At 72.2% G+C, this 54,053-nt stretch carries 51 protein-coding genes and 1 riboswitch; of the genes, 24 read left to right on the top strand and 27 right to left on the bottom strand.

Going from position 1 to position 54,053, the window contains the following annotated elements:
• From CV755_RS13495 to CV755_RS13480, 4 genes are all read right to left on the bottom strand, one after another.
• Positions 1-829: cytochrome P450 family protein (locus tag CV755_RS13495; protein ID WP_109280471.1), on the bottom strand; the 829-nt coding region annotated here is incomplete at its 3' end.
• 55 nt (positions 830-884) lie between these two features.
• Positions 885-2,096 carry a cytochrome P450 family protein gene (locus CV755_RS13490; RefSeq protein WP_109280470.1) on the bottom strand — a complete coding sequence of 404 codons (1,212 nt, stop codon included), beginning with the start codon at positions 2,094-2,096 and terminating at the stop codon, positions 885-887.
• Positions 2,093-5,185: an amino acid adenylation domain-containing protein gene (locus tag CV755_RS13485; RefSeq protein ID WP_241561189.1), complete on the bottom strand. Its 3,093-nt coding sequence runs from the start codon at positions 5,183-5,185 to the stop codon at positions 2,093-2,095. The genes CV755_RS13490 and CV755_RS13485 overlap by 4 nt, the downstream gene beginning before the upstream one ends.
• A 116-nt stretch (positions 5,186-5,301) precedes the next feature.
• Positions 5,302-5,769 carry a pyridoxamine 5'-phosphate oxidase family protein gene (locus CV755_RS13480; RefSeq protein WP_241561188.1) on the bottom strand — a complete coding sequence of 156 codons (468 nt, stop codon included), beginning with the start codon at positions 5,767-5,769 and terminating at the stop codon, positions 5,302-5,304.
• Positions 5,770-6,273: 504 nt separating this feature from the next.
• Between CV755_RS13480 and CV755_RS13475 the strand changes: the two genes are divergently transcribed.
• The 4 genes from CV755_RS13475 to CV755_RS13460 all read left to right on the top strand — a co-directional run bounded on the left by CV755_RS13475 (position 6,274) and on the right by CV755_RS13460 (position 10,224).
• A complete protein-coding gene (locus tag CV755_RS13475; RefSeq protein ID WP_109280467.1) occupies positions 6,274-6,654 on the top strand; it encodes a peptidoglycan-binding domain-containing protein in 381 nt (126 codons plus the stop codon).
• Positions 6,655-6,897: 243 nt separating this feature from the next.
• Positions 6,898-7,665, top strand: coding sequence for a hypothetical protein (locus CV755_RS13470; RefSeq protein WP_109280466.1), 768 nt, complete (start codon positions 6,898-6,900; stop codon positions 7,663-7,665).
• 128 nt (positions 7,666-7,793) lie between these two features.
• Positions 7,794-8,900 carry an NAD(P)H-dependent flavin oxidoreductase gene (locus CV755_RS13465; RefSeq protein WP_109280465.1) on the top strand — a complete coding sequence of 369 codons (1,107 nt, stop codon included), beginning with the start codon at positions 7,794-7,796 and terminating at the stop codon, positions 8,898-8,900.
• Positions 8,901-9,045: 145 nt separating this feature from the next.
• Complete coding sequence (locus CV755_RS13460; protein WP_109280464.1) at positions 9,046-10,224, top strand: NAD(P)-binding protein; 1,179 nt, start codon at positions 9,046-9,048, stop codon at positions 10,222-10,224.
• A gap of 46 nt (positions 10,225-10,270) precedes the next feature.
• Here the strand turns inward: CV755_RS13460 and CV755_RS13455 are convergent, their stop codons facing one another.
• On the bottom strand, positions 10,271-12,679 hold the full coding sequence (locus CV755_RS13455; protein WP_109280463.1) for a penicillin acylase family protein: 2,409 nt from the start codon (positions 12,677-12,679) through the stop codon (positions 10,271-10,273).
• A 109-nt stretch (positions 12,680-12,788) separates the two neighbouring features.
• The gene (paaK, locus tag CV755_RS13450) at positions 12,789-14,117 is read right to left on the bottom strand and encodes a phenylacetate--CoA ligase PaaK (protein WP_109280462.1); all 1,329 of its coding nucleotides are present in this window, start codon (positions 14,115-14,117) and stop codon (positions 12,789-12,791) included.
• A 296-nt stretch (positions 14,118-14,413) separates the two neighbouring features.
• Here paaK and tpx point away from each other — a divergent pair, with 296 nt between their 5' ends.
• Positions 14,414-14,914, top strand: a complete 501-nt coding sequence (gene tpx, locus CV755_RS13445) for a thiol peroxidase (protein ID WP_109280461.1) — start codon at positions 14,414-14,416, stop codon at positions 14,912-14,914.
• A 122-nt stretch (positions 14,915-15,036) separates the two neighbouring features.
• Here tpx and CV755_RS13440 read toward each other — a convergent pair whose 3' ends face one another.
• Positions 15,037-15,657 carry a DUF7691 family protein gene (locus CV755_RS13440; protein WP_109280460.1) on the bottom strand — a complete coding sequence of 207 codons (621 nt, stop codon included), beginning with the start codon at positions 15,655-15,657 and terminating at the stop codon, positions 15,037-15,039.
• A gap of 241 nt (positions 15,658-15,898) precedes the next feature.
• On the opposite strand from CV755_RS13440, the gene CV755_RS13435 reads away from it, so the two are divergent.
• Positions 15,899-16,309, top strand: coding sequence for a peptidase inhibitor family I36 protein (locus CV755_RS13435; protein ID WP_109280459.1), 411 nt, complete (start codon positions 15,899-15,901; stop codon positions 16,307-16,309).
• 75 nt (positions 16,310-16,384) lie between these two features.
• Here the strand turns inward: CV755_RS13435 and CV755_RS13430 are convergent, their stop codons facing one another.
• Positions 16,385-16,984: a TetR/AcrR family transcriptional regulator gene (locus CV755_RS13430; protein WP_109280458.1), complete on the bottom strand. Its 600-nt coding sequence runs from the start codon at positions 16,982-16,984 to the stop codon at positions 16,385-16,387.
• A gap of 130 nt (positions 16,985-17,114) precedes the next feature.
• Here CV755_RS13430 and CV755_RS13425 point away from each other — a divergent pair, with 130 nt between their 5' ends.
• Complete coding sequence (locus tag CV755_RS13425; protein ID WP_109280457.1) at positions 17,115-17,762, top strand: peroxiredoxin-like family protein; 648 nt, start codon at positions 17,115-17,117, stop codon at positions 17,760-17,762.
• Positions 17,763-17,873: 111 nt separating this feature from the next.
• On the opposite strand, the gene CV755_RS13420 is transcribed toward CV755_RS13425, so the two are convergent.
• Complete coding sequence (locus CV755_RS13420; RefSeq protein ID WP_109280456.1) at positions 17,874-19,478, bottom strand: acyl-CoA synthetase; 1,605 nt, start codon at positions 19,476-19,478, stop codon at positions 17,874-17,876.
• A 78-nt stretch (positions 19,479-19,556) separates the two neighbouring features.
• On the opposite strand from CV755_RS13420, the gene CV755_RS13415 reads away from it, so the two are divergent.
• From CV755_RS13415 to CV755_RS13395, 5 genes are all read left to right on the top strand, one after another.
• Positions 19,557-20,363 carry a crotonase/enoyl-CoA hydratase family protein gene (locus tag CV755_RS13415; protein ID WP_109280475.1) on the top strand — a complete coding sequence of 269 codons (807 nt, stop codon included), beginning with the start codon at positions 19,557-19,559 and terminating at the stop codon, positions 20,361-20,363.
• A gap of 16 nt (positions 20,364-20,379) precedes the next feature.
• Complete coding sequence (locus CV755_RS13410) at positions 20,380-21,321, top strand: Zn-ribbon domain-containing OB-fold protein (RefSeq protein ID WP_109280455.1); 942 nt, start codon at positions 20,380-20,382, stop codon at positions 21,319-21,321.
• A 2-nt stretch (positions 21,322-21,323) separates the two neighbouring features.
• On the top strand, positions 21,324-22,259 hold the full coding sequence (locus CV755_RS13405; protein WP_109280454.1) for a lipid-transfer protein: 936 nt from the start codon (positions 21,324-21,326) through the stop codon (positions 22,257-22,259).
• On the top strand, positions 22,256-23,419 hold the full coding sequence (locus CV755_RS13400) for a thiolase domain-containing protein (protein ID WP_109280453.1): 1,164 nt from the start codon (positions 22,256-22,258) through the stop codon (positions 23,417-23,419). Before CV755_RS13405 ends, CV755_RS13400 begins: the two co-directional genes overlap by 4 nt.
• Positions 23,420-23,505: 86 nt before the next feature.
• On the top strand, positions 23,506-23,742 hold the full coding sequence (locus CV755_RS13395) for a DUF397 domain-containing protein (protein WP_109280452.1): 237 nt from the start codon (positions 23,506-23,508) through the stop codon (positions 23,740-23,742).
• A gap of 15 nt (positions 23,743-23,757) precedes the next feature.
• On the opposite strand, the gene CV755_RS13390 is transcribed toward CV755_RS13395, so the two are convergent.
• Positions 23,758-24,480, bottom strand: coding sequence for a leucine-rich repeat domain-containing protein (locus CV755_RS13390; RefSeq protein WP_241561187.1), 723 nt, complete (start codon positions 24,478-24,480; stop codon positions 23,758-23,760).
• A 95-nt stretch (positions 24,481-24,575) separates the two neighbouring features.
• On the opposite strand from CV755_RS13390, the gene CV755_RS13385 reads away from it, so the two are divergent.
• Positions 24,576-25,076, top strand: a complete 501-nt coding sequence (locus CV755_RS13385; protein WP_109280451.1) for a hypothetical protein — start codon at positions 24,576-24,578, stop codon at positions 25,074-25,076.
• Between the two features lie 94 nt (positions 25,077-25,170).
• Here the strand turns inward: CV755_RS13385 and CV755_RS13380 are convergent, their stop codons facing one another.
• Positions 25,171-27,183 carry an N-acetylmuramoyl-L-alanine amidase gene (locus CV755_RS13380; RefSeq protein WP_109280450.1) on the bottom strand — a complete coding sequence of 671 codons (2,013 nt, stop codon included), beginning with the start codon at positions 27,181-27,183 and terminating at the stop codon, positions 25,171-25,173.
• 210 nt (positions 27,184-27,393) lie between these two features.
• Entirely contained in the window at positions 27,394-28,515 is a 1,122-nt protein-coding gene (locus tag CV755_RS13375) for an aminoglycoside phosphotransferase family protein (RefSeq protein WP_109280449.1), read from the bottom strand.
• 266 nt (positions 28,516-28,781) lie between these two features.
• On the opposite strand from CV755_RS13375, the gene CV755_RS13370 reads away from it, so the two are divergent.
• Positions 28,782-30,269, top strand: coding sequence for a DNA-binding protein NsdB (locus CV755_RS13370; protein ID WP_109280448.1), 1,488 nt, complete (start codon positions 28,782-28,784; stop codon positions 30,267-30,269).
• Positions 30,270-30,332: 63 nt separating this feature from the next.
• On the opposite strand, the gene CV755_RS13365 is transcribed toward CV755_RS13370, so the two are convergent.
• Positions 30,333-31,634, bottom strand: a complete 1,302-nt coding sequence (locus CV755_RS13365) for a PP2C family protein-serine/threonine phosphatase (RefSeq protein WP_109280447.1) — start codon at positions 31,632-31,634, stop codon at positions 30,333-30,335.
• A gap of 353 nt (positions 31,635-31,987) precedes the next feature.
• Between CV755_RS13365 and CV755_RS13360 the strand changes: the two genes are divergently transcribed.
• From CV755_RS13360 to CV755_RS13350, 3 genes are all read left to right on the top strand, one after another.
• Positions 31,988-33,418 carry a hypothetical protein gene (locus CV755_RS13360; protein WP_109280446.1) on the top strand — a complete coding sequence of 477 codons (1,431 nt, stop codon included), beginning with the start codon at positions 31,988-31,990 and terminating at the stop codon, positions 33,416-33,418.
• A 71-nt stretch (positions 33,419-33,489) separates the two neighbouring features.
• Complete coding sequence (locus tag CV755_RS13355; RefSeq protein WP_109280445.1) at positions 33,490-33,684, top strand: DUF5302 domain-containing protein; 195 nt, start codon at positions 33,490-33,492, stop codon at positions 33,682-33,684.
• Between the two features lie 114 nt (positions 33,685-33,798).
• Complete coding sequence (locus CV755_RS13350; RefSeq protein ID WP_153068666.1) at positions 33,799-34,218, top strand: hypothetical protein; 420 nt, start codon at positions 33,799-33,801, stop codon at positions 34,216-34,218.
• Positions 34,219-34,288: 70 nt separating this feature from the next.
• On the opposite strand, the gene CV755_RS13345 is transcribed toward CV755_RS13350, so the two are convergent.
• The 4 genes from CV755_RS13345 to CV755_RS34660 all read right to left on the bottom strand — a co-directional run bounded on the left by CV755_RS13345 (position 34,289) and on the right by CV755_RS34660 (position 35,616).
• Positions 34,289-34,651 (bottom strand): DUF6233 domain-containing protein, encoded by a 363-nt coding sequence (locus tag CV755_RS13345; RefSeq protein WP_109280443.1) that lies wholly within the window; start codon positions 34,649-34,651, stop codon positions 34,289-34,291.
• 286 nt (positions 34,652-34,937) lie between these two features.
• Positions 34,938-35,066: a DUF6126 family protein gene (locus CV755_RS36105; RefSeq protein ID WP_241561186.1), complete on the bottom strand. Its 129-nt coding sequence runs from the start codon at positions 35,064-35,066 to the stop codon at positions 34,938-34,940.
• Positions 35,063-35,422, bottom strand: coding sequence for an ArsR/SmtB family transcription factor (locus CV755_RS13340; protein WP_109280442.1), 360 nt, complete (start codon positions 35,420-35,422; stop codon positions 35,063-35,065). Before CV755_RS13340 ends, CV755_RS36105 begins: the two co-directional genes overlap by 4 nt.
• A gap of 5 nt (positions 35,423-35,427) precedes the next feature.
• Positions 35,428-35,616: a hypothetical protein gene (locus tag CV755_RS34660; protein WP_161968686.1), complete on the bottom strand. Its 189-nt coding sequence runs from the start codon at positions 35,614-35,616 to the stop codon at positions 35,428-35,430.
• 228 nt (positions 35,617-35,844) lie between these two features.
• Here CV755_RS34660 and CV755_RS13330 point away from each other — a divergent pair, with 228 nt between their 5' ends.
• A complete protein-coding gene (locus tag CV755_RS13330; RefSeq protein ID WP_241561185.1) occupies positions 35,845-37,608 on the top strand; it encodes a glycosyltransferase family 2 protein in 1,764 nt (587 codons plus the stop codon).
• Between the two features lie 128 nt (positions 37,609-37,736).
• On the opposite strand, the gene CV755_RS13320 is transcribed toward CV755_RS13330, so the two are convergent.
• Positions 37,737-38,879, bottom strand: coding sequence for a glycoside hydrolase family 6 protein (locus tag CV755_RS13320; RefSeq protein ID WP_153068665.1), 1,143 nt, complete (start codon positions 38,877-38,879; stop codon positions 37,737-37,739).
• Between the two features lie 126 nt (positions 38,880-39,005).
• Positions 39,006-40,070 carry an ATP-dependent DNA ligase gene (locus tag CV755_RS13315; RefSeq protein ID WP_109280439.1) on the bottom strand — a complete coding sequence of 355 codons (1,065 nt, stop codon included), beginning with the start codon at positions 40,068-40,070 and terminating at the stop codon, positions 39,006-39,008.
• A 103-nt stretch (positions 40,071-40,173) separates the two neighbouring features.
• Here CV755_RS13315 and ligD point away from each other — a divergent pair, with 103 nt between their 5' ends.
• From ligD to CV755_RS13300, 3 genes are all read left to right on the top strand, one after another.
• The gene (ligD, locus tag CV755_RS13310; RefSeq protein WP_109280438.1) at positions 40,174-41,196 is read left to right on the top strand and encodes a non-homologous end-joining DNA ligase; all 1,023 of its coding nucleotides are present in this window, start codon (positions 40,174-40,176) and stop codon (positions 41,194-41,196) included.
• A gap of 103 nt (positions 41,197-41,299) precedes the next feature.
• Complete coding sequence (locus CV755_RS13305; RefSeq protein ID WP_241561184.1) at positions 41,300-41,710, top strand: SH3 domain-containing protein; 411 nt, start codon at positions 41,300-41,302, stop codon at positions 41,708-41,710.
• A 148-nt stretch (positions 41,711-41,858) separates the two neighbouring features.
• Entirely contained in the window at positions 41,859-43,049 is a 1,191-nt protein-coding gene (locus CV755_RS13300) for a hypothetical protein (protein WP_109280437.1), read from the top strand.
• A gap of 22 nt (positions 43,050-43,071) precedes the next feature.
• Here CV755_RS13300 and CV755_RS13295 read toward each other — a convergent pair whose 3' ends face one another.
• The 6 genes from CV755_RS13295 to CV755_RS13270 form a co-directional block, all read right to left on the bottom strand.
• Positions 43,072-44,061, bottom strand: a complete 990-nt coding sequence (locus CV755_RS13295) for a DUF6528 family protein (RefSeq protein ID WP_109280436.1) — start codon at positions 44,059-44,061, stop codon at positions 43,072-43,074.
• Positions 44,062-44,442: 381 nt separating this feature from the next.
• Positions 44,443-45,504 carry a DUF6777 domain-containing protein gene (locus tag CV755_RS13290; RefSeq protein ID WP_109280435.1) on the bottom strand — a complete coding sequence of 354 codons (1,062 nt, stop codon included), beginning with the start codon at positions 45,502-45,504 and terminating at the stop codon, positions 44,443-44,445.
• Positions 45,505-45,538: 34 nt separating this feature from the next.
• Complete coding sequence (locus CV755_RS13285) at positions 45,539-46,849, bottom strand: serine/threonine-protein kinase (RefSeq protein ID WP_241561183.1); 1,311 nt, start codon at positions 46,847-46,849, stop codon at positions 45,539-45,541.
• Between the two features lie 110 nt (positions 46,850-46,959).
• A complete protein-coding gene (locus CV755_RS13280) occupies positions 46,960-48,087 on the bottom strand; it encodes an alpha/beta hydrolase (RefSeq protein WP_109280434.1) in 1,128 nt (375 codons plus the stop codon).
• A gap of 82 nt (positions 48,088-48,169) precedes the next feature.
• Positions 48,170-49,270, bottom strand: a complete 1,101-nt coding sequence (locus CV755_RS13275) for a glycosyltransferase (RefSeq protein ID WP_109280433.1) — start codon at positions 49,268-49,270, stop codon at positions 48,170-48,172.
• Positions 49,267-50,034 (bottom strand): DUF2334 domain-containing protein, encoded by a 768-nt coding sequence (locus CV755_RS13270; protein WP_161968685.1) that lies wholly within the window; start codon positions 50,032-50,034, stop codon positions 49,267-49,269. Before CV755_RS13270 ends, CV755_RS13275 begins: the two co-directional genes overlap by 4 nt.
• 206 nt (positions 50,035-50,240) lie before the next feature.
• On the opposite strand from CV755_RS13270, the gene CV755_RS13265 reads away from it, so the two are divergent.
• Complete coding sequence (locus CV755_RS13265) at positions 50,241-50,981, top strand: 2OG-Fe dioxygenase family protein (protein WP_161968684.1); 741 nt, start codon at positions 50,241-50,243, stop codon at positions 50,979-50,981.
• Positions 50,982-51,015: 34 nt separating this feature from the next.
• Here CV755_RS13265 and CV755_RS13260 read toward each other — a convergent pair whose 3' ends face one another.
• The gene (locus CV755_RS13260; protein WP_241561182.1) at positions 51,016-51,918 is read right to left on the bottom strand and encodes a carbohydrate-binding protein; all 903 of its coding nucleotides are present in this window, start codon (positions 51,916-51,918) and stop codon (positions 51,016-51,018) included.
• Positions 51,919-52,333: 415 nt separating this feature from the next.
• Positions 52,334-52,484, top strand: a riboswitch (cyclic di-AMP (ydaO/yuaA leader).
• 7 nt (positions 52,485-52,491) lie between these two features.
• Here CV755_RS13260 and CV755_RS13255 point away from each other — a divergent pair.
• Complete coding sequence (locus tag CV755_RS13255) at positions 52,492-52,965, top strand: C40 family peptidase (protein ID WP_109280429.1); 474 nt, start codon at positions 52,492-52,494, stop codon at positions 52,963-52,965.
• A gap of 30 nt (positions 52,966-52,995) precedes the next feature.
• On the opposite strand, the gene CV755_RS13250 is transcribed toward CV755_RS13255, so the two are convergent.
• A complete protein-coding gene (locus CV755_RS13250) occupies positions 52,996-53,382 on the bottom strand; it encodes a YchJ family protein (RefSeq protein ID WP_109280428.1) in 387 nt (128 codons plus the stop codon).
• 188 nt (positions 53,383-53,570) lie between these two features.
• Here CV755_RS13250 and CV755_RS13245 point away from each other — a divergent pair.
• On the top strand, positions 53,571-54,053 hold a 483-nt coding region (locus tag CV755_RS13245; protein ID WP_422070545.1), incomplete at its 3' end, for a hypothetical protein.

Here is a 54,053-nt window from a genome sequence, read left to right as displayed (position 1 = left end):
TGGTCTCCGGCCTGGCCCGCACCGAGTCCATCGCCTCCGGGTGCTGGAGGAGGTTGAGCGCCGCGACACCCAGGAAGCTGGCGAAGTCCTCGTAGCCGCTGACGAACAGCACGGCGCAAATGTTGGACAACTGCTCGTCGGTCAGGCCTTGTTGCCGTTCGTTGAGGTCGGCGAGGCGGTCGATGAGGCCACGGGGCTCGCCGGGACGGCGGGTGGTCATATGCCGGTGCATATAGACCCGGATCTCCTCCCAGTTGCGGGCGAGCTCCTCATTGGTGGGGGTCACCATGGTCAGGTCGAGGTCCGCCCGTACCGCGAGCCATTCGCGGTCCTCGAAGGGCAGCCCCAGGACCCGGCACATGCACTGGGCGGCCACCCATTCCGCGAAATGATGCTGGAGATCCCCGGGGCTGCCCTGCCGGACCATGGCCTCCAGGCCCTCCCGGGTGATCCCGGCGACCCAGTCGGCGGGAAGCGCGGGCTGGTTGCGGCCCAGGGCCTTGAGGACCTCATCGCGCAGCCCGGCCCCCTGGAGGTAATTCATGGCGTCCAGCAGTTCGGGGGCCAGGATCGGGGCGTCCTGGCCGGGCGCCTCGGGGTCGCCCAGGACGGACCGGGCGAACTTCCGCTCCCGCAGCACATGCTGGGCCAGCTCATAGCCGGTGACCAGCCAGGCCTCGCCGCCTGAGTTGGTGCTCACCCGCGCCACCGGGCAGCGGCGCTGCAACTCGCCGAGTTCGGGGGCGAGGCGGTCGCCCTGGGTGCTGAAGGGGTAGTGCGGCAGTTGTTCCTCGTGCGCCGGGAGTTGTTCCTCGTGGGGTGCGGTCACCTTGGGGCCTCTCTTGTCCGGTCCGGGGCGGTAAGGGGTCGTCGGGGGAGGCGTGTCACCAGCGCACCGGCAGCCTGGCGGGGGCCCGCAGCGGTGTGGACTCGTCCCAGGGGATGGCGTCCGCGGGCACCGCCAGCTCGATGCCGGGCAGCCGCTCCAGCAACACCTCGATGACAATGCCCAGTTGCAGCCTGGTGAGATGCCCGCCGGTGCAGGAGTGCGGGCCGTGCCCGAAGGCGATATGTGGGTTGGGGGTGCGGGTCAGGTCCAGGCGGTCGGGGTCGGTGAACGTGGCGGGATCGCGATTGGCGGAGGCCGGTACCGGGATGACCGCGTCCCCGGCCCGGATCCGCTGCCCGTGCAGGGTGAAGTCCTCCTGGGCCACCAGGATGTTGATGGCGTTCATCAGCGGGACATAGCGCAGCAGCTCCTCCACCGCGCTGCCCATCCGCTCCGGCGCCGCCCGCAGTTCGCTCAGCTGCCCGGGATGGGTGAGCAGGGTGAACAGCGCGTTCCCGGTGTGCTGGACATTGGTCTGGTAGCCAGCCATCAGCATGGTGACCACAAAGCTGACCACATCGTCCCGGGTCAGCTCGCTGCCCGGACGGCGGCTCTCCGCCAGCAGCAGGTGGATACAGTCCTCGCCCTCGCCCTCCTTCTCCTTGCGGGAGATGAGTGCGTCGCCGTAGTCCTGCAGCGCGTAGAGGGCCGCCAGCACCTCGTCCATGGACAGTCCGGCGGCGCCGAGCAGGGTGAGGGTATGCGGCAGATAGATGTCGCGGTCCTCGTGCGGCAGTCCGGTCGTCTCGCACAGCACCCGCAGCGGGAGCGGTTCCACATAGGCGCCGATCAGATCGGCGGTGCCATCGGCGGCGGACGCCACCATGGCGTCGAGCAGTTCCCCGGCCATGGCCCGGATCCTGGGCGCCATGAACTCCAGCCGGCGCCGGCCGAAGAGCGGCAGTACGGTGCGCCGTACCCGCTCATGGTGCGCTCCGGTCATCTCCAGGAAGGTGGGCAGGCAGGGCGGGGGAGCGTCGGGGCCCTCGCGCGGCGGCCAGGCGGAGAGCAGCGGCCGGACAAGGCGCGGATCGGCGAAGGCGGCGCGTGCGTCCTCGTAGCGGCTGAGCAGCCAGCCCGTCTCGCCATTGGGCAACTTGGCCTTGACCACCGGCTGTTCGGCGCGCAGCCGGGCATAGCCGCAGGGCGGCCCGGCGGTGCCGGGTTCGGCGGCCGGGACCGGGACGAGTTCCTCGGGGGCGGTCATGCGCGGTGCTCCGTTCCGGGAGGGGACGGCTGTCCGGTGGGCCGGGGGAGGTAGCCGGAGGTGAAGAAGAACTCCAAGTAGCGGTCCAGCAGGGCGGAATCGACCGGTGGGCAGTGCAGTCCGCTGTCCGCCAGTGCCTCCTCGGCGTTGCGCCGGCCCAGGACCGGGAAGACGCCCTTGAGGTACATCTCCTTGACCGAGATATCGGCCTTGCGGCTGCGGTCCACACACAGTGAGACAAAGGGGGCGGTGGCGCTGGTGGGGTTTCGGGCCACATGGCGGACCAGTTCGCCCACCCACCGGTCGTAGGGCAGCGTCCGGATGGTGAAGCCCGCCGCGCGCATCCGGTCCAGGACGTCCGAGAGCATGGCCGGGCGCGGGTTGGTGAGGTGGTACACCCGCCCGTCGGCCGGCCGCCGGGTGGCGATATGGACCACGGACTCGGCGAGGTGGTCCACCGGGACAAAGTCCATCGGCAGCTCGATATCGGGGGCCAGGCCCGTCTCGGCGACCGTCTTGAACAGCGAGCAGATGGCGGTCTCGGTGTTGCAGGCGCCGTTCACCCGGTCGCCCGTCACTTCGTACGGCCGGTGGACGGCCACCGGCAGCCCCTGGTCCGCCGCCCGCCGCAGCAGCTCTTCGGCGACCCATTTGCTCTCCGCGTAGCCCATGGTGAGGCCGTCGGCGTGGGCCAGTGGAGTGTCCTCGTCCACCTTGTCCACCCCGGCCGTGCCAAAGCCGGCCACCACGGCGACGGTGGAGATGAAGTGGACGGGTATCCGGCGGGGCGCCGCCAGCTGGACGACCGTCCGGGTGCCCTCCACATTGGGCGCGCGCAACTCCTCATACGGATAGAGGAAGTTGACCCGGGCGGCGTTGTGCACTATCAGGTCGAGGCCGCCAAAGAGTTCGGCGGCGTGAGCCTGGGAGAGCCCCAGGCCGGGTTCGGTCAGGTCGGCGGGAAAGCACTCCACCCGCCGCCAGTCGGCCTCGTCCAGGCGCAGACCGTAGCGGGCCAGGGTGTTGCGCACTCGCCGGGTGGCGTGCTCGGTGCCGGAGGCCCGTACGGGGCAGTGGACGCGGGCGGAGGTCATCCGCAGCAGCCGGTCCAGCAGGAAGGCGCCGACAAAGCCCGAGGCGCCGGTGAGCAGGACATTCCGGGGATCCTCCGGGCGCGGGGCCGGGCCCTGGGCGGGCGGCAGCGTAAAGCCGAGGTCGCTCTCGCGCTCGAAGTCGATGGGCGGTGCCGCCCGCGTCAATCCGGCGGCCCCGCCCCGCAGTCCGGCGACGGCCGCGCCGAAGCCCTCCAGGGTGCGCGCGGCCAGCAGGGCCCTGATCAGGGTGGAGCCCAGGGCGGCATCGAGGTTCAGCACCGCCAGGGTGCGGGTGACGGTTTCGGAGGCGAGCAGTGAGTCACCGCCGAGCAGGAAGAAGTCGTCCTGGGGGAGGGGGCGTACCCGGAGCACCTGGTGCCACACCTCGGCGAGGACCTCGAGCAGCCCCCCGGCTCCGAGGCCCGCTGCTCCGGGCTCCACGGCCCCGCGCTCCGGGGCCCCGGCGTTCCGGGGTTGCGGCGCGAGGGCCTTCAGCCGGGTACGGTCCACCTTGCCGCCATTGGTCACCGGCAGCCGGTCCATGGCCACCAGCGCCGGGACCACCTGGGACGGCAGCCACTCGGCACAGTGGGCGCGGATGCCGGACACCGGCAGCGGGCGGCCGGGCCGGGCGGCGGTGACATAGGCGGTCAGAGCGCCCGCCTCCAGCTCCACCACGGCCTCGCCGACCTCGGGATGAGCGCGCAACCGGGCCTCGATCTCGTCCAGTTCGACACGTACCCCGCGCAGTTTCACCTGGCGGTCCAGCCGTCCCCGGTACTCCAGCAGTCCATCGGCGCGCCGGACGGCCCGGTCACCGGTCCGGTACAGCGGCCCGCCCGGCTCGACGGCCGGCAGGCTGCGGAACCGCTCGGCGGTCAGCCGGGGATCGCCGGGGTAGCCCAGGGCCAGGCCATCCCCGCCGAGATACAGCTCCCCCTCCTCGCCGGGTGCGGCGGGCGAACCGTCGGGGCGCAGCACATGACAGACGGTGGCGCCGAAGGGACGGCCGATGGGGACACCGGCGCCCTCGGTGGGCAGGGCGCGGGGGAGCACATACGCGGTGGCGACGACCGAACACTCGGTGGGCCCATAGAAGTTGACCACGGTGGTGCCGGGGCAGGCGGCCAGCACCTCATTGGCCAGGCGCGGGTCCATCGCCTCCCCGCCGGCGGAGACAAACCGCAGCCCGGCCAGGGCCTGCGGGCGGGTACGGGCGACCAGGTGGAAGACGCTGGTGGTGAGATAGGCGACGGTCACGCCCCGGGTGCGGAACAGCTCCTCCAGCGCCACGGCCGAGAGCAGTTCCGCGCGGTCCGCCAGGACCAGGCAGGCGCCGGTGAGCAGTGCGCCCCAGATCTCTATGGTGGAGGCATCGGAGGACAGGCCATAGGCGTGCAGCACTCCATCGCCCGGTCCGGGCGGGGGCAGTTGACGGTCGGAGAGCACCAGGCGGACCACCCCGCGGTGGGGTATCGCCACCGGTTTGGGGCGGCCGGACGAGCCGGAGGTGAACGCCACATAGGCGCAGTCGGCAGCCGAAGTGGCGGCAGAGGCAAAGGACTTGGGGGCGTCGTCAAGGACGTCGCCGAAGTCCACACAGATGGGCAGTCCGCGCACCGGGCCCGCACTGCCCGGCAGCAGGACGGCCGCGCGCAGCCCGGTGTCCTCGGCCATGGCCCGCAGCCGGGCCGGCGGCAGGTCCTCGTCCAGCGGGACATAGGCACAGCCCGCCTTGAGGATGCCGAGCAGGGCGATCAGCGCCTCCAGGGAACGGATGCCGCAGACGCCCACCGGGGTGCCGGGCTCCACACCGCGGTCGAGCAGATGCGCCGCCAGCGCGCTGGAGCGGGCGCTGAGCTGCCCATAGGTCAGGGTGCGTTCGCCGTGCCGGGCGGCGAGGGCCTGCGGACGGGCCGCTGCCCGCTCCTCGAAGAGCTCGGGAAGGCACCGGTCGCGCGGGTACTCGCGCGGGCCGCCGGCACCGGCCGGCACGGGGCTGGCACAGGATAACGGGCGCCGGGAAACATCGATGTCTGTCATGAATACCTGTTCACTCGGGGTGCGGGGGGTGTCATGACTGCTCTGCGGGTGATGTGCCGGTGGGCGGCTCAGCCGTCCGTGCGGAACTGCCCGTCCCCGGCGAAGTCGGCGGCGAATGCGGCGAAGTTGGCGGTGCGCCAGTGCTGGGGGCGCATATGGACGGTGATGTCGTCCTTGAGCTGGTCCGCCGTCGCCGCCAGGTAGGCGCGGGCTTCCTCGGGGTCCAGATAGCGGTGGGCCATGGACTCGCGCAGGGCGGGGTCCACCGGGTCGGTGACCGAGGTGATGGGGCCCTCCACGCTGACATAGCGGTACGGCCGGTTCTCGTCCTGGGCACAGAGGCTGAACCGGCCCGCCGCACCGAGGAGTCGGGCCTTGACCGTCTCCCGGCCGGTCTGCACCACGACCTCCCCTCCGGGCTCGTAGTGGTACCAGACCGGGACCAGCAGCGGGGCACGGTCACCGCGTGAGTCGGTGACGCCCAGCACTCCGATGCGGGGCTCGGCAAGAAAGCGTTCACGTTCGTGATGCGGCATGGCGGGCAGCATGGGGCAGCTCCGGTGTCTCGGTGGCTCTTGGTCCGCAAACAAACCCTTTTACGGGTACTTAACGCCAACAGTCGCACTATGGCGGGTTGTTCAGTCGTTGAGACTGGACGTTCCCCCTCCATGTGTCAACCACTCGTATGGTTCCCGGCCACTCAACCGGACCGGGTTTCGGCGGGGTTGGCGGAAAACGGGGCGCTGTTGCGCCACGCTCCGGGTTCCGATGGATAAGGCCAGGTCAGCGGCGCGGGAGTCGGCATGGAGCTGATCATTCCCAGCGCGGGCGGAAGCGAGGCCGATTCGGCGGCAGTTGGCGGGAACTGAGCGCCGGCCGGAACGGCGCAGGGGGGGGCGAGTCAGGCGGCGGTGACCCGACCAGAGCTCATCCGCTGATGCGCAGGTTTACCCGCCGCCTGCCGCGGCCGGTTGACGACAGCCGGGGCGCCGGGGCGCAGTATCGGAGGCCGAAGACTTTGTCGATCTCCGGGAGTCGGGATGTTCCGCAGAATCGCCGTGGCGGGCGCCGCCGCGCTGCTGTCCACCATTGGGGCCGTCGGGGCGGCCCATGCCGCGCCCGCCGGGCACCCGTACAAATGTGATTGGCTCAGCAACGAACCCGAGATCTCCCTGGGTGATGGCAACGGCCCCAACGCCAACGATCAGGTCACCTGGGCGGTCAAGGCGGCGCAGTGTGAGCTCGACAGCGTCATGGACCGGCATGTCGCCGTCGATGGCTGGTTTGGCACCGGCACCAAGAATGCGGTGATCGCCTTCCAGCGGTACTGCGCCAAGCTCCCGGCGGACGGCATCGTAGGACCCAACACCTGGAACAAGCTGGACACTTGGTGGCAGAACGGCTGGGACTGTCACCACTGATCCGGCGCGCGGCATGCCGTTGGACACGGGGCGCGCACTGACTCCGGGTGCGCGGCCCCCGCCTTACCGCACAGGCCCTACTGTGGCGGAGGGCGGGGCAACCGGACCCGCACGCACTGGGGGTGGATGGTGTTCTGGTGCCGGGATTCCGCATCACGGCTTCCGCACGCCATGACGTGCTGTGTCCTGCTGACGGCCTCATTGGCCCTTGCGTCGCCTCCGTCGCCTGCGGGAGCCGCGGCCATGCCCCGCGAAGGAACGCCGAGCGGCCCACGGCTGGAACTCGACGACGACAGACCGTACGAAGTGGGGGAGAGCGTCGGCGCGGTGGTCGAGGGAATGACCGGGCCGTGGGATGACGTGGTGGTCACTTCCCCCGCCCTGATCCACCCCTTGCATCTGCACCCGCGCGAGAAGGGCGCCTCCCGCTCCGAAGACCCTCTCGGACCCGGGATGAGGGTCAGCATACGCAGCGGCATCTCACCGGGGAGTTACCCGGTCGCCGCGTCGCTCAACGGGCGGACCGTGGCGACCGCGAGGCTGAAGGTCGTACCCCAAGGGCCCGCCCGGATAGGGCGGTTCGTCGTCGAGACCAAGGACGGCAAGAAGGCCCGCCCCGGCGAGACGGTGCTGGTCGTTCTCTCGGACGCCCATGCCGCACCGGACGAGGACGCGGTGATCGTCAGCTCCCGTGCCCTGGGAGGCTCACACCGCATCAGGGACGACGGTACGGACGACCCGGCTTGCAAATGCGACGACGGCGCCACGGTCTATGCCGGACGGATCACCGTACCCAGGGGCACGGGTTCGGGAACGTATGAAGTCACGGCCTTCAGCCACCACGGCCGGAAGACAACGGTCACCGGTCTCGCGGTGCGGGGCGATGAGAAGGGCCCCGCCCCCTGGGAGCCCTGGGTCTTCGCCACGGGTGCGGGCACGGCGGTGGTGGCGGCGGGCGCATGGCTCGCCATGTCGCGGCGACGGCGCGGCGCGGGGGCGGGGCCCGGGTGACGCCCCCGGGGCCAGGCTCCGGCGCGCACCGGAGCCAGGTCAACCGGCCACCCTGCAAGGCTCGTTCGCCACCCGGCACGCGACCACATACCTTCCCTCCTCCGCCCCCCTGCGTCATCCTGCCGCCCATGCGAACCTCCCTGAGCGAGCAACTGGGCATAGAGCATGCCGTGTTCGGGTTCACTCCCTTCCCCGCTGTGGCCGCCGCCATCTCGCGGGCGGGCGGGTTCGGGGTGCTGGGGGCGGTGCGGTATCGCGCGCCCGGGCGGCTGGCGCGGGATCTGGAGTGGATGCAGGGCCACACCGGGGGGATGCCCTACGGGGTGGATGTGGTGATGCCGGCGCGCCGGGCCGAGGCGGCCACCGAGGATGAGGTGGAGGCGCTGATCCCGGCGGCACACCGGCGGTTCGTGAGGGAGACCCTGGCCCGTTACGGGGTGCCCGAACTGCCCGAGGGGGACCGGGGCTCCTGGCGGATCACCGGGTGGCTGGAGGAGGTCGCCCGGGCCCAGCTGGACGTGGTCTTCGACCATCCGGTCCGGCTGGTCGCCAATGCGCTCGGCTCCCCGCCCGCGGATGTCATCGAACGGGCGCACACGCATGGGGCGTTGGTCGCGGCCCTGGCGGGCAGCGCACGGCATGCGCGGCGGCATGCCGAGGCCGGGTGCGACCTGGTGGTGGCCCAGGGCTATGAGGCCGGCGGGCACACCGGGGAGATTGCCACCATGGTGCTCACCCCGGAGATCGTCCAGGCCGTGGCCCCGGTGCCGGTGCTGGCCGCCGGTGGCATCGGCAGCGGGGAACAGATCGCCGCCGGGCTGGCGCTGGGCGCCGAGGGCGTCTGGCTGGGTTCGATCTGGCTCACCACCGAGGAGGCGGGCCTGCGTTCGGCCGCCCTCACCGCCAAACTGCTGGCCGCCGGATCCGGGGACACCGTGCGTTCCCGCGCCCTGACCGGCAAGCCGGCCCGCCAGCTGCGCACCGCCTGGACCGATGCCTGGGACGACCCGGCGAGCCCGGGCCCGCTGCCGATGCCGCTGCAGGGGCTGCTGGTCGCCGAGGCGCTCTCGCGTATCCAGCGGTATGAGGTGACCGAGCTGCTGGGCACCCCGGTCGGGCAGATCGTGGGCCGGATGGACTCGGTACGCAGCGTAGCGGCGGTCTTCGACGAGCTGACGGCGGGCTTTGAGCGGGCGGTGCGACGGATCAACCGCATGGTGGAGCGGGGCTGTTGAGCGGCCGCATTGCGGACTGGACCGGGTTTCCGCGCTCCGATGAGGGGTGCGGCAGCGGAAACCCGGCCCGGTCGGGGGTGGATGTCACAGACCGGGGTCCTGGGCGCGTCGTTATGGGCAGAGACGGGCGAGAGGAGAGGTAGCAATGCCTGACCGGATCACGGTGATCGGCGGGGGGATCGCGGGCCTGGTGGCGGCCGTGGCCTGTGCCGAAGAGGGCGTCCAGGTCACCCTGTATGAGGCGCACCGCACCCTGGGCGGCCGGGGCAGGGCCACCGCGGGGCCCTATATGGCCCATGAGGGGGCCCATGTCTTCTATGCGGACGGCCCCTGGTGGAGCTGGCTGGAGGAACGCGGGCTGACCGGGCGGCTGGGTCTGCCCGGGCCCCGGGACTTCTCCTATGGAGTGCTGCGCGAGGGGCGGCTCGGCCATCGGGTGCCCGCCGGATTTCTCCGGATGATGCTGCCGGGCCGGCCCAGGACCGCCCCGGTGGAGGAGGACTTCCACGGCTGGGCGGCGCGACGTTATGGGGAGACGGCCGCACGCGCGGCGGCCAACGCCCTTGGCGTGGTGACCTATGAGGCCAACACGGGGCGGCTGTCCGCGGCCTTCGCCTGGGGCCTGTTCCGCCGCATCTACACCACCAGGCCGCCCGCGGTGCGCTGGGTCACCGGCGGCTGGCAGACGGTCCTCAACCGGCTGGAGGGGCGGGCCCGCGCCCTGGGCGTACGCATCGAGACCGGTGCCCGGATCGGCGGTCCGGCCGAGCTGCCCGGCCGTCCGGTCATTGTGGCCACCGAACTGGCCTCGGCCCGGGCGTTGCTGGGGGATGACTCACTGCGCTGGGAATCCGGGCACTGTGTGATGCTGGACCTGGCCGTCAGGCGGAGCCGCCGGGACCGGTTCATCGCCATCGACCTGGACGCGGGCGGCTTCCATGAGGCATACACCCCCCAGGACCCGGCCACCGCCCCGCCCGGTGAGTCGCTGTTCCAGCTCACCATGCCGGTCCGGGAGGGGGAGTCCACCGCCTACGCGCGCCAACGGCTGGAAGCGCTAGCCGACTTGACCGTACCCGGCCACCGGGAGCGGACCACCTGGCGGCGCTGGGGGACCGCCCGCGGGCGTACCGGGGCGCTGGACCTGCCCGGTTTCACCTGGCGCGATCGGCCGGCGGTGGCCCGTGGCGACGGGGTCTTCCTGGCCGGGGACATGGTGGCGGCCCCCGGGATGCGCGGCGAGATCGCCATCCTCAGCGCGGTCAAGGCCGCGCGGATGGCCGTCGCCGAGGTACGGACCCGCGGGGCGGTGCCGCTGGGCTGAGGTGACGGCGCGCCGGGCCGTCAACGGGCCCGGCACGCCGCCCTGTTCAGCGTTCGGTGACCCGCTCCACCTTCAGCTGTGGAGAGGCCAGGATGTCCTTCTCACAGAAGCGGGCGGTCACCATCCGGCCCCGGGAGAACAGCTCGGTCTGGTCGCTGTAGTGCGCTGAGCGCGGGTTGGAGGACTGCGAATAGGTCAGCAGGGTACGGGCAGTGGGGCAGGAGCCGCCGTTGAAGCCTACGGCCTGGATATAGCTGGAGCCCGTCTCCACCTCGCTGTAGCCACCCTGGGCCGGTGTCCAGTTGGCGGAGATCACATTCCAGATGCCCAGTGCGTGTGCGCCGCCCGGAACCGGGATGCGCTTGCCATGGCGCACCACGAACTGGTGCTCACCCAGCGGTGCGTCCAGGGCGATGCCCGCGCCGCGCAGCTCGGACACCGCGTCCGCCAGCGCCCTTGAGAAGCGGCTGGTGCCGGTGTCCAGCGAGCGCGGGGTGGTGAGGGGAGAGGAGGCGGAGAAGGGCACCCGCCACTTGGGGTCGCCCAGGTGGCGCCAGAAGCGGCCGAAGAGCAGGGCGCCCTTGCTGCCGGTGTTGACCGTACGGTCCCAGCGGGCGATGACCGCGCAGGCGGCGGCGACATCAACTGCCTTGCCGTCGCTGCCTGTTGCCCTGCCGCCCGGCAGCTTGGCGCAGGCCCTGGCGGTGTCCTCGGCGGCCAGCGCACCGGCGGGAGCCCGGTCGGTGAACTGCTGCCGCTGAAGGTCGGCCACGGTCAGGCCGCCGCGCCCGGCCATCGCGGAGACATCCTCCAGGGCGCCCCTGGTGCGCAGGCTGCGCGGGGTGGCGGTGTCCCCGAAGATCCGGGGGTAACCGGTCAGCGGACGGTCGGCGTTGGCCAGCCAGGGGCTGTCATTGGAGTTCTCGGCGTAGGGGGCGTCCCGCAGGGTCGGCATGGCGGAGGGGCCGAAGATCCCCGGCTGGAGGGCATCGGCGTCCCGGCCGGGCAGGCAGTCCGAGCGTGAACCGTCCAGCACCGCCAGGCCCGCGGCCGGATAGGTGGTGCGGCCCAGCGCGGTGGAGCAGCGCCCCGCCAGCTCATCGGTGATCCGGGGCAGCACCTGGGACTGGGTGTAGAGGCTGTGCCCTTCGGCGTCGGCCGCGATGGTGTTCACCCAGGGGGTGCCCTGGGCGCGGTGCAGCGCCCGCAGGATGCCCTCGGTGTCCCGGGCCTTGGCCAGGCCCAGCTCGGAGTCCAGGAAGCGCAGCTGGGCGGCGTTGGGGTCGTTCACCACATACACCGAGTTCTTGGTCCACGGCAGGGGGAGGCCCCGGTCCAGGCCGCTGACCACCGGGCCGTAGCGGCTCCACCACAGGGAACGGGTCACCTTGGTGAGGTGCCCGTCCTTGCCCCGTACCGGCAGGGTGACCCTGCGCTCGGTCATCCGCTCGGGTCTGCCGTCCACCAGGTAGGAACGGGGGTCGCCCGGCGCGGCCTTGAGCTCATAGAGGTTCACCGGGACGCCGGTGGAGACGGTGTGGCTCCAGGCCACCCGGTCGTTGTAGCCCACCTCCACGGTGGGGGAGCCCAGCAGGGAGCCGCCGGCCACATTGAGCTCGCCGGGGATGGTCAGCTGGGACTGCCAGAAGCGGCGGCCGCCGTGCCAGGGATAGTGCGGATTGCCCAGCAGCAGCCCGCGCCGGTTGGCGGTGACCGTGCCGGAGAAAGCCACCGCGTTGGAGCCCAGGTCGGCACCGTCCCGGGCGAAGAAGGCACGGGCGGCGGCCCCCGGATCGGCGGAGGCGGCGGGACGGACGGCCGACGCCCCCGGCGGGCGGGCGCCGGTGATCTGGTCCACCAGCCGGCCCTGGCCGCCCAGGGTCACCACCGAGTAGCCCAGCCGCGCCACATCGATGGCGGTGACCGGGCGCACCCAGGCCGCACCCCGACAGGCCGGATCGTTGATGCGGTGCGTTCTCAGCCAGGCGTTGTAGCCCGCCGCCCAGCCATGGATCAGCTCCTTGGCCTGCCGGCTGGGACCGGCCGGGGCCGGCTGGGCCAGCAGCCGCTCCACCGTCCGGGCCTCATTGACGCTCCGGAAGAACAGGTCACTGGAGAGATTGGTGCCGGCGCTGGACAGCGAGCCGTCCGGAGCGCCATCGGGACCGAACCAGCGCGAGCGCTCCCCGCGCAGGGTGACAAATCCATCGGCCAGGACGCACGCCTGGTCCGCGGCCTGCGCCCAGCCATTGCCGAAGCCCAGCCCGGCGTAGTCCTTGGCGGTGATATGCGGAATTCCGTATTCGGTATAGCGGATCACGGCCGACAGCCCGCTGCTGGAGGGGCGGTCGGTACGGCCGGTGGCGGCGGTGGCGGTGGCCGGCAGGGCGGTGGCGCCGCTGAGCAGCGCCAGACCGCCGATGACCACGGCACGTAACCGGTTGCGTAAGCGCACGGTGACTCCCAACTTCGGTTGCGTGGAAGCGGAGTTGCGTGGAGAAGGACTTCATCGGGCGGGTGCGGGTTGCCAGGAGTCGCGCTGATTCCTCAAGTGCTCTCTGGCCTCACCCGCTTGTCGCTTTTCCCTCGCCCTTCTCCCGTTCATCGACGATGCGCTTGATTTTGCCCACCGAGCGCTCCAGCGTCCCCGGTTCCACCAGCTCGACCGAAACCGATACCCCGATACCGTCCTTGATCCGGCGGGCGATCTCCCCCGGGGCGGCGGCGCGCTGCTCCGCCGTGGCGCCGGGGCGTGTCTCGGCGCGTACGGTCAGCCGGTCCAGCCTGTCCCGGCGGGTCAGCCGCAACTGGAAGTGCGGTGAAACGCCCGGTACTTGGAGCACGATCTCCTCGACCTGCCCCGGGAAGAGATTGACTCCGCGCAGGATGACCATGTCGTCACTGCGTCCGGTGATCCTCTCCATCCGGCGGAAGGAGGCGGCGGTGCCGGGCAGCAGCCGGGTGAGATCGCGGGTGCGGTAGCGGATGACGGGCATGCCCTCCCGGGTGAGCGTGGTGAGCACCAATTCGCCCGTAGTGCCGTCGGGTTGGGGTTCGCCGGTGACCGGGTCCACGATCTCGGGAAGGAAGTGGTCCTCGAAGAGGTGGAGCCCGTCCTTGGTGGTGGCGTACTCCTGGGCCACGCCGGGGCCCATCATCTCCGAGAGGCCGTAGATGTCCACCGCGTCGATGCCGAAGCGGTCCTCGATCTCGGCACGCATGGCCTCCGTCCAGGGCTCGGCGCCGAAGATCCCGGTGCGCAGGGAGGTGCCGCGCGGGTCGATGCCCTGCCGCTCGAACTCATCGAGCAGCGTGAGCATATAGGAGGGGGTCACCATGATGATCTCGGGCCGGAGGTCCCGGATCAGCCGTACCTGGCGGGAGGTCATGCCCCCGGAGGCGGGGATCACCGTACAGCCGAGCCGCTCGGCCCCGTAGTGCGCGCCCAGCCCGCCGGTGAACAGCCCATAGCCGTAGGCCACATGCACCGTGTCGCCCGGCCGCCCGCCCGCCGCCCGGATGGCCCGGGCCACCAGCCCGGCCCAGGTGTCCAGATCTCCCTGGGTGTAGCCGACCACGGTCGGCTCACCGGTTGTCCCGCTGGAGGCGTGGATTCGTCGGATCCGGTCTCTGGGTACCGCGAACATCCCGTAGGGGTAGTGGCGGCGCAGGTCATCCTTGGTGGTGAAGGGGAAGCGGGGGAGGTCGGTGAGGCTCCGGCAGTCCCGCGGGTGGACGCCTGCGGCGTCGAAGGCCTGGCGGTAGTGGGGTACATGGTCGTAGGCGTGCCGCAAGGTGGCGCGCAGACGGCGCAGTTGGAGCTCGGCCAGCTCCTGGGGGGACATCCGCTCGGCGGCGTCGGGCTTTGCGTTCTCCGCGCTCTCTGGCGCCATGGCTCACCACCGTTCTGCCTTGGGCCGGTGACCGACCGATCATTCGGTAGATCCTGCTGCGGTCAAGTAATCAGGGCCGGGAGCGGGCGTCAAGCCACTCATCGACGGTGAGGACCTCCGCCCACTGCGGGACCAGCCGCTCCGCAGAGGGTGTACAGCACCACGGCGCTGGTGGCGATGCCGGTGAGCACGAGGCGTCTCCTGGGGCAGGTTGTGGGCGGCAAAGAACAGGGTGGGGGTACGTCGGTAGGATCCCTGAGCAGTCCTCACGATTCCCGTTCCTCAGGAGACAACTCATGTCGAAGGTCAGCTTCAAGGGATCCCCGGTCACCATCGGCGGTACTTTCCCGGCTCAGGGCGACACCGCTCCGGCGTTTACGCTCGTTCGCAAGGACCTGTCGGATGCCTCGCTGGAGGACTTCGCGGGCAAGCGCAAGGTGCTGAACATCTTCCCCAGCGTTGACACCGGTGTCTGCGCGGCCTCGGTGCGCAAGTTCAATGAGCTGGCGGGGAAGCTGGAGAACACGGTGGTGCTGTGCGTCTCCGCGGACCTGCCGTTTGCGCAGGCGCGCTTCTGCGGGGCCGAGGGCCTGGACAGCGTGGTCACTCTGTCCACCATGCGGGGCCGTGAGTTCCTGGAGAACTACGGTGTGGCGATGGAGTCCGGCCCGCTGAGCGGCCTGGCCGCCCGGGCCATTGTGGTGCTGGACGCCGACAACAAGGTCGTCCACTCGCAGCTGGTGCCGGAGATCGCCCAGGAGCCGGACTACGACACGGCCGTGGCCGCCCTTCAGTAAGCGCGGCAAGCGCGGCAGGCGCACGCCGGTGGGCCCGGGCGAAACCGGGCCCACCGCACCGCCCGGGTGCCGCGGGATCCGGGCATGACGATCCTGCCAAGGGGCCGGCCTGCGCGGTGATTTCAGGAGCGGAAGCCGATGACGCCGAAGCCGGGCCGCGCCTCGGCGCGCGTCATCCAGCCGATGCACTGCATGACGCCCTCCACGACTTCCGGCTCCAGCGGAGGGGCCTGCCCCGACTCATCGACCGCGCGCTTGGTGGCCTCGAACTGCTCCAGCGCCTGGGCTATCCGATCGGGCGTCCACTCACCACAGCCCGGGGTGAAGCAGTGCGGCAGCGGAGCGGGAGGGTCGCCGAGGCTGAAGGCTTCCACGGACACGGCCGTGATGCCCAGGGCCTTCAGGCCCTGATCGACGACGGACAGCCAGTCGCCTCGGTGCGGGGTGAAGCAGTCGTTGGGCAGGAACAGGCCGGTGAGCGCGCACAGCCGCTTATAGGCGTAGCCGTACTGGAAGGCGTGTTCCCGCTGCTCGCTGAAGGGGCCGCCGTGGACCACCGCGCGCAGTGCCTCCTCCGCCGTGGGTGCGCCCTGCTCGATCGCGAGGCTGTGATAGTCGTCATCGCGGGCCAGATCATCCCCGAATTCGGTACATATCACCCGCAGCAACTCCTCATCGCCGGATCCGACCAGGGCGCGAGTGGCGGCGACGTCGAGCAGATAGACGCTCAGTGAAGAACTCATGGGACCGAACCTAAGACACGCCACTGACAGCCGGCCGACGGTCGGCAAGTCGGGACCGAACGGGCGTTCCTTGGGCAATGGCCAACTCTCTTCCCGTAGCCCCCGTAACTATGACCAGTGTGTTTTGAGCACCATCGAAGCCATTAGCGTCCCACTCAAGGCCAGTTCACCATAAAGGGGCGGACGGGGTGGCTGGTCAGCCTGGACCCTCCCCCCACTCGCGGAGCGAAAGGATCAACGCATGCCCGTGACACGCGCCCGTCTCTTCGGTGTTCTGGCCGCGCTGGCGCTGAGCAGCACGCTGCTCGGCGCGCAGCAGGCGGCCTCGGCTCCGGCGCACCCCGCCGGGCCCAGCGCCCAGGCCCTGCAACGAGCGGCCGAGCAGTGCGGCCGAAATGAGATCTGCTTCTGGCAGGACAACGACTACCAGGGAACTCCCTGGCGCTGGACCCCGACCAGCGGCTATCGGGACATGCCGCCGTATCTGCACGACAACGTCGGCTCGTTCTACGCCAATGCGGCCGGCTGCTTTATCGACTGGGACCCGCATGAGATGCGCAAGGTCGCCAGCGGGGACTACTCGGCCGCCTACAAGGCGGGCGGGAAGTTCGGCAGCCGGATCGACGCGGTGACCACCTATCAGAGCTGCTGAGCCGCGAAGGAGAGCCGGCAGACACTGGGCGTCCCTTGCCACCCCTCGGGGGGGTGGGGAGGGACGTTCGCCGTGTCAGGCCCGTGGTGACAGCTGGGCGAGCGCGCTGTGCAGGGTGCCGAGGAGTTCCTCGGCGGTGGCCCCGGCGCGGGAGCGGAGGTTGATGCCATAGGCGAGGAGGGCGAGGGTTTCGGCCGTGCCCTCGATGGGGTGGGTAGTGGCCAACTGGCCGAGCCGGACGGCGGTTTGCAGGGCGCTGCGCAGGGCATCGCGCAGCAGCCGGTGGTGTTCGTCCAGGAGGGCGCGGACCCCGGGATCGTTGTGCTGGGGGTCCACATGGGCGTTGACGAACATACAGCCCCAGCCGGAGTGTTCGCCGGTGCAGCGGATGTCTATGAGGGCGGTGAAGAAGTCGCGGATCGCGGGCAGGCCGCGCTGGTCCTCGGCGAGCCGGCGGAAGGCGGGCCGGGCGCGGTGGTCGAGGTAGCGGCGGAGGGCGGCCAGATAGAGGTCGTGTTTGCTGCCGAAGGTGGCATAGAGGCTGGAGCGGTTGAGGCCGGTGGCCGTGGTGACGGCCTGGACGGAGGACTCGGCGGAACCGGTGCCGTGCTTCCAGAAGAGGCGCTCGGCGCGCTCCAGCGCCGCATCGGGATCGAAGTGCTTGATGTCCGGCATGAGTTGGGTTCTCCAGTTCTTGGAACGATGAGTTCAAGATAACCCTTGACGGTGGACGGGACGCCAGGTGATCATCTTGGAACGGGCGTTCCAAGTAGGGGGGCCGGTGGACGAGAACAGGGGAAGCGGCATGAATCTTCGCGACGAGCTGCGGGAACTGAGCGAGCAGTGGCAGCACCGGTTGCCGGTGGATGCCCGGGAGGTCATGGAGCGGGGTGCGCGGGAGCTGGCCGCCACCGGGATCGCGGGGCGGGCGCTGCAAGTGGGGGAGCGGGCCCCGGAGTTCACCTTGAACTCGGCCCTGGGCGAGCAGGTCACCCTGAGCGGCCTGCTCGCCGGGGGGCCGGTGGTGCTGACCTTCTACCGGGGCGCCTGGTGTCCGTACTGCAACCTGGCGCTGCGCGCCCTCCAGCGCCACCACGAGGACTTCCGGGCCCGGGGCGCATGCCTGGTGGCGGTCTCACCGCAGATACCCGATGAGTCGCTGACCCTGGCGGAGAAGGAGCGGCTGGCCTTCCCGGTGCTGAGCGACATCGGTTCCAGGGTCGCCGCGTCCTATGGCATCGCCTTTGAGCTGTCCGGTGAACTGGGCGGCAAGTACGACGAGTTCGGCTTCGACCTGGCGCGGGTGAACGCGGGGCATGCTCGTACGCTTCCGCTGCCGGCCACTTTTGTGATCGACGGGGAGGGTACGGTGCGCTGGTCGTTTGTGGACACCGATTACACGGTGCGGGCCGAGCCGGCGGAGATTCTTAGTGCGCTGGATGCGCTGGGTTAGGTTGCGCATCGGGGGCGGCCCCGGTTTGTGTAGTGTGTGCGGGCCGCCGGTGGCTGGTCGCGCAGTTCCCTGCGCCCCTGAAGGGCGCCCCTTGCGGGGCGCCGGGGCGCCTTAGGGTTCGCGGTCCGACAGGGCCACCGAGCGTGCCCAGCGGTAGTCCGCCTTGCCGCTCGGCGAGCGCTGGATGCGTTCGGTGAGCACCAGCCCACGGGGGAGTTTGTAACCGGCCAGCCGGACGCGGCAGTGCGTCCGCAGCTCCTCCAGGGTGGGCGGGGTCATGCCCGGGCGGGGCTGGACGATGGCCACCACGCGCTGGCCCCAGTGTTCGTCCGGTACGCCCGTCACCAGGGCGTCATAGACGGTGGGGTGCGCCTTGAGCACCTGCTCCACCTCTTCCGGAAAGACCTTCTCCCCGCCGGTGTTGACGCACTGGGAGCCACGGCCCAGCAGGGTGACCGTACCGTCCTTCTCCACCGTGGCCAGGTCGCCCAGCAGCACCCAGCGTTCGCCGTCCGCCTGGAAGAACGTCTCGGCGGTTTTCTCCGGATCGTTGTAGTAGCCCAGGGGGACATGGCCGCGCTGGGCGATGCGGCCGGTCCCGCCGGGGCCCACCGGGCGGTGGGTGACCGGATCCACCACCGTGGTACGGCGGTTGACGGTCAGCCGCAGACTCGTACCGGCGCCCCGGTCCTCCGTGGCGGTGCCATTGAAGCCGGACTCGGAGGAGCCGAAGTTGTTCACCAGGGTCACCTTGGGCAGCAGTGCCGAGAACTGGGCCCGGACGGCGTCGGAGAGGATGGCGCCGGAGCTGCTGACGCTCAGCAGCGAGGAGCAGTCGGTGCCCCGCATGGGGCCCGCGAGTTCCTCGGCCAGCGGGCGCAGCATGGCGTCGCCGACCAGGGAGACATTGGTGACCCGTTCCTCGGCGATGGTGCGCAGTACCTCGCGAGGCTGGAAGGTGCGGTGGACCACCACCTTCTGGCCGAAGTCAAAGGCGATCAGGGCGGTGAAGGTGGAAGTGCCGTGCATCAGCGGCGCGGTGGGGAAGAAGACCAGGCCGTCACCGCCGGCCGCCACCCGCTCGGCAAGTTCCTCCGGGCGCCCTATCGGCCGGCCCCGGGGCGCTCCGCCGCCCAGCGCGGAGAAGAACAGGTCCTCCTGGCGCCAGACCACCCCCTTGGGCATACCGGTGGTGCCGCCGGTGTAGACGATAAAGCGGTCGTCGCCGGAGCGCGGGGGGAAGTCACGGGCGGGGGAACCGGCGGCCTCGGCCTCGGTGAAGGGGATGGCCTCCGGACCGGGGCCTTCGCCGACCCGGATCAGATGGCGCAGCCGGCGGGCCGAGGGCAGGGCGGCGGCGACCCGGGGGCCGAACTCGGCGTCGAAGACCAGGCCCACCAGGTCGGCGTCCCGGTAGAGATAGGCCAACTCCTCCTCTACATAGCGGTAGTTGACATTGATGGGCACGGCGCGCAGTTTGAGGCAGGCCCAGAGGGTCTGCAGATACTCCACGCCGTTGTAGAGGTGCAGGCCGATATGGGCCCCCGGGCCGATGCCCTGTGCTCGCAGCTGGTCGGCCAGCCGGTTGGCCCGTATGTCCAGCTCCGCATAGGTCAGCCGGCGCCCGCCGGCCGGGCCGCCGGGGTGGACCAGTGCCTCCCGGCCGGGCACCACATCGACGATCGACTCGAAGAGGTCGGCGAGGTTGAAGTCCATGGCAATCCAGTAGAGCGCCGAAAGAATCTGACGGCAAGTCAGAAAAAAGCGTTGAAGCCCGAGCACGCCTGCCGCACCCTGTCCCCCGTGACCGGACATCTGACGGTGGAACGCATCGGTGCCACGCTCGTCCTCACCCTCAACCGCCCCGAGGCCAGAAACGCCCTCTCGCTGCCCATGCTGGCCGCGCTCCATGACGGCTGGCTGACCGCCGACTCCGACGAGGGCATCCGCAGCGTGGTGCTCACCGGGGCGGGCGGCGCCTTCTGCTCCGGGATGGACCTCAAGGCCCTGGCCGGGGACGGGCCTTCGCCCGATGATCCGGTGCGGGCCCGCTTCCGCGCCGACCCGGAACTGCACTGGAAGGCCATGCTCCGCGGCTACCGGCCGCGCAAACCGGTGATCGCCGCGGTGGAGGGTCCCTGTGTGGCGGGCGGCACCGAGATGCTGCAGGGCACCGACATCCGGGTGGCCGGTGCGAGCGCCGTCTTCGGGCTTTTCGAGGTGCGCCGCGGACTGTTCCCGATCGGCGGCTCCACCGTGCGCCTGCCCCGGCAGATCCCACGCACCCACGCCCTGGAGATGCTGCTCACCGGCCGCCCCTACACCGCCGCCGAGGCGGAACGCATCGGACTGGTGGGGCAGGTGGTCCCGGACGGCACCGCCCTGGCCAGGGCGCTGGAGATCGCCGAACTGGTCAACGCCAACGCCCCCTTGGCGGTCGAGGCCGTCAAGGAGAGCGTCCATGCCACGGCCGGCCTGCCGGAGGCCGAGGCCCTGGAGCGCGAACTCGCCATTGGCCGGCCGGTGTTCAAGACGGCGGACGCCCGGGAGGGGGCCCGTGCCTTCGCCGAGAAGCGGCCCCCCGTCTACCGGCGGATCTGAGAAGGGGGGCCGCGCCATGCCGGAGATCCTCAGCGCCCCGCTGGTGGTGGAGTTCCCCTTCACCCGCTCCCTGGGGCCGGTGCGGAGCGCCTTCCTCACCGGGCTGCGGGAGCGCGTCGTCCTGGGCGTCCGCACCCGGGACGGGCGGGTCCTGGTGCCGCCGGCGGAGTACGACCCGTACACGGCGGAGGAGCTGGGGGAGCTGGTCCCGGTCGCCGCCACCGGATGCGTCACCACCTGGACCTGGAACCCGAGGCCGCTGCCGGGCCAGCCCCTGGGCACCCCCTTCGCCTGGGTGCTGGTGCGGCTGGACGGAGCCGACACGGCCCTGCTGCACGCCCTGGACGTACCCGGGCCGCAGGCCGTACGGACCGGGATGCGGGTACATATCCGCTGGGCCCGGCGGCGCACCGGAGCCATCACCGACCTGGCCTGCTTTGAGCCCTATGACGGACCGCCCGGCCAACCAGGGCGGTACGACGGGGAGTTCACGGACCTGGTCACCCTGCTGAACGCTCCGGCCCGGCTGGACTACACCTATAGCCCGGGGAGGGCGCAGACCCGCTATCTGCGAGCCCTCGCCGAGCACCGGATCACCGGTGAGCGCTGCCCCCGGTGCCGGAAGGTCTCGGTGCCGCCCCGGGGCGCCTGCCCCACCTGTGGGGTGGCGAGCGAGGAGGAGGTCACGGTGGGGCCGCGGGGCACCGTCACCACCTTCTGTGTGGTCAATATCAAGGGGCGGGACCAGCGGATCGAAGTCCCCTATGTCTACGCCCATATCGTCCTGGACGGCGCCGACCTCGCCCTGCACGGCAGGATCGCCGGACTGCCCTGTGACCAGGTGCGGATGGGGCTGCGGGTGGAGCCGGTATGGAGCGGCGACGGCCGCCACCCCGACCACTACCGGCCCACCGGCGAACCGGACGCCGGCTATCAGACCTTTCAGGGGCGGTGGTGAGCATGGAACCGCCCCAGGTGGCCGTCGTCGCCTACGCCCGGAGCGCACCGGAGGAGGACACGGCCGGACTCTCGGAGGCCGAACTGCTGCTGCCGGTACTGGGCGAGGTCCTGCAACAGGCCGGACTGCGGCCGGGCGAGCCGGAGTTCACCTGCTCCGGGTCCAGCGACTATCTCGCCGGACGGCCCTTCTCCTTCACCCTGGCCCTGGACGCGGTGGGCGCCTGGCCACCCATCGCCGAGTCCCATGTGGAGACGGACGGCGCCTGGGCGCTCTACGAGGCCTGGGTCAAACTGCTCACCGGCGAGGCCCGTACCGCCCTGGTCTACGCCCATGGCAAGGCCTCGGCCGGCGAACCGGAGCGGGTCCTCAGCCGGCAGCTGGACCCCTACTGCCTCGCCCCGCTCTGGCCCGGACCGGAGGCCCTGGCCGGGCTCCAGGAGCGGGCGCTGATCGACGCCGGGGAACTGGCGGAGCCGGCGCCCGGGAAGGGTCCGCCCGCCGGGGACGGCGCCGCCGCGGTGGTGCTGGCCGCCGGGGAGACCGCCCGCCGGATCTGCGGGCGGCCCGCCTGGATCCATGGCATCGACCACCGTGTCGAGCCCCAGGCCCTGGGGGTAAGGGACCTCACCGACTCCCCCTCCACCCGGCTGGCCGCCGAGCGGGCCGGGGCGTACCGGGCGTCGGTGGACGTGGCCGAACTGCACACGCCCCACCCGGCCCAGGAAGTGGTACTGCGCAAGGCGCTGGCGCTGGGCGCGGACGCCGAGGTACATGCCTCGGGCGCCGATCCCCTGATGGTGGCCGGACTGATCCGGCTGGGCGAGGCGGCCGCCCGGATCCACCGGGGCGAGGCCGGCCGGGTGCTGGCCCACGCCACCTCGGGGCCGTGCCTGCAGCAGAACCTGGTGGCGGTGCTGGAGGGAGAGCGCGGATGAGGGAACCGGTTGCCGTGGTGGGGATCGGACAGACCCACCATGCCGCGGCCCGGCGCGATGTCTCCCTGCCGGGCCTGGTCCGCGAGGCCGCCCAACGAGCCCTGGAAGACGCCCAGTTGGCCTGGGCCGACATCGAGGCGGTGGTCATCGGCAAGGCGCCCGACTTCTTCGAGGGCGTGATGATGCCCGAACTCTTCCTCGCCGACGCCCTGGGCGCGGTGGGCAAACCACTGCTGAGGGTGCACACCGCGGGATCGGTGGGCGGCTCCACCGCCCTGGTGGCGGCGAGCCTGGTGGCCGCCCGCCGCCATGGCACCGTACTGGCGCTGGCATTTGAGAAGCAGTCGGAGTCCAACGCCATGTGGGGACTGTCCCTGCCGGTGCCCTTCCAGCCGCCGCTGCTGGCCGGGGCGGGCGGCTTCTTCGCGCCCCATGTGCGCGCCTATATCCGGCGCACCGGCGCACCCGGGGTGGTGGGGCCCATGGTGGCCTGCAAGGACCGCCGCAACGCCCTGCTCAACCCCTATGCCCATCTCCATGAGCGGGAGATCACCCTGGAGCGGGTGTGCGCCTCGCCCATGCTCTGGGACCCCATCCGCTATGCCGAGACCTGCCCCTCCTCGGACGGGGCCTGCGCCCTGGTGCTCACCGGCCGGGCGGGCGCCCGGCGTTCACCGGCGCCACCGGCCTGGGTGCTGGGCTCGGCGATGCGCAGCGAGCCCACCCTGTTCGCCGGCAAGGACTCGGTCTCTCCCCGGGCCGGCCGGGAGTGCGCGGCGGAGGTCTACCGGCAGGCCGGGATCACCGATCCGCGCCGGGAGATCGACGCGGCCGAGCTGTATGTGCCGTTCAGCTGGTACGAGCCCATGTGGCTGGAGAACCTGGGGTTCGCCGAGGAGGGCGAGGGCTGGAAGCTCACCGAGAGCGGCGCCACCGCGCTGGGCGGGGAACTGCCGGTCAACCCCTCGGGCGGGGTGCTGTCCACCAATCCCATCGGCGCCTCGGGGCTGATCCGCTTCGCGGAGGCGGCACTTCAGGTACGGGGACAGGCGGGGGAGCACCAAGTGGCAGGCGCCCGGCGGGTGCTGGGCCACGCCTATGGCGGGGGCGCCCAGTTCTTCGCCGTCTGGCTGGTGGGGGACGAACCGCCGGCCGGCTGATCCGGCCCGGTCCGCGGCCTGTCCGCGAGCGGCGCCGCTCGCTAGGGTGGGCGGCCGGGGGACGGCGAACCGGGAGGAGCGTCAACGTGGTGAACAGCGGTGCCGGGCGGCTGGCGGACTGTGCCAAGCCGGAGCTCGATCTGGCCAATGCGACCTGGCAGTCGGGCGGCTGGTCGGCCGGTGGCGTGCAAGTGGGCTTTATCGAGGGCTTTGTGGCCATGCGGGACCGGCGCCTGCCGGAGGGGCAAGCACTGATCTTCACCCCGGAGGAGTGGCGGGCGTTCCTGGTGGGCGCCCAGGAGGGCGAGTTCGACCTGACGTAGCGGCTCCACGGGGCCCTACCGCAGCACCACACAGCCCCGCCGTTCCAGCGCCTCCAGCGGCGCGGACGGCCCTTCGACCGGATTCCACCGCAGATCCAGCTTCTCCAGAACCGGCAACTCGGCCAGCCAGCACGGTACTTCGGTCAGGTGATTGGCGCGCAGATCGAGTTGCCGGAGCAGCGGCAGCCCGCGCAGCACCCCTGGCATCTCCCGGTACGCGTTCTCCCGCAGCTCCAGAACGCGCAGTTCATGCAGCGCCGCCATGGAGCCCGGCAGCCCGGACAGTGCGTTGCCGCGCAGCCACAACTCTCTCAGCCCGCCCAGCCGTCCAAGGGACTCCGGCAGTGCGCGCAGCTGGTTGTGCTGGGCCCGCAGCTCCACCAGGGCGGACATCTCGCCCAGGGAATCGGGCAGTTCGGTCAGCCGGTTACCGCTCACATTGAGATAGCGCAGCCGGGACAGCCGGCCCAGCTCCTCCGGCAACTCGGTGAGCGCGTTGTGGTGCAGATAGAGACAGCGGCTCAGACCGGTGAGCCCGCCAAGCGCCGGGGGCAGCCTGGTCAAGGCGTTGTGGCCCAGGTCCAGGGTGTGCAGCCCGGACAGCCGGCCCAGCTCCTCCGGCACCTCCGTCAGCCCGTTGTCCGCCAGGATCAGCGACTTCGGGTCCGGATGGGTCCAGACCTCCTCCGGTGCCGAGCCCAGCCCCTGCCGCCAGTAGTCCAGCGTCCCGTCCGCCACCCTCGTACCCCCCGTTCCATAGCAGCGCGCGACGCTATCAGCAGGGCGGATCGCCCCGGGGGCGCGGTGCCCCGAGGGGCACGTACGATGTGGGCATGTCCTTCCTCCGCCGCCGCAGCGCCGCCACCCCCACCGGGCCGGACTTCGACGTCCTCGCGATGGACCCCGGTGACTGGCCGGGCGACCTCGGGGCCGGGCTGCTGCCCGCGCCCGATGGCAGTTGCCAGGGAGTGTTCCTGCGCTACGACCTGTTCGGCGGGCGCGGCCCGGCGATGATCATCGGCAATCTGCCGGCCGGTTCCCCGGCCCGGGAGCTGGAGGAGGGCCAGGTGCCCTTCGAGGTGGCCCAGCTGCTGGCCGCCCTGGGCAACGACGAGCCGGTGGAGGTCCTGGAGACCGAGGACATGCCGGTGATGCACGAGGACAACCTGCTGATCGTGCGGCGCCTGAAGTGCTCCGAGAGCCGTATCTCCTGCACCCAGTTCGACCGCAGCGACGGGGTGCTGGTCACCATCGCCAGCTGGGACCGGCCCATCACCGACGACCTCTACCAGCTGCTCAAGCCGCTGCCCGCCGAGCTGTTCCAGGCGGGCTGAGCTCCGCGGGCGGCGTCCGGGGCAGGCAACGGGCCCGGCACGCTCCCGCGCGCCGGGCCCGCGTCCGTTCAGGCCCGCCCGGCCCCGCCACAAGTCAGCGGTAGCCGGGGCGGACCGTCACATCGGCGGCCCGGACAAAGGCCACCCGGTGCCCGAACTGGATCTCGTAGTAACGGTCCTCGCCCCGCACCACCCGGTGAGTGGCCGGATCGAAGCCGGAGGCCCAGAGATATTCGCCGGCCAGCTCCTGGCCCAGGACATAGCTCTGCCCGGCGGGCAGTCTGTACGGCAGCGGGACCAGGTCCTGCACCGGGACCCCGGGCGGGTACGCCCCCGGCTCGGGGTAGGCCCGCCCGTACACCGGGATCTCCTTGACGCCCGGGCGGGGGGTGACCAGCCTGCCCTGGGCACCCACCGCCGCCGGTGCCCACCAGGGGTTGCGGAACCAGCCCTTCTGCCCCAGGTACCACACGGCGGTCCAGCCCGCCTCATGGCCGGCCACCGCGAACTGCTGTCCGGTGGAGACGCGGGCGCCGGTGTCATTGACGTCGGCGGTGGACGGGCCGCCGTCCGGATGCAGTCCGATATCGGTGACCAGCGGGGCGTCCTCGCTGGGCGCGGTACGCAGCCGCAGCGCACCGGAGCCGTGCGGGGCACAGGGCAGACCCGGCTGCTCACAGCCGGTGTAGTCCGGCTTGTTGCGGTCGTAGTCCGGCAGGATCGTCACCAGACCGCTGAACGGGCCCGCCGTGGGATGGAAGGGCCGGCCCAGCAGCTCGAAGTAGTGCGCCCAGTCCCAGTAGGGGCCGGGGTCGGTGTGCATGGTCCGGATGGTCGCCGGCAGAGTGCCGGGGACATTGTCATGGCCGAGGATGTGCTGCCGGTCCAGCGGAATGTCCAGCTTGTGGGAGAGATAGCGCACCAGCCGGGCCGAGGTCCGGTACATCTCCTCCGTGTACCAGGCGTCCGGCCGGGCCAGGAAGCCCTCGTGCTCGATGCCCACCGATTTGGAGTTGACGTACCAGTTGCCCGCGTGCCAGGCCACGTCCTTGACCGGAACGTGCTGGGCGATATGGCCGTCCGCCGAGCGCACCGTGTAGTTCCAGGAGACATAGGCCGGATCCCTTATCAGGGTCATGGTCCGCTCCCAGGTGGCCTCGGTGTCATGGATGACGATGAACTCGGCCTTCTGGGAGTGCGGCCGGTCGGCCAGATCGTGGTTGCCATAGCTGTTCTTGGCCGGCAGCTGCTGATAGGGGGCCGGCACCGGTTCACAGGCCACCGAGGGCGGGCACTCCACCCGTCCCCGGGGCGGCGGCGCCAGACCCAGCTTGCGCAGCTGTCCGGTGCGGGGCGCCAGGTGCGGGGCGGCGGGCAGGGTGACCCGCTGGCCGGAGTCGGTGACGCGCTCCCGGCCTTCCCGGATCACCTCGAAGACGTCCCGGGCGAAGGTCTCGGCGGTCGCCGCGTCGGAGGCGCCCGGATAGCCGGCCACCGCCGCGTACCAGTCGGCGGGGTCGTCCGAGGCGGGCAGGCCCAGCCGGTGCTGGGCATCGGCCAGCAGCGCGGCACCGCCGCGCAGATTGGCCGCGGTGTCCTGGCGCAGCGCCCGCGCGGGCAGGCCGGTGAGGGCGGCGGCCCGGTCCAGGGTGCGCAGCCGCTCGGGGAGCCGGCCGGGTGCCAGGGGTGCCGGGTGACCGGCGGGGGCCGGCCGGGCCATGTCGCCCCGGCCGTCGCCGCCGGGCTCGGCGGGCGGTGGGGATGGCGGGGAGACGGCCAGGGCGGTGGCCGCGTCGGTGAGGTGCATCGGGCCATAGCCGCCGGTCACGCTGGGCGCCCCGGCATGGGCATCCCAGCGGGACTCCAGATAGGAGACGGCCAGCAGCACACCCGGCGGCACGTGATACCGGGCAGCGGCGGCGGTGAACTGCCGCTGGAGGGAGCCGGCCCCGGGCTGCCCGGCGGCGCTGCCCGGCGCCGCCCCCAGCAGCGGCAGCAGCAGGGCGGCCGACGCCAGTGCGCCGGCCGCCCTGGAGATCCGGCGGCTGGTCGTTCTCCGGCGGGCTCTTCGGGGAGTCTTCCGCGGGTGGGGGGCGGGACCTCGCAATGCAGCCTCCTCAAGGACGGGCCGTGCCGTGCGACGGGCTGAAACCTACCAAGCGGCGGGTACGAACAGACGAGCCGTCAATCAGACTGGTGCGCGGGGGAGAGGGCCGTCAACGCCTGTGCTGCGGGAACCCTGTTGGGGCGGTCAGCGGGATGGGTGAACGCCGACACGCCGCGCCCGGGGCGCGGCGTGTCGGCAGATGAGGGGCCGTCAGCGAGTGCCCACGGCCGCCCGTACCGCGCGCCTGGCCAGCGCGCAGTCGTCATGCAGCCGCCGTAGCAGCAGCCGCTGTTCCTCCGAGCAGTCGGCGGCACCGGAGGCGGCCGCCGGCTCCTGGAGGGCGCGCTGTACCGCCGTCTCATAGGTACGGATCTCACGGGTGAGGACCAGCATCAGATTCACCAGAAAGGCGTCCCTGGAGACCGGCCCGGCGGCCTGGGCGTACTGGCTGATCTGCCGGCGGGCCACCGGGGCGTCACCCAGCACCGCCCACAGCGTGGCCAGGTCGTACCCCGGGAGGTACCAGCCCGCCTGGTCCCAGTCGAGCAGCACCGGACCGGCCGGGGACAGCAGCACATTGTTCAGCAGTGCGTCGCCATGGCAGAACTGCCCCTGGACATGGGCCAGTCCATGCAGCAGCTTCTGCAGGTCGCCCAGGTCGCGATCGGTGAGCAGGCCCAGTTCGTGGTAGCGGGCGATGAGTTTGCCGTAGTCCAGCGGCATATCGAACATGCCCGCCGGCGGCCGCCAGAGGTTGAGCCGGCAGACGGCGCCCAGCGCGGCCCTGATGTCGGCGCGCGGCAGACTCCCCACCGGGTGCCGCCGGTCGGCGGCCGGGCGGCCGGGCATCCGCTCCACGACCAGGGTGCAGCTGTCCGGATCGGCGGTCAGCAGGCGGGGTGCCCGCACCGGCGGGCGGTGCCTGACGAACGCGCGATATGTAGCTATTTCCTGCCGGAAGCGCTCGGCGGCGGCGGGTGAGTCGTCCAGTAAGCACTTCGCCACCGCGCTGCCGCGTCCCGCCGTGCCGGCCAGCAGCACCGAGGGCCCGCCGCGGCGCAGCACCTGGACCGGATGGAACTCCGGGCAGATCCGGTGCACCGAGGCGATGGCGGAGCGCAGTCGTGCGCCTTGCGGGCCGGACAAGTCGATTCTCCCGCTGAGGGGTTGTGTGCCGAGCCCCGGCCCCCGGCCCGTCCGCCCGGCCCCGAACGCGGCTCCCACGGCATGGGAAGGGTCGAGGTAGGGCCGGCCGCCGCCCTGCGGCGGCCGGATCTGCTGTGGCCGTGGCGGCCGCAGCGGAGCGGACACGGAGGTCGACGCTGCATACATGTGTGTTCAGATCCCTTCGTGTGCTGGCGACCAGCTGCGCTCCCCGGTCCCCGGGGCCATGTGCACCCTGGGGTAGTGCACCCGCGTACGAGCGGAGTGGTCCGCTCTGCGGCCGGTGCTCCGGCGGCCGGGGTGGCGCGTTCCTACATCACACCCGGACGCGGGTGGCACACCATCTGGCGGACCCTGGCGAACCCTGGCGAATACTCGCCTGGCCCATGTCGGCCCGATACCTTCAAGTCAGCCGAGGAACCTGGGGGCTTGACGTGACGAGGGAACCCAACACCCGCCTCGCGGACCTGTTCGGAATGACCGGCTGGTCCAAGGGCGAGCTCGCGAGGCTGGTCAACCGGCAGGCGGCGGTCATGGGCCATCCGCAGCTGGCGACCGACACCTCACGGGTGCGGCGTTGGATCGATATGGGGGAATCCCCCCGGGACCCGGTACCCAGGGTGCTCGCGGCTCTCTTCACCGAGCGACTCGGTCGTGTCGTGACCATCGAGGACCTCGGGTTCGGCCGGCGCGGGCGGAGCGGGAGGGGGCAGACCCAGGACGGGGTGCCCTGGCCGCCCGAGCGGACCGCCGCGGTCCTCACCGAATTCACGGGAATGGACCTCATGCTCAACCGACGCGGCATGGTGGGCGCGGGCGCCGCGCTCGCCGCAGGATCAGTACTCAGCTCGGCGATGCACGACTGGCTGCACGCCGATCCCGTCCTCGCCTCCGACGGCCCCCGGATCGACGACCCCCTGCGGGAGACCCTGCACGCCGAACCAGCGGGCTACGACCGCTATGAGGCGGTGCCGGTGGGTTCCACCGAGATCGACGAACTGGAACGCTCGGTCGATGTCTTCCGCGCCTGGGACGCGGCCCGCGGTGGCGGGCTGCAGCGCAAGGCGGTGGTCGGCCAGCTCAATGAGGTGGGCGGGATGCTCTCCTACCGCCATCCCGACCATCTGCAACGGAGGTTGTGGGGGGTGGCGGCCAATCTGGCGGTGCTGGCCGGCTGGATGTCCCATGATGTGGGCCTGGAGCCCACCGCCCAGAAGTACTTCGTGATCGCCGCGCATGCCGCCCGGGAGGGCGGCGACCGGCCGCGGGCCGGCGAGGCGCTGTCCCGGGCGGCCCGGCAGATGGTGCACCTGGGCCGCCCCGACGACGCGCTGGACCTGATGAAGCTCGCCAACTCCGGTGCGGGGGACGAGGCCTTGCCGCGTACCCGGGCGATGCTCTACACCATCGAGGCCTGGGCGCAGGCGTCCATGGGCCATGGCCAGGCGATGCGGCGCAAGCTGGGGGAGGCGGAGGATCTGTTCGTCAGGGACAAGGGCGATGTGGAGCCGCCGAGTTGGATGCAGATGTTCGACGAGGCGGATCTGCACGGGATGCAGGCGCTGGCCTACCGCACCCTGGCGGAGCACGATCCCTCGGCGGCGGTGATCGCCCAGCACCATGCCAAAGAGGCGCTGCGGCTGCGCGGCCAGGGCTACCAACGTTCGGTGATCTTCGATTACCTCTCCATGGCCTCGGCCTGTTTCATCAGTGACGATCCGGAACAGGCCGATGTCTACGCCCGGTTGGCGCTGGCGACCATCAACGAGACCTCCTCGCACCGCACCTGGGACCGGCTGCGGGAGATGTACCGGCTGACCGGGAAGTACGCGGGCTTCACCAGGATCGCGGATCTCCGCCAGGAGATTCAGCAGGCCCTCCCCAAGGGGCCGGGCGGCAAGGGCAGGCCGGCGATGGTCTGAACAGCGGCCGGTGAGTCAGCCGGTCTGCGAGTCAGCCGGTCTGTGCGTCAGTTGATCCGCGAGTCAGCCGATCCTGGCGACCAGCAGCCGGGCGTCGTCCCGGCGGGGCAGGTCACCGCATTCCTCCAGCACGATCCGTACGCAGTCCTGGGCAGTGGATGCCGTGGCGAACCGTGCGGCGGGTGCCAGCAGGCGCTCGGCGGGCAGTGCCTCGGTGTGCAGCAGCAGCACATCACCGGGTCGCAGGCGCTCCTCGGCCTGTGGGTAGCCGGTGCCGCCGACCGCTCCCAGGGGCATACCGCGCTCGCCGGACAGCACCCGCCCGGTTCCGGCGCGGAACAGCAGCGGGGCGGGATGGCCCGCGCCGGCCCAGCACAGGGTGCGGGTGCGCGGTTGGTAGCGGCAGCACACCGCGCTGCCCAGGGCGGGCTGGGCGGAGGCGTCCAGCAGCTGGTTGAGCCAGCCCAGCAGGGGGCCCGGCTCGGCTCCGGTGAGGGCCATGCCGCGCACCGCGCCGAGCAGCATGGCCAGCGCGGAGGTGGTGGGCACGCCCTGCCCGGTCAGGGCGCCGACGCTCAGCAGGGTGTGTCCGTCCGGCAGCGGCAGCACATCGCACCAGTCGCCGCCGGGCAGGCCGCCGGAGGGGCCGGGGAGGTGCCGGGTGGCGATGTCCAGCCCGTCGCCCGCCGCCTCCTGCCAGGGCGGCAGCACCGCCTCGCGCAGCTCCGCCGCCAGCCGGTGCCGTTGGCGGTCCAGGGCGTCCTGGCTGATCCGGACGGCCTCCCGGCCGCGGCGCAGCTCGCTGACGTCCCGCAGGACGGCCCACATGGCGGCGGCGCAGCCGTCCGCGTCCAGCACCGCCTCGGCCCTGAGGTGAACGGTGCGTTCGGTGCCGTCGGGGCGCCGGAGGCGGAACTCGCCCTCGGCCGGCCGGCCGTCCACCAGGCAGTCGGTGACCAGCGCGGTCAGCTGCTCGCGGTCCTCCTCCAGCACCCAGGAGGGCAGTTCGTCCAGGGTGAGCGCCCCGTCGGCGGGGTCCCGTCCGAAGAGCTGGTAGACCTCCTCGGACCAGGTGACCTCGTCGGTGAGCAGGTCCCACTCGGCGCTGCCCGCCGGCCCGGTGTCCTCCGGGGCGGCGGGTCCGTCGCGGAGCCGGCCCAGCTGCCGGCCGAGGTCCTCCAGCTGGCCCGCGGCCAGCTCGCACAGCGCCCGCTCCCAGCGGGAGCGCGGGCCGCTGTCCGTGGCGGCGCGGGCCACCGCGTCGATCCCGCCGCGCAGCCGCCGGGCCTGGTGGATCAGTGCCTCCAGCGCCTCGGGTCCGGGCGGCTCGGCGGCGGGACGGTCCGCGGAGAGGGAGGACGGCATCGTGGACTCCGTTACGGGCGGGACGCGGCCGGGCTCCCGGGGAATCCGCGGGGCGGATTCGGGGGCCCGTGGGGTCGGCCGGGGGTGGTGCGGTTACGACTGTCGCACAGCCCGCGACGGCTTGTAACCGGTTTTGCAATACTCGCCACGGTCGTGCGTTGGGCATATGCCGGAACGGTGCCGGGCATATCGGGCGGGACTCGGCGGAATCTCCAACTCCGGGTAGGCTGCGGGCGCTCGGCCGCCCCGAGCCCGCTCGGTTCGCCCAGGCATAGCCCCGGTGAACACCGGCAAGAATGCCGGACGACGGAAATCCCGTTGCCAGCCGACCACCCGCACCGGATGCTGACCCCATGTTCGATCCAGACATAGCGCCCAGCGGCACCCTGCTCGGCCTCCTCCAGCGAGGCCGCGGCGACGGGACCCTGCATGCCCTAGCGGCGCCGCGGGCCGAAGCACTCGCGGCGCTCAACCGCTGTGTGCGCGCCGACCCTCGCCGCGACTGGCAGGTCGAGAACCGCTCGCTGTACTACGCGCGGCTCTACCGGGACCTCGACGGCGGGCTCGAGGAGATCGAACAGCACCTCTTCCACCCCGATGACCTGCTGGACACCGCCGAGGAGCGCACCGGCCTGGCCCTGGCCGTCCTGGGCCACCTGGCCGCCTACGGCAGGCGGGACGCCCTGCTGCTGCTGCGCCGCTACGCCGCCACCGGGACCAACTGGAGCTGGGCCCTGGACGAGCTGGCGCTACGCGACGAGGACACCGCGCTGGCCGTCCTGGGCCAGGCCGTACTGGCCCGCTTCCCGGCGGACCCCGAGGGCGACGCCGCGCTGGCCGCGGCGGTGCGGGATGCCTTTGAGCCCCGGCCCTGGCGGATCTGGGCGGACGAGCGGCAGTCACCCGCCACCGCCGCCCGGATGCGCGCCGCCTGGGAGCGGAGCAGCTTCGACCGCTGGCAGCGTCAGCTGCGCTCCACCGGGCCGCGCCCGGGCTGGAGCGTGCGCGAGGTGCTGGACTGGGCCCAGGAGGGCCTGGACCTGCACCCGGTCCAGCAGCGCCCGGTGGCCGCCGCCCGCTGTCTGACCGCCGTGGCCGGCCCCGAGGACCGGCTGGAGATCATCGAGGCGGCCGCCTTCGGCACCGCCGGAGCCCGCGCCACCGCCCTGCGCTATCTGGCCGAGCATGACGACCCGCAGGCCCTGGACCTGATCGAGACCGCCGCCGGGGACCCGGCCGAGCCGGTCGCCGAGGCCGCCGTCGCCGCCTTCGAGCGGATGCGCGGACCGGCCGCCCTGGAGCGCGCCCGGGCCTGGGTGCACCGGGGCGACGCGCTGGGCGCGGCCGCCGCCGGGATGCTCGCCTGCCGGGGCGCGGAGTACGACGCCGCGCTGGTGCTGGGCGCACTGCGCCGTACCGTGCGCACCGAGGGACCGGACGCCCCGGTGCTGTGGGACCTGGTGGACGGCGCCGGACGGCTGGCCATCCGCTGTGCCGCCCCGGTGCTGCGCCATGTCTACCGCGAGACCTCCTCCTCCCATCTGCGCGGCCGGGCCGCCCGGGCCCTGGCGGCCACCGACCCCTCCTTCCCGGCCGGCTTCGCGGTGGAATGCCTGTGGGACTGCGAGGAGTCCACCCGGGAACTGGGCGCCCACCACCATGCCGCCACCGCCGACGCCCGGGTGGTGCAGCAGCTGCGCCGGCTGGCCGCCGACCCCGCCGAGGAGGCGGAGGTGCAGACCGCGGTCCGCAGCCGCTTCGGCCCGGACGCCACGACGGTGTGACACAGGGGGTACGGGGTAGTCGCGGCTCTGTGCCAAGCTGTGGCGAAAACCGGTACGGTCGGGAGGCTTTGATGGCGGAGCGGGAACCGCGGAGCGCGGACGGGGAACAGGACGAGGTCAAGCGCAGGTTCCGGGAGGCACTGGACCGCAAGCGGGGACGGGCGGCCGGTGCCGGTGCGTCCGGGCACGGTGCGGAGGGCTCGAAGATCCACGGCACCCATGGCAAGGCCGGGGGCCAGCGCTCCTTCCGCCGCAAGAGCGGCTGACCGCGCTGGTACGCGCCCTGCTGGGCGGGTCGGGCGTGTGCCGATAATGGAGGCTCCGCGGTCACCGGCCGCGGTAGCCCGACAGAACATCAGCACAGAACACAGGGGGCGTCGATGAAGAGCCGGCACACACACGAGGGCAGGCACCGGGGGCGGATGGCCCGCCGGGTGGCCGCCGTCGTGGCCCTGCTGCTGGGAACCGCTCTGCTGGCCACGCCCGCGTCGGCCGCCGTTGCGTACTCCTCCGCCAATGTCGTGGAGCGAGCCGTGACGGTGGAGAGCGGTCTGGGCCACACCGGCCACACTTCCGGTGCCGTGAGCGGACACACCACCCGCACGGTTGGTCACCCGACGGTCGGTCAGCACCAGTACACCAGCGCTGCGCGCCATCCGGCGAAGAAAAAGAAGAAGGGTTTCTTCGCCAGGCTGGGCAAGGCCCTGCTGATCATCCTGATCATTGTGATCCTCTTCATCATCCTGGTGATCTGGCTGATCGTGCACTTTGTGCGCAAGGCGTTCCGGCGCCGTTCCTGAAGCCGGCGCTCCGTCCGAGGCCGTCGTCGCATCCGCGGCGGCGGCCTCGGCCGTCCGCCCGGTGGGCCGCTCAGGCGTAGGGGATGAGGAACCGCTCCGGCTGGCAGGCGTCGCAGGGACGTACCTCATGGCCGGCGATCCGCAGCCGGGCCTCGGCCGTGGTCAGCGTGGCCTCGCCGCCCTTGGGTACCCAGCACCCCGCGTGGTGCAGCTCCTGGAGCACTCCGCCTGACCGGCGGTGGGTGGTGACCGGCCAGACCGCGTCCTCGAAATCGGGCCGCGCGGGCCGGCGATGGGAGACATGAGTGCGTTCGGAATCGCCGTAGAGCCGTTTGAGGACCAGGGCACGCACCCAGTCGCGCGCCGAATGTCCCGCCTCCCGGGCGGCGGCCTCAATACGGACGAGTTCGTCGGGGGAGAAGAGCTGCTCCATGACGCGCGACAGTAGCAGCGCGCGGCCGCCCGCGAGTTGGGTTCCGGGCGATCACCCGGCTGTGCTGACCTGCGGGTTGACCAGAGGGTACGGTGCGCGCGGAGGGCTGTGTGCGGCGGTGTGCCGGGGGTCGCGCAGCTCCCGCCACGCGCAGGGGAGTTGGCATAGGACAACCGCGTATTCGCCCGTGCCCCGGCGCACCTGGGTGATTGCCGGTTCTTGGCATTCGGGTGTCACCTTTCCTTGTGAACCCCATTCCCCTTGTCCCAAGGGGAAGTTGGCGGGATCACCGGTGGGCGTGTGAACCCAGGTAGAACAGCAGCCAGATGAAGCCGGCGAGCAGATGCCCCAGCACGATATAGATCAGCACGCGCCAACTGATCGCCTTTTCCGCGTACTTCTCGCTGTCGCTCACTGTTCTTCTTCCGTGGGGACCGGCGCCTCGGTGGTGCCGCGCAGCTCGGTCAGCAGTTCCTCCTGGCCGGTCAGCACCTGGGCCAGGATGCGCCGGGCGGTCGCCAGCAGCTCCGCCACCTCGCCGCCCGCCAGGGAGTAGACCACGGTGGAGCCCTCCCGGGCGGCGGTCACCATGCCCGAACGCCGCAGTACGGCCAGCTGCTGGGAGAGGCTGGAGGGCTCGACGCCGATCGCGGCGAGCAGCTCGCGCACCGGCTTGGGGCCGTCCTGGAGCAGTTCCAGCACCCGGATGCGCACCGGGTGCCCGAGCATGCGGAAGAAGTCGGCCTTCGCCTGGTACAGCGGCACCCGCACTCCGATCAACTTCCGTTCCGCCCTTCCGGTCCGGCGTCGGGTTCGACGCCGTGTTCGGCCGCGACGCGCAGCGCGTCCTGGAGTTCGTCCTCCGCCAGGGCCGCCGCGAAGACGTCCCCGGCCGCCCGCGCGGCGGCGAGGTCCGAACGCGCCTGGCGCACCCGCTCCCGCATCGCCTCGGCGAACGCGCTCACCGCTGCCCCCCCGCCCGGCCAGAGGCCGATCGCACAACTGGTGAATTGAAGAACTCTGCACATTCTAGGGCCGCCGCGGGCGCCCGCTCCCTGCCGGTTGGCCATGTGGGTGACGAAGAGGGGTGTTCTTTATTGGTTGTCACATGATCGTAGGTCCCTTTTGTTAGATTTTGCACCACTAGGCGGGTGGTGCATTTCCCGTGTCCTTGTGCGGCTGGGGGTGAAGAGGTGGCGGTTTCGCCGACGGCCCATGACTACGACTACGACCGCTACAGCCGGCTGGCCGGAGAGCTCACCGAACCGCCGGAGGGGCCCTACCGGGTGCGCTATCGCCGGCTGACCGGCCGGGGCGCGGGGCGCCGGCTGGGCGCCTGTCTGCTGTCGGTGGCCGCGCCCCTGTTGTCCCTGGTGCTGGTGGTGTGGCTGATGCAGCCGGATCACTGGGTGGACCGTCCCTACGCCGCCGCCTGGGAGCATGCCGCCGACGGCCTGGTCACCCTGTCCATCGGCCTGATCGAAAGCTTCCGGCTGATCAATGTGATCTCCAACGCCCATGCCACCTGGATGGCCCGGGACCCGGTCCCGGTACGCGCCCGGCCGGGCACCCGGGTGGCCTTTGTGACCACCTATGTGCCGGGCAAGGAGCCCTTCTCCATGGTGCGGGCCACCCTGGAGGGGGCGGTCCGCATCGTGCACGACGGGGTGCTGGATGTCTGGCTGCTGGACGAGGGTGACGACGCCGAGGTCAAGCTGCTCTGTGAGCGGCTGGGCGTCAAGCACTTCACCCGCAAGGGGGTGGAACGCTGGAACCAGCCCTCGGGGCCCTTCCGGGCCCGTACCAAACACGGCAACTACAACGCCTGGCTGGACGCCCACGGTGCGGACTACGAGTTCCTGGCCTGTGTGGACACCGACCATGTGCCGCTGCCCAACTTCCTTGAGCGGATGCTGGGTTACTTCCGTGACCCGGATGTGGCCTTTGTGGTGGGCCCCCAGGTCTACGGCAACTACACCGCCGCCGTGACCAAGGCGGCCGAGAGCCAGCAGTTCCTCTTCCATGCGCTGATCCAGCGGGCCGGCAACGCCTATGGCTCACCGATGTTCGTGGGCACCAGCAACTGCGTACGCACCGCGGTGCTGCGCCAGATCGGCGGACTGTACGACTCCATCACCGAGGACATGGCCACCGGCCTGGAGATCCACCGCCGCCGCAACCCGGCCACCGGCCGCCGCTGGCGCTCGGTGTACACCCCGGACGTACTGGCGGTGGGCGAGGGGCCGTCCTCCTGGACGGACTTCTTCTCCCAGCAACTGCGCTGGTCGCGCGGGACCTATGAGGCCCTGCTGCGGCAGTTCTGGCGGGCGGTGTGGCGGCTCTCCCCCGGCTCGGCGCTCAACTACTCGCTGCTGGTGGCCTATTACCCCATGGCGGCGCTCAACTGGATGCTGGGCGGGGTGTCCTGTGTGCTCTTCCTCGGACTCGGCGCCTCCGGCATCAATGTCGAGTCCCAGGTGTGGCTGATGCTCTACTCGGACGCGGCCGCCCTCCAGATCGGGCTCTATCTCTGGAACCGGCGGCACAATGTCAGCCCGCATGAGCCGGCCGGGTCCTCCGGGGCGGCGGGCATGCTGATGTCCGCGCTGGCCGCGCCGCTGTACGCCCGGTCGCTGATGGAGGCCCTGCTGCGGCGCCGCTCCCGGTTTGTGGTGACGCCCAAGGGCGACTCGGCGAGCCCGGACCGGATGGCCACCTTCCGGACCCATCTGGTGTGGGCGGCGGCCTTCGCCCTGTCCCTGACCGCCTCCGTGCTGTTCGACCACGCCCACACCGCGATGCGGGTATGGGCGCTGCTGGCACTCGGCACGGCGCTGCTGCCGCTGGTGGTGTGGCAGGCGGGGCTGAGGTGGGAGTCGGGGGTGGCGGTACCGGTGCCGGTCACGCCGGGGGAGGAGCTGGAGCCGGCGCCGGTGGGGGAGCGCAGCGCGGTGTGAGGGGCCCCGGTAGGCGCCCAGTAAGGGGCGCGGGGCGGCTGTGTCATGCGGCTCCGCCGCGTGGGCGCGACCAGCCACAGACGGCCCGCACATGGCGCGTGACCGAGGGCGTGGGGCCGCTCACAGGATCAGTGCGCCGGGGCCGGAGCGGGAGCGGCCGGAGCCGGTGGGGCCGGGGCGGGAGCGGCCGGGTTCGCCTGGCTCGCCCGGGTTGGCGGAGCCGGTGGCGGGGCCGGGAACGGCGGGATCTCCGGTGGCTGGGTCGGCGGAGTGGTGGCCAGGCCCAGGGCGTACTCGGGCCACCACTCACCGGCCGGTGGCGCCCCCCGGCAGCTGCCGTCCGACTCCCCGGGGCGCTTGACCCAGACCAGGGCGTCCACCCGGGGGTCACCGGTGACGGTGGTCGGCGCCGCGCCCAGGGCCCGCCCCGGGGGATTGCACCATGCCTCGTCCGAGCCGCCGGCGCCCGGCTGTTGGGGCAGCGGACCATTGCCGTTGCGGCTGGTGTCGATGATGTAGTGCGCGCCGCCCAGCCGTTGGGAGAGGGCGTCGCCATAGGCCCGGGTGACCTCGGTGGTATGGAAGTTGGCCACATTGAGGGCGAAGCCATTGGCCTGCGCCACCCCGGCCCGACGCAGGGCGGAGGCCAGCGCCGCCTGGTCGGCGATCCAGCCCGCGTTGCCCGCGTCCAGATACACCGAGACGCCGGGGTGCGCCCGGAGGCTGCGTACCGCCTCGGCCAGCAGGTCCAGGCGGTCCTCGGCGGCGGGGGCCGGGACGCAGCCGGACACCCACTGCGCCACCGCGTCCGGCTCCAGCACCACCCAGGCCCGGCGGTCGCCGATGCCCTGCGCCGCGCGGGCCACCCAGGTGCGGTAGGCGGTGGCGTCCGGTGCCCCGCCGGAGGAGTACTGGCCGCAGTCGCGGTGCGGGATGTTGTACGCCACCAGCAGCGGGATACGGCCGGACCGGGCGGCGGCCCGGGTGACCTCCTCGGCCTGCTCAAAGGGGTCGTCTCCGGTGAGCCAGACGGCAGTCGGCTGGTCGGCGATCCGCCGGATGGCCTCGGCGTCCTGCTCGCGGCCGCGTTCCCGCCAGGTCAGCAGCTGCTTGGTGGCCCGGCTCAGCGGCTCCGTCCAGAACGGCGAACCGCCGCCCGGACCGGCCGCCCGGGCCGGTGCCATCGCCAGCGCGGCGAGCCCGGCGCAGGCCAGGCTCGCGCAGATCGTGCCCGTACAGATCGCTAGCAGGGCGCCACTCCTGGCCGGCATGGTTCCGTCCCTTCGCCCGGGGGTCTCGCGGTGTGCCGGGTCTGGGGTGTGATGCCACGTCAGGCCGGGATGTGCTGCACCGCGCAGGGCCGTACGGGCCCAGGTTGCTCCGGCCGGGTGGGGCGGTCAGCCGCCGCCCAGGACCTCTTTGAGGTCATAGCGGACCGGCTCCTGGAGCTGTTCATAGGTGCACTGTTCCGGCTCCCGGTCCGGCCGCCAGCGGCGGAACTGCGCTGTGTGCCGGAAGCGGTCGCCCTGCATATGGTCGTAGGCCACCTCGCAGACCCGCTCGGGGCGCAGCGGGATCCAGGACAGATCCTTCTTGCCGGTCCAGCGGCTGGGCCCGCCGGGCAGCCGGCCGGCCGCCTGGGCCTCCGGGTCGGCCCAGTCCTGCCAGGGATGCCCCTCGGCCGAGGGCATCCGCAGGGGCTCCAGTTCGGCCATCAGCTCCCGGCGCCGCGGCATGGAGAAGGCGGCGCACACCCCCACGTGCTGGAGCCGGCCCGCCCGGTCGTGCAGGCCCAGCAGCAGTGAGCCGACCACCGGGCCGGTCTTGTGCGGCCGCAGCCCGGCCACCACACAGTCCGCGGTGCGCTCGTGCTTGACCTTGGCCATCACCCGCTCGCCGGGCCGGTAGGGCAGCCCGGGCGGTTTGGCCACCACTCCGTCCAGGCCCGCCCCCTCGAAGTGCTCGAACCAGCGGCGGGCCAGGGCGAGGTCATAGGTGGCGGGGGCGGTGAACACCGGGTCGCGGGCCTTGGCCAGGGCCCGGGTGAGCTCCTCGCGGCGGGTGCGCTGCCCGGTCTCCAGCAGCGACCGGTCGCCCAGGGCCAGCAGGTCGAAGGCGACAAAGGAGGCCGGGGTCACCTCGGCCAGATGGCGGACCCGGGAGGCCGCCGGGTGGATGCGCTCCAGCAGTGCGTCGAAGTCCAGTCGCCCGCCGCGCACAATGACGATCTCGCCGTCCAGCACACAGCGTGGCGGCAGTTGTTCCGCCAGGGCCTGGACCAGTTCCGGGAAGTAGCGGGTCAGCGGCCGCCCGGAGCGGCTGCCCAGCTCCAGCTCCGGGCCGTCGCGGAAGACGATGGCCCGGAAGCCGTCCCATTTGGCCTCGTAGAGCATCCCGGGCGGAATCTCCGCCACCGGCTTGGCCAGCATCGGCGCCAGCGGCGGCATCACCGGAAGGTCCATGGTGGTGATTGTGCGGGCGCCCGCTCGCCGCCGCCCGCCGGGGGCCCGCGGCCTCCCCGTCCGCCGACGCGCGGCCGTCCCGGCCGCCGCCTAGCGTGGCCGCATGGCACAGACGCTGGAGCTGACCGTCGGTGAGCGGACGGTACGGCTGTCGAACCCGGACAAGGTCTACTTCCCCCGGCTGGGAATCACCAAGTACGACGTCGCCAGTTACTACCTGACCGTCGCCGACGGCGTTCTGCGGGCGCTGAGGGACCGGCCGACGACCCTGGAGCGCTATCCGGACGGAGTGGAGGGCGAGTCCTTCTTCCAGAAGCGCGCCCCCAAGAACCTCCCCGAGTGGATCCCCACCGGCCGGATCGCCTTCCCCAGCGGCCGCTACGCCGACGAGATCTGCCCCACCGAGCCCGCCGCCGTGCTCTGGGCCGCCAATCTGGGCTGTCTCACCTTCCACCCCTGGCCGGTCCGCCGCCTGGACACCGACCACCCGGACGAGCTGCGCATCGACCTCGACCCCCAGCCCGGCACCGGCTACCCGGAGGCGGTCCGCGCCGCGTCCGAACTGCGCGCGGTCCTCGGCGAACTGGGCCTGACCGGCTGGCCCAAGACCTCCGGGGGCCGCGGACTGCATGTCTTCATCCCCATCGTCCCCCGGTGGACCTTCGTCCAGGTACGGCGGGCCGCCATTGCCGTCGCCCGGGAACTGGAGCGGCGGATGCCGGAGGAGGTGACCACCGCCTGGTGGAAGGAGGAGCGCGGCAGCAAGGTGTTTGTGGACTACAACCAGACGGCCCGGGACCGCACCATCGCCAGCGCCTACTCGGTGCGCCCCAGGCCCCATGCCCCGGTCTCCGCGCCGCTGTTGTGGGAGGAGCTCGCCGACGCGGTGCCGGAGGACTTCGATCTGCGCACCATGCCCGCCCGGTACGCCGAGCGGGGCGATGTCCATGCGGCCATGGACGAACACCCCTGTGCGCTGGACGCCGCGCTGGAACTGGCCGCCAGGGACGAGCGGGAGCATGGGCTGGGCGATCTGCCCTATCCGCCCGAGCATCCCAAGATGAAGGGCGAGCCGAAGCGGGTCCAGCCCAGCCGGGCGCGCCGGCGGACGGAGCCCGAGGAGTGACTCTGTCGACAAATCGCCCTATTTATCCGCTGTTCGCGTTTATGCGGAGTTTGCCAGTGGAACCTGGGCAATGCTTTATCCACTTAGAACCAGGGAGTTCCTCATGTTCCGGACACTCGCGCAGCGCGTCGGAAAGGTGCCCGCCACCCTGATCGCGGTCGCCGCCCTCGGCGGTTCCCTGCTGGCCTCCGGGCCGGCCGGCGCGGCCCCGGCGCCGCCGGGAGCCCGGCTGCCGTACGGCACGGTCATCGCCCTCCAGGGCGTCAACGAGCGCGCCTACCCCAGCCTGGACTCCTCCTCGCGCGGGATCCTCAAGTACCGCACCCAGGTCGGCCTGCGGTGCAAGGTGCACGCCCAGGAGGTCGGCCGCAACGGCATCTGGTACCTGCTGCGCGACCGCGACACCTGGGTCGCCGCCAAGTGGGTGGGCAACACCGGCGAGGTCCCGCGCTGCCGGGGCGTCAACCGCAGCGCCGCCGACCAGAGCGCGGAATCCCGCAACGCCATGGGGTGATCCCGCCCGTACCCGGGCAAGGGCCCCGTCCCGGACGGCCGGGACGGGGCCCGAGTGCTGTGCCCGGACCGGGGGATCGGCGGTCTGGACTCCGTTACCGGCGCCTACAGTTGCTTCGTACGTCACGGACGCCGGAAGGAAGAACGCGTTGGACCACCCGACCCATGGTTGTGTTCTGCTGCTGGACGGCACCCCTGACCGGCGGCGGGGCACCCTGCCCAATCCGACCGCGCACGCCATCGCCGGCGCCGGTCCGCGTACCCTGCTCGCCGCCGACGAGGTGGATGTGGTGCAACTGCCCGCCATGGCCGGGCCGCAGAGCGTCCTGGCCTATCTGCGGGACGCCGCCACGGTGCCCGGCCCGCTGCTGGTCTGGGTCACCGGACAGCTGATGGTCCCCTCCCGGCGCGGCGGACAACTGCACCTGGCGCTGCGGGAGTCCACGCCCGCCACCGTCCGCCACAACGGGCTGCCCTGGGAGTGGCTGCTCGGCGCCATGGCCGCGCACTCCGGTCCGACGCTGCTGCTGGCGGACCTGGAGGCGGACGCCGCCGCCTGGCCTTATGTGGCCGCCGCCGCCCAGGACGGGCGGCTGGCCGGCGGGCTGGCGCTGTGCGGGGTGGTCGCCCCCCGCCCCGACCGCCCGCCGGTCGAGGCCGGCCCCTACACCCGGGCCTTCCTCACCGCGCTCAGCGTCGGCCACCCCACCGCCGGGCCGGTGCTGGACCCGGCGCTGCTGCACCATCTCGCCCTGGGCCAGGCCACGTTGCCGGACGGGCTGCTGGCCCTGCAGTACGGCACCACGGGACCGGTGCTGGCCAACCCCGCCCATGCCCCGGCCGCCCCCGCCGCCGCGGCGCCAACTCCCGCGCCGCGCAGGGAGGATGCCATCCCGCCGGGCGCCGCCCCGGCGCCGCAGGAGGATCCGCTGCCGCGCATCCTGGCCGCCGCCAACGCCGGCCGGCACAACGAGGCGGCGGCCATGGCGGCCGCCTGGGAGCAGCAGGTGCTGCGGAGGTACGGGCCGCAGAGCCCGGAGGCCGGGCTGTGGGTGGAGGTACGCGCCGATCTGGCCCGGCTGGCCGGTGACCATCCGCGCGCCGCCGAACTGTGGATGTCCGCCGCGGCCGCCCGGCTGGCCCGGGGCGGGCCCACCGACACCGAGGCGGTGGCCGCGCTCAAGCGGGCCCACTACTGCTGGCAGCACAGCGGGGAGCGGGCCCGGCCGCTGGCCGGGGCGCTGCTGGCGCTGTGGGAGCAGGTGCCGGACAGCGTTCAGGCGGCGGCGGACGTCCGGGCCCGGCTGGCGGCGGGGGCGCCGCACCCGGTGGTGCGCTGAACCCTGGCCCACGGTGGGACGCTCACTTGCGGCCCGTCGTCCACCACCGGGCCTTGTACATGGCGCCGTGCAGCAGGGTCCGTCGGCCGTCCGGCTGGTACAGCGTCAGGCTGGAGGTGCACCAGGCGCAGGAGTGCCCCGGTTCCGGGCGGGCGACCAGGATCTGGCCGGTGGCCGGGTCGTCCCCGATGCTCTTGACGTCCGGGGCGCTGATGCGCGACTGCAGCGGATAGGTGACGAACTTCCGCTGCCTGGTGGCGTACTGGTACACCGCCGAGGCGGTGGTCACCCACAGCCGCCCCGGGGACTTGGCCACCGCGGCCAGGTCATGGCCCTGCCGGGTGGGCAGGGCGGTGCGGTGCACCACGGTCAGGCCGGGATCGTCGGAGGGGCCGTCCACCCGCAGGGCGATCAGCTCCCGGCTGCCCAGCGCCCACAGCAGCCGGGTGTCCGGATCCCAGTGCACCCCGTGCGCCCCCGGCAGGGAGACCTGGATGTGCTCGGTGGCCCGGGGGCCCAGGGAGGCGGCGTACAGCCGTACATAGCCGCCGGTGCTGGCGGCCACCGCCACATTGCCGTCCGGCAGCAGCTCGATGCTATGGGCGTTTCCGCTGCCGGTGTCGGCCGCCCAGTACACCGAGCGGCCCGGGTAGCCGATCACCGCGGCCAGCCCGCCGGAGGCGGTGGCCAGCAGATAGCGGTGCCCGCCCAGTTCACGGAGCTTGGCCTCGCTGGGGTTGGTCCAGGAGGTGTCGGGATCGAGGTCGGCGAGTTCCTCCCGGCCGTCCGCGCTCCAGGACCACAGCACTCCGCCGTCTCCGCCGTCGGCGTCCCAGCGCGCCTGGTCGCCGCGCAGTACATACACCGAGCGGCCGGCCTGGTCGGCGGTCACGATCGGCGAGGAACGCGCCAGCCAGGCGCGGGCGGGAAGCTGCGGACCGGCCGCCGAGGCGGGCGCGCTGAGCACCAGCGCCAGGGCGGCACCCAGCGCGGCGGACCACGGGCCTGTCATCTCGCGGTCCGGCAGGGCAGCTCGGGGTGTACCACGGGGGGCTCCTTCGCCGTCGGGGCGCGGTCTGCGCCGGGACAGCATCGGGCAGCCGGCCGGGTCCCCCGGTGGCGCCACGCACGGCACTCAGCCGGACGGAGTCGCCGGGCGCGGCGGGGGACGGTCCGGAGCGCATCACGGATGACGGCGCCCGCGAAGTCGCCCGCGGCATCCGGTGCTTGTGGGAGAAGGCGAGCTGGGCCCCGTAGAGGCGCCCCTCAGGGCGCCCCTCGGGGGCGCGGGGAACTGCGCGACCGGCCACACGCAACCCGCACCCGAAATCGCGCCAAGCATCCCCCGCACGTGCAGGCCGTCCGGGGCTGGTCGCGCAGTTCCCCGCGCCCCTTAGGGGGCGCCCCGCGTCGGCGCGGCCGCACGGCTGGACATCCCGTCCAACGGCGGCTTCGCCGGGCCGGGTTCGCTCGGCACCGGCAGCACCTTTCGCGTCGGCGCGGGCGGTTCCGTGGGGCGCATGGCACCGCTGGACGTCCCGTGCGACGGCCGCACCTCCGGCGAACCCGGTGCGGCCTGCCGCGGGGAGGCCGAAGTCTCCGGCGCCCTCCTCGACGGCCCGGCGGATGGACCGGGCGAACCCGGCGAGCGCGCGCCCTGCGATGCCCCGCTCGGCGTATGCGAGGGCGAACCAGGCGAAGCCGAGCCCACCGGCGGCGTCCAAGAGAACGGCTTGGAGTCACGGGTGCCGTCATTGCCCACCGCCCGGTCGAAGGCCCGGCTCCGCTCAAAGGGGTCCACCAGCGGAATGCTGCTCAGCGGCCCCTTCTCGGCGGGCCGGGGCCGGATCACGGTGACCGCCGCCCCCTGGAAGCCCGCCCAGCGCGCCCCCTGGTACGAGGGCTTCGCCGGCGTGTCCGGCGAGCCCAGCGGGTTGCCGCAATTGCATTTGACCGCGGGGCGGCCATAGGGGTCCACCAGTACCGCCACTCCGGCCTGGAGCACCGAGAGATAGGCGTAAGTCCGGCCGCTCCCCTCGTAGTTGTGGTTCTTCACCAGGGTGTCATGGAGCAGCACCACCGGGGTCAGGCCCCTTACATAGGGCCCGATGGCCCCGGCGTCCACACCCCGGATACCGGCCCATGCCTTCGCCTTGACGGGGTCGGCCGTGAGCTGCCCGATCAACTGGTCCTTGTCGCACTGGCTGCTGCGCCGGGTTCCGCCGAAGGCGCCGCGTGCGTCCCCCGATGTCTCGCCGCCCCCGCCCAGGGAGGCGACGCCCCGCAGATCGCTGTGCGGGGAGGGGACAAAGGGCCCGTCGCCCACCACCCCCACTCCCTCCAGGGCGACCTTGGTCTCCTTGGCCGGCCCGGACGATGCCGAGCAGCCCGCCGCCAGGGTGACTCCGGCCAGGACTCCGGCCGTCAGCAGTGTCAGTGAGGGTGTCCGGCGCATTCCCTGTTCCCCCGTCCATGTGTGCAGTCGTGGTTCACCCCGGGCCGCAGGTGGTCACCCACCCCCCGCCGCAGGTGGCCGAAGAGCCCGGATAGCCGGGCGGTGTTTCCGTAGGGGACGGCGCCGGCGGCGAGGGTGAGCGGCTGGGCGCGGCCGAGGGGGCGGAGGAACCGCCCGGGTGGCCGGTGCCATGGCTCGCCGGCGGCGTCCCCCGGTCCTGGCTGAGCACCACGGCGGTGATGCCCCCGCCGAGCAGCAGCAGCGCCAACAGCGGTGCGAGCCAGGGGAGTTTGCGGCGGCGCACCGGCGCGGCCACCGGTCGGCGCACCGGCTCGGGCACCGGCGCCGGGACCGGATGGGTGGGCGGCCCGTACGCCATGGCGGGAGGGACGGCCGCGGGCGGAGGGGCGGCCGTTGGCGGTGTGGGGGGCCCGTAGGGGAGCGGGCCGGGGGAGGGGACGGTCGGGGTGGGGGCGACATCGGCCGCCGCCCGGCCCGGCCCGGGAGGCTGCCGGCCCGCCGCCACCGCGTCCAGCAGCCGCTGTGCCTCCTGCGAACCCATCCGTTGCTGCGGGTCCTTGTGCAACAGGCCCAGCAGCAGCGGGGTCAGCGGCCCGGCCCGCCGGGGCGGCGGGGCCACGTCCTGGACCACGGCCTGCAGGGTGCTCAGCGCCGAGGAGCGGCGGAAGGGCGAGACCCCTTCCACCGCCGCGTACAGGGTCGCCCCCAGCGACCACAGATCGGAGGGGGTGCCGGGATACCGTCCCAAGGCCCGTTCGGGAGCCAGGTAGTCGGGCGAGCCGATGAGATCCCCGGTGCGGGTGAAGGTGCCCGCCCCCTCGACCTGGGCGATGCCGAAGTCGGTGAGGATCACCCGCCCACCGGACTCCAGCAGGACATTCGCCGGTTTGACATCACGGTGCAGCACCCCGGCCGCGTGGGCGCTGCGCAGCGCCTGGAGCACCGCGGAGCCGATCCGGGCGGTCTCCTGGGGGCTCAGCGCCCCCTCCTGGGCCAGGACGTCGGCGAGCGAACGCCCCCGCACCAGCTCCATCACTATCCATGGCCGCCCCTCCTGCTCCACCACATCGTGGACGGTGATCACACAGGGATGGCTGACCCGGGCCGCCGCCCGGGCCTCCTGCATCAGCCTGGCGTAGAGCACCCGGACATCCGCCTCGCCCAGCTGCTCCGGCGCCCGGACCTCCTTTGCCGCCACCTCGCGCCCCAGGAGTTCGTCGAAGGCCCGCCAGACCACCCCCATGCCCCCGCTGCCCAGTGGCGCGATCAGCCGGTAGCGCCCGGCCAGCAGCGGCCGGTGCCGCTCCGTGCTCATGGTGTCCATGCCGTACGCCCCTTCCCCCTGCGCACGCACGAACCGTACGCATTCGGGCCACACCGGCTGAGACGAGACTGCCCACGATCCCGTTCCCGCAGTCGGCGGCCGGGGGGCGCTCAGTGCCCGGCCGAGAGCTCCTTGTCGAGCCAGCGCAGAACCAGGGGGTATTCCTCGCGCCAGGTCTGGAAGTTGTGACTGCCCTGGTCACGCACCAGGGTGGTGACCCGGGTCGGGGCCTTGACCTGGTGGACGAAGTCCATGGTGGGCCGGTAGTTGCGCTGGTACTCCTTGCCGGACTTGCTGGTGGACACCAGCAGGGAGACCGGCGGCGGGGGCAGATGGGCCAGCCGCCAGGTGAGGTCGGCCTCCTTCTTGAGCTTGGCGTTGCCGGCGTAGAGGTCACCGGTGTCCTTGTCCTGGCGGGCGAAATAGTCGGCGGACAGCCCGGCCCCGGCGCCATAGCGGGCCGGGTTGGTCATGGCCAGCTTCAACGCGCAGTAGCCACCGGTGGAGTTGCCCACCGCGCCCCAGGCGCCCCGGCCGTTGTCGGCGCGGTAGACGTCGTTGACGGCGATCGGCAGATCCTGGCTGAAGAAGGTCAGCGCCTGTGGACCGCCGGGCACATCGGTGCAGTTGGTGTCCCGGTCGGCCACCACCGAGGGGCGCACCATCAGCACGATGGTGGGTCTGGTCCGTTTGGCCATGACCTCGGCCGAGGCCGCCTGGGGGACCTTGATCTGGGTGATGAGGTTCTCGGAGAGGCCGGGCTGCCCGGTGATCGCCACAATGACCGGGAAGCGGTCCTTCTCATGGCCCTTCTGGAAGTACTGCGGCGGCAGATAGGCGAAGCCGTCCATGCCCAGCCCGGTGACCGGCCCCCGGATCTCGATCCGGTCCACCTGCCCCGCCTTGTCCCGGGCGCCCTTGAGACCGATGGACTCCTGTCCCTTGACCACCAGTGCCGGTGGCCGTTTGCCGCCGTCGGGGCCCGGCTTGAGCACCTGCCGGGTGGAGGCGCGGCCCAGCAGCTCGTCCCAGGTGGAATAGAAACCGAAGTCGTTATTGGCCTTGACCAGCAATGCGCCCAGCACACTGAGTTGCAGCAGCACCAGAAGTCCCAGCCGTGCGGCCAGGGCCAGTAGACCTTGCCGGGCCACCCGTGGCCATAGCCACAGCACCAGGGCGCAGACCACCACGGCGGCAACCACCAGAAACCAGAAAAGGGTTGGGGAAGTCAGTCCCACTCGTCACTCCTGTTCTACCGATCTCATATCCGGAGAGGGCAGAGAGATGGGGCGGGTTGCTCCTTTGGCCCGTGTTCTCACGCTATGCGGACGGCGGTTGGCCCGAGTGCACCGCCAGCATCCGGGAGACCGTGGCCGGCCAGGGGAACTCCTCGGCACGGCGGCGGGCGGCGGTGCGCCGCTGCCGTTCGGGGCGGGCCAGCACCATGGCCACGCCGTCGGCCAGCGCGGCGGGGGAGGCGGGTACGGCCACTCCCGCGCCGGGGGCCAGCAGTTCCCGGGCCGCGCCCCGGTCGGCGGTGACCACCGGGGTGCCGCAGGCCAGCGCCTCCAGGGCCGAGAGGCCGAAGCTCTCCACCGGGCAGGGCGCCAGGGCCACATCGGCCGCCGCGGTGATGGCGGCCACCGTACGGCGGTCGGCGAGGTGGCCGAGGAAGCGCACGGGCAGCCCGGCGGCCCCGCGCTCCAGCCGGCGGCGCTGTGGACCGTCCCCCAGGATGTGCAGCCGCGCCTCGACGCCCCGACGCAGCAGTTCGCGCAGCGTCTCCACGGCCAGCCAGGGGGACTTCTCGGCGGACAGCCGCCCGCAGTGGACCAGCCGTACGGCGCCGGAGGGGATCCGGGCCCCGGGCCGTGGGGCGAACAGCGAGAGGTCCACGCCCAGCGGCACCCGGTGCACCCGCTCCGCGGGCACCCGGTCGAACTCCGCGCGGGCGAAGGCCGAGGTGACCACCACCGCGTCAAAGGCCGCGGCCAGCCGGCGGTTCCAGGCGCCGGCCGCGGTGCCCAGCGGGAGCCGGGCGGGCAGCCGGGGAGCGAGGATGGCGTCCAGCCGCTCATGCGAGAACAGCACGGACCGCACCCCGCGCTGCCGGGCCCAGTGCGCGGTGTGCACCAGGGTGAGCTTGTCGGAGACCTCCAGGGAGTCCGGGGCCAGCCGGTCCAGCAGCCGGCGCACGGCGGTCCGGGAGAGCAGCAGCCGGTAGCCGCCGCCCGCCCGCACCCCCGGCAGGGTCAGCCGCAGCCCGTTCTCCCGGTCCCACACCCGGGCGTGGCCGGGGCCCGGCACCACCAGGACGCGCTGGTGCCCGGCCGCCGTATAGCCCCGGCCGAGCGCGTCCAGGGTGGTGCGCAGCCCGCCGGAGGCCGGGGCGTAGAAGTTGGCCAGCTGAACGATCCTCATCGGCGGCCCCCGGCCTCCGCCCGCCGGGCGCGCACCAGCTCCGCGTAGGTGTACGGCCGGGCGCCCGCCTCCAGCGCGGTGTCCACGGCCCGCAGCGCGCACTCGCGCAGCCCCGGCCGGGCCAGGTCATCGGGGTGCAGGGCGATCCGGAACGGGGTGCCGCGGGCCGACCAGCGGCGCACCGCCGCGGTCAGCAGCCGGGCCCCGGCGCGCTCGCCCAGCCCGCCGGGCCGGTGGGAGAGGGCCGGCATCCGGTGGGCGGTGGCGGTGCGCAGGTCGAGTACGGCCAGGTGGCTGGTGGTGTACTCCAGGCCCAGCGCCCGCAGAGCGGCCAGGGTGCCCCGGGAGGCCAGCCAGCCGGGCGGGGTGAAACCGCAGGGGGCCAGGCCCATTGAGCCCAGGGTGGTCAGCCCGCGCTCCAGCCGGGTACGGGCGGAGCGCTCGTCCAGGGCGCAGAACTCGGCGCAGCCGCGGGCCAGTACCGCGTTGAGCAGGCGTCGGGCCGGTGGTCCGCCGGGCACCGCCTGGTGGGTCCAGCCGTGCAGGGCCGTCTCATGGCCGCGCCGGGCGGCCTCCCGGACCCAGCCCGCCAGGGCCGGATCACCGGCCGGACCGGGGCCGCGCCAGGGCCCCGGCACCAGCAGCAGGGTGGCGGGCACCGCACGGGCGTCGAGTTCGCCCACCCAGTGCCGGCTCTGCTCCAGGCTCCAGGAGGCCACATCATGGACGGAGACCACAAAGGCACTGCCGCTGCCGTGGCGCACGGGCACCCTCCCTTGGCGAGCCCTTCCCCAGCCTGTGCCGACCCTACCCCGAGGGTTCCGGCCTCCCATGCCGCCTGTGACGGGCGAGACAAATGAGCTTCAGGTTGCGTGAGTTGGCAAACAAGGCGTATCAACCCGGCGGTCTGCGTAGGCTCGACGGCCGGGCGGCAGCCCAACTCAAGGCCCCGCCGGACAAGGAGACCATGATGCAACCCTTATCACTGGACAAGCCCGCCGCAAGGACCCAGGACCCGGCCCGGCCGGCGTTCGCCCACCTCGACGCCGCGCTGCTGACCGCCGCGCTGGCCCGGCTGCCCACCGCCGAGGTGGCGGAGTTCACCGGCTCCTGGGACCGGCTGCCCGCCGATGCCCATCTGGACACCGCGCGCCCCTACCGGTTCCGCCGCTACAGCGGGTTCCGGATCCGGCCCGGCCGGCTGGAACTCCTGCCGCACCGGCCCTTCTTCCAGGACCGTGACATCAACCGGGTGTACGGCGGGGTGGACCGCCTGTTCGCCCCGCTGGAGGAGAGGACGGCCGGCGGCGCGGTGCTGCACACCGTGGTCCATACGCTTCTGGGGAGGCTGCCCGGGCCCCGGTCCGGCATCGACACCTGCGGGGTGCACCAGATACGGGTGGTGGCCACCACGGACGCCGAGGGGCATCCGGCGCCCGAGGGCGTCCACCAGGACGGGCACAGCTATGTGGCCCAGGTGCTGATCGGCCGGCAGGACGTGCGGGGGGCCGAGTCCACCCTCTACGACCTGCGCCGCAGCCCGCTGCACCGGGCGCTGCTGACCGAGCCCTGGGAGACCATTGTGCTGGACGACCGGCGGGTGCTGCACGGGGTCACCCCGGTCCGGCCGGCCCCCGGGGCGCACACCGGGGTGCGCGACATGATGCTGATCGACTTCTTCCCGGGCGGGGAGGGCGAGGAGGGGGAGTAGCGGGCGGGGGTGCCCTGGCGGCACCCCCGGGGAGTCACTGCCGGACGGTCCAGTGATCGTCCGCGCCGGCCTGGAGGAACCTCAACTCCGGGCAGAGGAAGGCATTCCCGTCCGGATTGGTCTCGGTCCACGGCGAATCGGCGGGACCGGCGGGCTGCCAGCCGCCGTGGTGACGCAGCTGGATGGCGCTGCTGTCGAAGACGGTGCCGCGCGCCTCGGTGCAGTAATAGCCCTCGCCGGTGGCCGGGTTGACGCTGGAGTAGATCTCGAACATGTCCCAGCCGTGGTCCAGTCCGCTCTGGTCACTGCCGGACTGCCGGAAGAGCAGGTCCCAGCCGGCGGTGCGGTAGTTGTAGAGGTAGGAGGACCAGGTGTTGGCCGAGGCGTCGTCCCTTACCAACTGCACGGTGTAGGCGGGGTGTCCGCCCGTCCGGGTGGTGTATGTCGCCAGGAACGCGGAGTCGATGGGCACCGTCCTGGCCGGGCCGCCGGGTGAACCGCACCAGTCCCAGGCCCATATCTCATCGCCGCTGTTCCAGTAGGCGGTGACCACCTCCATACAGGAGTTCTGCGCCTTGGTGGTGGGTGCGTAGGTGAAGTCGTCGGCGGTGCTCACCCGGTAGGAGGGGTCCACGGTGTGGGTGGCCATCAGGCCGTCATGGGTGCCGGGCTGGGGGAAGACGCCCCACCAGTTGTGGGTGACGTCGGCGTCGGGGCGTTGCCGGTGCCGGGCCCGGCGTCCGTCCGCGAAAGTGCGTACCGCCCGGTCGCGGGCGGGGGAGTGCGCGGGGGTACGGGCGAGGGTGACCACTCCCCGGTGCGGGGCGCGTGGGTCGGGGGTGGCGGAGGTGTGGTGCTGGGCGGCGGCCGCGGGGACGCCGAGCGCGGCGAGCACCGGCAGCAACAGGGCGAGCAGGATGGGCCGATGTCTGTTCATCCGACTCCTCCGGACGGGAGTTAGCGGTGGGGGTTGGTCCGGACCAGTATTCGCAATGTCCATGACATGCCCTCACCGGTCAAGGGCCGAGCGTCCCCGTCAGGGGTGCGGGGAGCTGCGCGACCAGCCATCGACGGCCCGCAACCTGACACTCAACCTGCCTGCCCAAGGCGCCCGTTGGCCGGATGTTCACCAGGCCACAGGTCAGCCGCACCCGCCCCTCGGCGGCCCCGGAAACCCACCCCGCACCGCCCCGGAAAACCCCTTCCGCCGGACGTGAAGAACCTCACAGACAGCCAGTTCCGCTCTGAATTCCGCCCGTTGATGGTGCAGGATCGTCCACCGAACAACAGCACCCGTCACCGAGGCGGGTCGATCCGGGCGGACGCCGAGTCCTGCCGCCGCCCCGGATACGGAATCGAGTTCGCGGATCGGCAGGAGCGGGAGACCCAGGCAAGACGAACCACGAAGTCGGTGGTTCTAGGGGTGAAGCCACACAGTGGCCGGGCAACTTCGCCAGTCCGAACCCGACAGGTCATCTTTCGCAGGCGGATGACGAAGGGTTGCTTCGGCATGTCTGCGTTGCCTCGAATACCCAAGCTGGTCTCCCGGGCCTCCACCGCGTCGGCCCTCACCGCCGCCACGGTCGCGGCATCGGTCCTCCTGCCGGGAATGGCCGGCGACGCCCAGGCCGCCACCCCCGCCGCCAAGGCGCTGAAGGTGGCCGCCTCCAAGAAGGGCTCGCCCTACCAGTGGGGCGCCACCGGCCCGTACCGCTTCGACTGCTCGGGCCTGACCCTCTACGCCTACAAGAAGGCCGGCAAGCGGCTGCCCCGGGTGGCCGCCGATCAGTACAACGCCACCCGGCATCTGTCGGCGGGCTCGCGCAAGCCCGGTGACCTGGTGTTCTTCCACTCCGGCAGCTACGTCTACCACGTGGGCATCTACGCCGGCGGAGGCCGGATCTGGCATGCCCCGCGCACCGGAAAGACGGTCAGCCTGGAGAAGATCTGGACCAACAGCGTCTGGTACGGCCGGGTCAGGTAACTCCTCGGGCCGTGCCCGGGCAGCCCCCGTTCAGGCCGCGTCCAGATAGACCCAGTGCCCGTCCTCCCGGACGAACCGGCTGAGCTCATGCTGGGCGCCGTCCTGGCCATGGGCGCGGTAATGGGCCCGGAACTCGACGGTGCCCTCGTTGTGGAAGGGGGTGCCGTCGCCGGCCGACAGCACCTCCAGGCCGGTCCAGCGGACACCGGGGTCGAAGTCGATGGCCGGCGGGCGGGTGCCGGAGTGCCAGGTACGCAGCAGATAGCCGGCGTCGCGCAGGACAAAGGCGCTGTAACGCGAGCGCATCAGGCGTTCGGCGGTGGCGGCGTGCTGCTGCCCCCGGTGCAGGGGGCCACAGCACTCGCCATAGGCGGCGGCGCGGCCGCAGGGGCAGGGGGCGGAATCTTCGGGAATCACCTGATGATTGTGCCCGCTGCTCCGGCCGTGCTCCCGAGTTGCCGCTTTCATCCCGTTCCGTAGCATTGGGCGGTGAACGGGTGGATGGCGCGGAACGCCCATCCGGCCCCGGCGTGGAGCGCCCCGCGCTCCCGCCGCCGGCCGCAGCTCAAAGCAGCGCCACCCGTTCCCCCGACTCCCCTGGGGGCGTGGTGCGACGGACACGTATCGCGGCGGGCCCGCTGGACTGGTCCCTGGTGAGCGGCTGGATACCGGTCACCATCGTGGTGCTCGGACTGGCCGCGCTGGCCGCCCTGCTGTTCTCCCGGCGGCGCACCTGGTACACCCGCTGGGCCCCGGCCGCCGTGCTGATGGCGGCCCTGCTCACCTGGCTGGCCCGCACCGCCGTGGACGACTGGATCCAGCCCTTCCCCGATCCGCTGCCCCTCGCGGTGGTGTTCTGGACCGGGGTGGCCCTGCTGGGCTTGTCCCTGATGCTCTTCCGTATCCCGCTGCTGCGTCCCCGGCACTGGCTTCCAGCCGTGCTCGCCGGGCTGCTGGTGGTGCTGCTGGGCGCCTCCCAGATCAACCGGTACTTCGACCAGTACCCCACCGCGCGAGCGGCCCTCAACACCTGGCTGCTGAAGACCACCCGGCTGACCGAGGCCACCGGAACCGCCGAGCCGGTGCTC

Source organism: Streptomyces orinoci (genome assembly GCF_003121295.1).
GTDB lineage: Bacteria > Actinomycetota > Actinomycetes > Streptomycetales > Streptomycetaceae > Streptomyces > Streptomyces orinoci.
This window is presented reverse-complemented; position numbering and strand designations above follow the sequence as displayed.

Coding starts and splice junctions, on each gene's coding strand:
- CV755_RS13405 (WP_109280454.1), top strand. CDS start 21,324: ATGGAACCGCCCCAGGTGGCCGTCGTCGCCTACGCCCGGAGCGCACCG.
- CV755_RS13275 (WP_109280433.1), bottom strand. CDS start 49,270: ATGAGGATCGTTCAGCTGGCCAACTTCTACGCCCCGGCCTCCGGCGGG.
- CV755_RS13420 (WP_109280456.1), bottom strand. CDS start 19,478: ATGGACTTCAACCTCGCCGACCTCTTCGAGTCGATCGTCGATGTGGTG.
- CV755_RS13375 (WP_109280449.1), bottom strand. CDS start 28,515: ATGTATGCAGCGTCGACCTCCGTGTCCGCTCCGCTGCGGCCGCCACGG.
- CV755_RS13345 (WP_109280443.1), bottom strand. CDS start 34,651: ATGGAGCAGCTCTTCTCCCCCGACGAACTCGTCCGTATTGAGGCCGCC.
- CV755_RS13440 (WP_109280460.1), bottom strand. CDS start 15,657: ATGAGTTCTTCACTGAGCGTCTATCTGCTCGACGTCGCCGCCACTCGC.
- tpx (WP_109280461.1), top strand. CDS start 14,414: ATGTCGAAGGTCAGCTTCAAGGGATCCCCGGTCACCATCGGCGGTACT.
- CV755_RS13425 (WP_109280457.1), top strand. CDS start 17,115: ATGAATCTTCGCGACGAGCTGCGGGAACTGAGCGAGCAGTGGCAGCAC.
- CV755_RS13385 (WP_109280451.1), top strand. CDS start 24,576: ATGTCCTTCCTCCGCCGCCGCAGCGCCGCCACCCCCACCGGGCCGGAC.
- ligD (WP_109280438.1), top strand. CDS start 40,174: ATGGCACAGACGCTGGAGCTGACCGTCGGTGAGCGGACGGTACGGCTG.
- paaK (WP_109280462.1), bottom strand. CDS start 14,117: ATGGCGCCAGAGAGCGCGGAGAACGCAAAGCCCGACGCCGCCGAGCGG.
- CV755_RS13490 (WP_109280470.1), bottom strand. CDS start 2,096: ATGACCGCCCCCGAGGAACTCGTCCCGGTCCCGGCCGCCGAACCCGGC.
- CV755_RS13355 (WP_109280445.1), top strand. CDS start 33,490: ATGGCGGAGCGGGAACCGCGGAGCGCGGACGGGGAACAGGACGAGGTC.
- CV755_RS13305 (WP_241561184.1), top strand. CDS start 41,300: ATGTTCCGGACACTCGCGCAGCGCGTCGGAAAGGTGCCCGCCACCCTG.
- CV755_RS13295 (WP_109280436.1), bottom strand. CDS start 44,061: ATGACAGGCCCGTGGTCCGCCGCGCTGGGTGCCGCCCTGGCGCTGGTG.
- CV755_RS13480 (WP_241561188.1), bottom strand. CDS start 5,769: ATGCCGCATCACGAACGTGAACGCTTTCTTGCCGAGCCCCGCATCGGA.
- CV755_RS13365 (WP_109280447.1), bottom strand. CDS start 31,634: ATGCCGTCCTCCCTCTCCGCGGACCGTCCCGCCGCCGAGCCGCCCGGA.
- CV755_RS13475 (WP_109280467.1), top strand. CDS start 6,274: ATGTTCCGCAGAATCGCCGTGGCGGGCGCCGCCGCGCTGCTGTCCACC.
- CV755_RS13255 (WP_109280429.1), top strand. CDS start 52,492: ATGTCTGCGTTGCCTCGAATACCCAAGCTGGTCTCCCGGGCCTCCACC.
- CV755_RS13400 (WP_109280453.1), top strand. CDS start 22,256: ATGAGGGAACCGGTTGCCGTGGTGGGGATCGGACAGACCCACCATGCC.
- CV755_RS13430 (WP_109280458.1), bottom strand. CDS start 16,984: ATGCCGGACATCAAGCACTTCGATCCCGATGCGGCGCTGGAGCGCGCC.
- CV755_RS13320 (WP_153068665.1), bottom strand. CDS start 38,879: ATGCCGGCCAGGAGTGGCGCCCTGCTAGCGATCTGTACGGGCACGATC.
- CV755_RS13435 (WP_109280459.1), top strand. CDS start 15,899: ATGCCCGTGACACGCGCCCGTCTCTTCGGTGTTCTGGCCGCGCTGGCG.
- CV755_RS13265 (WP_161968684.1), top strand. CDS start 50,241: ATGCAACCCTTATCACTGGACAAGCCCGCCGCAAGGACCCAGGACCCG.
- CV755_RS13470 (WP_109280466.1), top strand. CDS start 6,898: ATGCCCCGCGAAGGAACGCCGAGCGGCCCACGGCTGGAACTCGACGAC.
- CV755_RS13410 (WP_109280455.1), top strand. CDS start 20,380: ATGCCGGAGATCCTCAGCGCCCCGCTGGTGGTGGAGTTCCCCTTCACC.
- CV755_RS13360 (WP_109280446.1), top strand. CDS start 31,988: ATGTTCGATCCAGACATAGCGCCCAGCGGCACCCTGCTCGGCCTCCTC.
- CV755_RS13285 (WP_241561183.1), bottom strand. CDS start 46,849: ATGGACACCATGAGCACGGAGCGGCACCGGCCGCTGCTGGCCGGGCGC.
- CV755_RS13315 (WP_109280439.1), bottom strand. CDS start 40,070: ATGGACCTTCCGGTGATGCCGCCGCTGGCGCCGATGCTGGCCAAGCCG.
- CV755_RS13460 (WP_109280464.1), top strand. CDS start 9,046: ATGCCTGACCGGATCACGGTGATCGGCGGGGGGATCGCGGGCCTGGTG.
- CV755_RS13260 (WP_241561182.1), bottom strand. CDS start 51,918: ATGAACAGACATCGGCCCATCCTGCTCGCCCTGTTGCTGCCGGTGCTC.
- CV755_RS13350 (WP_153068666.1), top strand. CDS start 33,799: ATGAAGAGCCGGCACACACACGAGGGCAGGCACCGGGGGCGGATGGCC.
- CV755_RS13465 (WP_109280465.1), top strand. CDS start 7,794: ATGCGAACCTCCCTGAGCGAGCAACTGGGCATAGAGCATGCCGTGTTC.
- CV755_RS13290 (WP_109280435.1), bottom strand. CDS start 45,504: ATGCGCCGGACACCCTCACTGACACTGCTGACGGCCGGAGTCCTGGCC.